This is a genomic window from Kitasatospora sp. NPDC089509 (genome assembly GCF_044749365.1).
Taxonomy (GTDB): domain Bacteria; phylum Actinomycetota; class Actinomycetes; order Streptomycetales; family Streptomycetaceae; genus Kitasatospora.
This window is the reverse complement of the sequence record NZ_JBIVHS010000004.1, coordinates 426,631-477,924: the sequence shown is the minus strand read 5'-3', so window position 1 is coordinate 477,924 and position 51,294 is coordinate 426,631. Positions and strand designations below refer to the sequence as shown.

Sequence of the window (51,294 nt, the reverse complement as noted above, 5' to 3'; positions counted from 1 at the left end):
TTTTTCAAAACCTTCGGCCCCGCCGGGTGTTTTCCCCCCCCCCCCCCCCGCCCGCGGGGGGGGGGGGGGGGCGGGGGGGGGGGCGGCCCCCCCGGGGGGGGGGGGGGGGGGCCCCCCCCCCGCGCCGTCGTCGCACCCGCCCCTCAGGACCCCCACCGCACCCCCGCCCCACCGGTCACGGCCGCCCCGTAGCCCGCGGCGGGGCTGTTTGTGCAACAGGAGCACCGCCGTCCGGGGGTACGGTGTGTGATTGCGGCGCGCGCAGTGGTTTCGCGCGCCCCCTTGGGCGGGACCAATTCTGGCCCGGTACGGCCGGTGATTCGCCCTCAACTCCCCTGGATGGCATGCTCTTTTGCTGCCCAGGAGGCAATTCCGGTGACCTGTCCGGCACGCCCGGACGGCCGCCGTGGCCGGTGCGCGGAGGGCAGCGGCGCGTGATGCGCGCAAAGAGCGCACTACCGGCGCACACGGCGCACAGGCCGGTTGCAGGGGCGCGCGCTGTGCAAAGTCGCACACCGGGTCGATCAGAGCTGGGAAGCAGGTGTGCTCGAAACGGTGAATGCTTGACAAAGTTGGGTAAATCACCGACGGACCCGGCGTATTCGTGCTTCTCTGCTGCTGAATCTCCAGCCGGAATCCTTCCTTCCACGGTCGGCCGCGCCCAGGGCCGCACAGCCACGAACAGCCTCGCCATCGCCTAGGCCTAGTCGCTGCTGCTCGGCGGGCGCGCACGGAGCTGAAACGCGGAGCCGAGCATGCTCACCACACTGCAGACCTCCTACACGGACACCCGCGCCGGTGACCTGGCCTGGTGCCTCGGCGGCGAACCGCTGCCCGCTCTCGCCGTCCGCGACCTCAGACTCGACGGCGGCCGCCCCGACGCCTCCGGCACCCTCCAGCTGCGGCTGCTGGGCGCCTCGCACCAGGTGGTGATCTCGGCCGGTCCCGGCGAGTGCCTGGAGACCGTCGCCTGTCTGCCCGGCCGCCGCACCCCGCTGCCGGCCCGGGTGGCCAAGCAGGTCGGCGGCTGGGAGTACGAGTTCGCCGCCCGGATCGAGGCGCTGCCCCCGCACGTCTTCGCGGCCCGCGCCCAGGAGCTGCTGGCGCTGGTCGAGGGGCACCCGCGCGGCCTCGCCGGGGTCTTCCCGGGCGATCCGAGCGCGTTCACCGCGCTGGTCACCCAGGGCGGCACCGACCGACTGCTCTGGCGGACCTGGCACGCCTACCCGCAGGAGGGCCGGCTGGTCTGCACCCGCTCCTCGCTGGTGGTGTCGGGAGCGTGACGGCCGACGACCCGGACCGCCGGGGCCCGGGCGCCCAGGAGCCGGACGGCAGCGCCGATCCGGTCATACGACACCCGGCACAAGCCTACGAATCGTACGCAGGAACGATTCGTCAATCCGGCGGTTCCCGCTGTCCGTCGGATGGGCGCAGCCATCCGTCCCGCACGTCCCCTAGCGTTTGTTCGTGATCAACCATCCGGCCGGTCCGCCCGCACGCCCGCGAGTGGACCTCGACGACGGCGCCCCACCCCGGCCCGGGCGAAGCCTGATCCCCCTGCCCGCCCGCCGTCGCTCCCGGTTGCGCGACCGCCCCCGACTCGCCCGACTGACCGTGCTGCTGGCCGCCTTCGTCTGCGCGGCCTGCGGACTCGTCTACGAACTCGAACTCGTGGCACTCGGCGACTACCTGATCGGCGACACCGTCACCCAGACCTCGGTCGTGCTCTCCGTCATGGTGTTCGCGATGGGCCTCGGCTCGCTGCTCGCCAAACGCCTCACCCGCCGGCCGGCGACCGCCTTCGCCCTGGTCGAGTGCGCCCTCGCGCTCACCGGCGGGCTCTCCGTCCTCGCCCTGTACTCCTGCTGGGCCTGGATCGGCCGCTACCAGGCCGCGATGGTCGGCCTCACCTGCCTGATCGGCATCCTGATCGGTGCCGAGATCCCCCTGCTGATGACCCTCATCCAACGGATCCGGCGCGAGGACGCCGGCCGCGCGGTCGCCGACCTGTTCGCCGCCGACTACGTGGGCGCGCTGATCGGCGGCCTCGCCTTCCCGTTCCTGATCCTCCCCCTGCTCGGCCCCGGCGACGGCGCGCTGCTCACCGGGGCGGTCAACGCCGTCGCCGGAGCCGCCGTCGTGCTCTGGCTCTTCCGCGAGGAACCCGCCGCCCGGATACGACGGCTGCTCTGGGCCGGCTGCACGCTCGTCCTCGCCCTGCTGGCGGCCGCCGCCCTCGGCTCCGACTCCATCGAACGCGCCGCCCGACACGCCCTCTACGGCGACCAGGTCCGCTACGCCACCCGCAGCCGGTACCAGGAGATCGTGCTGACCGGCCCCGCCGAGGGCCCGCTGCGGCTCTACCTCGACGGACGGCTCGCGGTCTGCGGGCCGGACGAGTACCGGGGCGACGAGGCCCTGGTCCACCCCGCGCTGGCCGCCGGGCCGGACGCCCGGGTGCTGCTGCTCGGCGGCGGCGACGGCCTCGCCCTGCGGGAGGTGCTGCGGCACCGGGGCGTCCGCTCCGTCCGGGTGGTCGACGCCGACCCGGCCCTCCCCCGGCTCGCCCGCACCGACCCCGGGCTCGCCGCCCTCGGCGAGCACTCCCTGGACGACCCCCGGGTCCGCACCACCGCGGCCGACCCGATGGCCTGGCTGCGCGTCGCCCCCGACGAGGAGTACGACGTGGTGCTCGCCGCCCTGCCGGCGCCCTCGGACGGCGGACCGGTCAAGTTCCACTCCCAGGAGTTCTACGGCCTCGCCGCCCGGCTGCTGGCCCCCGGCGGCCGGATCGCCGTCCGGGCCGGCGGGGAGCGCGGGGACGACGGCGGGCGGGCCGGCGGGGACGGGGACGGCCTCTGGCGGATCGAGTCGGGGCTGCGCGCGGTCGGGCTGCAGACCACCCCGTACGCGGTCGAGGGCGGCGACACCACCACCTGCCGCCCCGACCGGTCGGACACCGCCCAGGACTTCCTGCTCGCCGCCGCCACCCCGCCCCCGCTCACCCTCGCCCCCGACGCCCCGCCCCCGCGTGCCCTCACCCCGGACGCCCTCCGCGGCTCGGCCGCCCGCCTCACCGCCCGCCGCCCCCCGCGGCCCCCGGCCCCGCTCACCCTCCTGGGGCGTGTCTGACGGCGGGGACGGGCAGCGGAGCGGAGCAGCCGCCGGGGGAAGCGGGGCGAAGTCGGGCGGTGGTGGGTAGGGACCCGGCCGGGCCCAGTCGGTAGGCTCCGTGGCATGGAGCATGAGGTTGTCGTCCCGATGTCCGCAGCGCTGGTGCGGCAGGCCTTGCAGGATCCGGCGCTGCTGGCGCGGAGCGTGCCCGGGCTGAGCACCGAGCCGGCGGCGGTCGGGGCCGGGCCGGCCGAGGAGATCGGCGGGCGGCTGAAGGTGCGGATCGGCGGCTCCACGATCACCTACAAGGGCGTGCTGTCGCTGATCGAGGGCCGCGGCGGGGTGCTGACGGTGCTCGCCGAGGGGCAGGAGGCCCGGGGCGACGGTGAGGCGACCGCCACCGTTCGGGTCAGCGTCGCGGAGGGCGCCGAGGACGGCACCGCGACGGTCCGCTTCACCGGCGACCTGAGCGCCACCGGCCGGCTGACCGAGTTCGACGCCGAGACCCTCGACGCCACCGGGCGCCGGCTGCTGGAGCGCTTCGCCACCGCGCTGACCTCCCCGGACGCCCCCGCGGAGGGCGACGAGGAGAACGCGGACGGGATCGACGCCGACGCCGACACCGATGCCGGGAACGCCGTCGAGGCCGAGACCGAGACCGAGAACGCCGCCGGGAGCACGGACGAGGACGGACCCGGCGCCGAGGTCGTCTTCATCGAGGACCACCAGGACCAGCCCGGCGACGACCTCGACGACGACCTCTCCGACCTGATCGCCTTCTCCGACGCCGACGCCGAGCGCTTCGGCCTCCCCACCGGCTCCGCCGCCGACGACGCCGACTCCACCGACGACACGGATGACGACGACGTCGACGACCACGACGTCGCCGACCCCCGGGAGGGCGTCGCCGAGGAGCTCCCGGTCGAGCCGCTGTTCGCCTACGAGGACGAGCCGGAGCTCAGCGGCCCGGTCCGCCGCAGCATCGTCGGCCGCTCGGCCGAGGAGGTGGACCACGCCCCGCCGCGCGGCCGGTACGCGCCGGCGCTGCCGGCCCGCAGCGCCCGGGCCCGGGCGGCGTCCCGCTGGGGTGGCGAGGCCGGCGGCATCGTGGTGCCGGGGACCGGCGGCCGCAGCGCGGTGCCGTGGGTGATCGGCGGCTCGGTGGCCCTGCTGGGCGGCGCCGTGGTCCTGGTCAGGGCACTGCGCCGACGCTAGGGCCTGTCCGGGTCCCGAGCGCCGGGTGGGCGTGCAGGCCCTAGACTGAACGCTCATGAGCAACGACCGCGACGCCCTGCTGGCACAGATCAAGGACAAGGCCGTCGTGCACGGCAAGGTCACCCTCTCCTCCGGCAAGGAGGCCGACTACTACGTCGACCTGCGCCGGATCACGCTGGACGGCGAGGCCGCCCCGCTGGTCGGCCGGGTGATGCTGGACGCGACCTCCCACCTGGACTACGACGCCGTCGGCGGCCTGACCCTGGGCGCCGACCCGGTGGCGGCCTCGATGCTGCACGCCGCCGCCGCGCGCGGGCAGAAACTGGACGCCTTCGTGGTCCGCAAGACGGGCAAGGCGCACGGCCTGCAGCGCCGGATCGAGGGCCCCGAGGTGAAGGGCCGCCGGGTGCTGGCGGTCGAGGACACCTCCACCACCGGCGGCTCGGTGCTGACCGCCGTCGAGGCGCTGCGCGAGGCGGGCGCCGAGGTGGTCGGCGTCGCGGTGATCGTCGAGCGCGGTGGCGCGGGCGCCGTCGAGGCGCAGGGCCTGGAGTACGTGACCGCGTACGACCTCGCCGACCTGGGCCTCTGACCGGTACGGACACCCCGAGCAGCACGAAGGGCCGGGTCCTGTTTCACGTGAAACAGGACCCGGCCCTTCGCCGTACGCGCCGTGAACGAAGGCGTGGCCGCGGACCTCAGCCGCGCCGGTGCCGCCCGCCGGCACTCTGCACGGTGTCGGCGGCCGGGGCCTCGACGAGGCCGGCCTTCTTCTTCCGGCGCTCCCGCAGGACCTCGATCAGGATCGGCGAGACCGACAGCAGCACGATCAGCAGCACCGCCGGGATCAGGTACTTGTCGATCACCGGGGCGAGCGCGTCACCGAAGAAGTAGCCGATCAGCAGCATGGACTCGGTCCAGAGCACGCCGCCGATGACGTTCCACACGAAGAAGGTCCTGGCCGGCATCTCCAGGGTGCCGGCGACCGGGTTGAGGAAGGTCCGGACGATCGGCATGAAGCGGGCCAGCACCACGGCCTTGCCCGAGCCGAACTTGTTGAAGTACTCCTCCGCCTTCAGCACGTACTCGCGGCGGAAGATCTTCGAGTCCGGCTTGTCGAACATCCTCGGTCCGACCTTGGCCCCGAGCAGGTGCCCGAGCTGGGCGCCGGCGACCGCGGCGATCGGGCAGCCGATCAGCAGCACGGCGATCGGCAGCTTGGCGCCGTCGCCGAGCACCGAGGAGGCGGCGTTCGAGGCGGCGACACCCCCGATGATCAGCAGCGAGTCGCCCGGGAAGAAGAAGCCGACCAGCAGGCCGGTCTCCGCGAAGATGATCGCGATCAGCCCGATGGCGCCGAGGGACGAGATCAGGGATTTGGCGTCGAGAAGATTGACGGCCAGCTGGTTGTAGTCCACGGGCGCAGGATAGCGGTCGTACCTTTCCGGCGACGTCCGGCCGAGGCCCGTCGGCGCCCCTCGGCCCGGTCCCGGGGCCACCGGCGGGTTCCGGCCGTGCCCTCCACCGCGACGTCCCGACAGGCGGGCTCCTGCTGACCTGCGGGCACGAGTCTGGGAAGATGGCACAGGCGTCCGGTCCGCGGCGGCCACCACCCTCATGGCCGTACCGCGGAGGTCGCCTCGAACCTTGGTGCCGGAGAGCCACACCGCAGCGCCGCGCGTCGGCGGGCCGGCACGGAGTCGTCACGAAGGCGTACACAGCGTCGGACAGCACCGTCCGTACGCCGCAACCCGACAGGAGCGGATCGCATGCCCATCGCAACTCCCGAGGTCTACACCGAGATGCTGGACCGGGCCAAGGCGGGCAAGTTCGCCTACCCGGCCATCAACGTCACCTCGTCGCAGACCCTGCACGCCGCGCTGCGTGGTTTCGCCGAGGCCGAGAGCGACGGGATCATCCAGATCTCGACCGGTGGCGCGGAGTTCCTGGGCGGCCAGCACAACAAGGACATGGTGACCGGCGCGGTCGCGCTCGCCGAGTTCGCGCACATCGTCGCCGCCAAGTACGACATCACCGTCGCGCTGCACACCGACCACTGCCCGAAGGACAAGCTGGACGGCTACGTCCGCCCGCTGCTGGCGGTCTCCGCCGAGCGCGTGGCCCGGGGCGAGAACCCGCTGTTCCAGTCGCACATGTGGGACGGCTCGGCCGAGACCCTCTCGGACAACCTGTCGATCGCCCAGGAGCTGCTGGCCCAGGCCGCCGCCGCCAGGATCATCCTGGAGGTCGAGATCACCCCGACCGGTGGCGAGGAGGACGGCGTCACCCACGAGATCAACGACGAGCTGTACACCACCGTCAACGACGCCGTGCGCACCGCCGAGGCGCTGGGCCTGGGCGAGAAGGGCCGCTACCTGCTGGCCGCCTCCTTCGGCAACGTGCACGGCGTGTACAAGCCGGGCAACGTCGTGCTGAAGCCGGAGCTGCTGCGCGAGCTGCAGGACGCGATCGGCAAGCAGTACGGCAAGACCGACCCGTTCGACTTCGTCTTCCACGGCGGCTCGGGCTCCACCGCCGAGGAGATCGCCACCGCGCTGGAGAACGGCGTCGTGAAGATGAACCTGGACACCGACACCCAGTACGCGTTCACCCGCCCGGTGGCCGGCCACATGTTCGCCAACTACGACGGCGTGCTGAAGGTCGACGGCGAGGTCGGCAAGAAGAACACCTACGACCCGCGCACCTGGGGCAAGCTGGCCGAGGCCGGCATGGCCGCCCGCGTCCGCGAGGCCGCCGAGCAGCTGCGCTCGGCCGGCAAGCGCCTGAAGTGACGAAGGCCTGAGGTGACGGGCGCCTGAAGCTCCAGGCACCCGAACAGAGCGGTGCCCCCGGTGGACGATCCACCGGGGGCACCGTCACGTCCTGGTCCCTAGAGCTCGGTGGACGGCTTGAGCTCCGCATACGCCTCCGCGCTGCTGTCCTTCAGGAACTGCCAGCAGCGGTTCTCCTCCTCGGTCTCCTTGATCGCGCCGGCCGCCCGGGCGAGCGCCGCCAGGCAGCGCAGGAAGCCGCGGTTGCCGCGGTGCTCCCACGGCACCGGCCCGTGGCCCTTCCAGCCGGCCCGGCGCAGCGAGTCCAGGCCGCGGTGGTAGCCGGTGCGGGCGTAGGCGTAGGACTCGACGTGGCGGCCGGCCACGAAGGCGTCGTCGGCGAGCATGGCCCAGCCGAGGCAGAAGGCCGGGAATTCGGCGACCACCTGGGTCGGTGAGGCCGACTCCTCCGCCAGCATCCGGTAGGGCTGCTCGTCCTCCGGCAGGAGAGTGGGTTCGGGGCCGTCGAGAAGGTTCCTGTGAAGCGCCATGCAGTGCAGTCTGCCATCCGGGGCGCAGGGGTCAACCGCCCCCGTCGTGATCGACGGGCTCCGCCGGGGCGGTCGAACCGGCGTCTGCATACCACGTATGTAGACATTCACCCGTTCGCATGCCAAGGTGTCGCTCGTGCCCGCAGCCAGACCCGCCCGCAGGCGAGCCGCCCCGTCCGGGAAGGCTTCCGGCGGCCGCCGACGCCGCCGGTCACGCCGCCGGATCGGCCCTGGCATGCTCACGGCACTACTGGCCGCATTCGCGGTGCTGGGCGCCGCGGTCCTGGTCCTGACCCGCACCCCGGACCGGCCCGCCCCCGCCCCGGCCGCCCAGGCCCGGCTGGCGCCGCCCGCCGAGCAGCCGCCCAGCACGCCCCCGACGCCCACGCCGACCCCCACAGCCACCCCCACCCCCACCCCGACGGCGACCACCACACCCACCGGGCCCGACCCCGGACCCGGCAAGGGCGCGGGCACCTTCACCATCGCCCCCGCCAGCGCCAAGGCGGTCGGCCGCGGCACCGTGCGCCGCTACCGGGTGGAGGTCGAGGACGGCATCGGCATCGACGCCGCGGCGGCCGCGGCCCAGATCCACGGCATCCTCGGCGACCGCCGGGGCTGGACCAACGACCGCCGGAACGGCTTCCAGCTGGTCGCCGGCGGCTCCTACGACTTCACCGTGAAGATCGCCTCCCCGGCGACCGTGGACAGGATCTGCGGCGCCTCCGGCCTGGACACCCACGGCGAGGTGAACTGCAACGTCGGCAACCAGGTGCTCGTCAACTCCAAGCGCTGGAACACCGGTTCCCCCCAGTTCAGCGGCCCGCTGGACGACTACCGGGCGCTGATCGTCAACCACGAGGTCGGCCACCGGATCGGCCACGGCCACGAGACCTGTCCCGGCCCGGGCAAGCCCGCGCCCGCGATGATGCAGCAGATCTACGGCCTCAAGGGCTGCGCCCCGAACGCCTGGCCGTACTCGGCGGACGGCACCTACCTGAGCGGCCCGGCCGTCCCGTAGCAGTGGACCGCAACGGTGGACCGCAACGGAGTTGAGACCTGATCGGCGAACCCCCGGGACAACGACGGCCTACCCTGCGAGCATGACCGCCGCCCAACGCCGAAGGCTCACCGCCGTGTTCGCCGCCGCCGGGATCTCCCTCGGCGCCGCCGCCTGCTCGTCCGCACCCTCCATCGGCACCACCACCGGCACCGGACTCAGCTACGACCGCGTCCGATCGACCGCCCTGGACCTGGTCAAGAACAAGTCCACCGACTGCCCGTTCGGCCTCGACTTCGCGAAGGCCGCGGCCGCCGCCGGGATCGGCGGCACCGTCGCCCCGGCCGTGACGGACGGACACTCCGTCACGGGCAACGCGGGCGACGGCGTCCCGGCCGCGCCCTGGCCGTCCGGGGTCACCCACCCGCCGACGATGACCGAGATGCCCGCCACTCCCCCAAGCGCCGACATCACCTGCTCCTACCGCCTCGGCGGATCCACCGTCGAGATCGACCTGCTGGCCACGTCGAGGAACGACGCCGCGGTCAGCCTGGCGCTGCCGATGATCCAGCGCAACGGGCGGCTCAGCGTGGACCAGCTGACCCGGTTCGCCCAGAACCGGCCCGCCGTCGGTCGGACCACGCTCGCCTCGGACGGGGGCACCGTCGCGGTCGCCCGGATCGCGCTCAAGGGCGAGGGCGACCTGATGCTGCTGCTCTCCGAGGCCCCCGACAGCCAGGTCGTGAACGGGGAACTCGCCGGCGAACCGCTGCGCAAGGCCGCCGAGTCCCTGGCCGGGCAGGTCCACTGAGGCACTCAGCCCGGGACCGGCAGGCACTCAGCCCAGAACCGGCAGGTACTCCCCCAGGTCGCTGCGCTCCCCCGAGGCGGACACCCCGTGGTCCGCCACCGCCGCCGCCCAGGGGAGCCGGCCGGTGGCCAGCCGGATCCAGGTCAGCGGGTCGGTCTCGACCACGTTCGGCGGGGTGCCCCGGGTGTGCCTGGGCCCGGGGACGGCCTGGACCACCGCGTACGGCGGGATCCGCAGCTCGACCGCGCCGCCGGGCACCTGCTCGGCGAAGGCGTCCGCCAGCAGCCGGGTGACGGCGGCGACGGCCTGCCGGTCGTGCGGGAAGGCCTCCGCGCCGAGGGCGGCGGCCAGGTCGTCGGCGTGCACGACGGTCTCCACCAACCTGGTGACCAGCAGGTCGGCGAGCGTCATCGAGCCGAGCCGGATCTCGAACCGCCGCACCGGGTCGGCGGCTTCGGGCCGCTCCAGCAGCCCGGTCAGCGCGTCGGCGGCCCGGCCGAAGGCCGCCGCCACCGCGGCCGCGTCCCCGGCGAAGTCCGCCGCGGACCGCTCCCGGGCCTGCTCGTCCAACAGCGGCGCCACCGTGCCGACCGCGGCCACCCAGCCCGGCAGGCCGAGCGGCGGACGCCCCTGCAGCGGATCGTCCAGGTGCGCGGGGACGAAGTCCAACTGGACGGCCAGGTGCGCCAGCAGCTCCCGGACGGTCCACTCCCCCAGCCTGGTCGGCAGGTCCAGCTGCGCGTCGGTGAGGCCCGCCACGGCGGCGCGCAGCGCCCCGGTCTGGGCGGCCAGCGCGGCGCGGACCTTCTGCGGCTGGTACGTACGGGACTTGGCAGGCATGGGGGCCAAGATACGCCGAGGGGCGGACGGTTCAGCACGAACCGTCCGCCCCTCGGGTAGCGGGATCAGGCGAGCAGGGCCTCGATGACGCCGGTGTGGGCGTCCTTCAGCTCGGCCAGCGTGACGCTGAACTGGCCCTGGACGTCCAGGCTGTCGCCGTCCACGACACCGATCCGGGCGGCCGGCAGGCCACGCGCGGTGCACATGTCGTTGAAGCGGAGCTCCTCGCTGCGCGGCACCGCCACGACGGCGCGGCCGGCCGACTCCGAGAACAGCAGGACGAACGGGTCGATGCCCTCGGGCACCACGATCCGCGCGCCGTGGCCGCCCTTGAGGCAGCTCTCCACGAGCGCCTGGCCGAGACCGCCGTCGGAGAGGTCGTGCGCGGCGTCGATCATGCCGTCGCGCGAGGCGGCGATCAGGATGTCGCCGAGCAGCCGCTCGCGCTCCAGGTCCACCACGGGCGGCAGACCGCCGAGGTGGTCGTGGACGACCTGCGACCAGGCCGAGCCGCCGAGCTCGTCCGCGGTGTCGCCGAGCAGGTAGAGCAGCTGCCCCTCCTCGGCGAAGGCGACCGGGGTGCGCCGGGTGACGTCGTCGATGACGCCGAGCACCGCGACCACCGGGGTCGGGTGGATGGCGACCTCGCCGGTCTGGTTGTACAGCGAGACGTTGCCGCCGGTGACCGGGGTGCCGAGCACCAGGCAGGCGTCGGCCAGGCCGCGGGTCGCCTCGGCGAACTGCCACATCACGTCCGGGTCCTCGGGGGAACCGAAGTTGAGGCAGTCGGAGACGGCGAGCGGCTTGGCGCCGCCGGCCGCGACGTTGCGGTAGGCCTCGACCAGGGCCAGCTGGGCACCGGTGTACGGGTCCAGCTTGGCGTAGCGGCCGTTGCCGTCGGTGGCGACCGAGACACCGAGGTTGGTCTCGTCGTCGATCCGGATCATGCCCGAGTCCTCGCCGTGCGAGAGCACGGTGTTGCCGAGCACGTAACGGTCGTACTGGTCCGTGATCCAGGACTTGGAGGCCTGGTTCGGGTGGCTCGCGACCTTCAGCAGGTCGGCCTTGAGGCCCTCGCCGGTGGTCGGGCGGGCCAGCCGCTCGGCGGTGGGGGCGTCGGCCTGGAGCGCGTCCTGCCAGCTGGGGCGGGCGTACGGGCGCTGGTAGACCGGGCCGTCGTGGGCGACGGTGCGCGGGGGCACGTCCACCACGAGCTCGCCGTGCCAGAAGATCTCCAGGCGCTCGCCGTCGGTCACCTCACCGATGACGTTGGCGATGACGTCCCACTTCTCGCAGATCTCCAGGAAGCGGGCGACCTTGTCGGGCTCGACGATCGCGCACATCCGCTCCTGCGACTCGCTCATGAGGATCTCCTCCGGCGAGAGCGTGTGGTCGCGCAGGTGCACGGTGTCGAGGTCGATCCGCATGCCGCCGGAGCCGGCCGAGGCCAGCTCGCTGGTGGCGCAGGACAGACCGGCGCCGCCGAGGTCCTGGATGCCCTTGACGAGCTTCTCCCGGAAGATCTCCAGGGTGCACTCGATCAGGAGCTTCTCCTGGAACGGGTCACCGACCTGGACGGCCGGGCGCTTGGCCGGCTTGGTGTCGTCGAAGGTCTCGGAGGCCAGCACCGAGACGCCGCCGATGCCGTCGCCACCGGTGCGGGCGCCGTACAGGATGACCTTGTTGCCGGCCCCGGAGGCCTGCGCGAGGTGGATGTCCTCGTGCTTCATGACGCCCACGCACAGCGCGTTGACCAGCGGGTTGCCCTGGTAGCAGGAGTCGAAGACGACCTCGCCGCCGATGTTCGGCAGGCCCAGGCAGTTGCCGTAGCCGCCGATGCCGGCGACGATCCCGGGCAGCACCCGGCGGGTGTCCGGGTGGTCGGCCGCGCCGAAGCGCAGCGGGTCCATCACGGCGACCGGGCGGGCGCCCATCGCCAGGATGTCGCGCACGATGCCGCCGATGCCGGTGGCCGCGCCCTGGTAGGGCTCGATGTACGACGGGTGGTTGTGCGACTCGACCTTGAAGGTCACCGCGTAGCCCTGGCCGACGTCGACGACACCGGCGTTCTCGCCGATGCCGACGAGCATCGCGTCCGAATCGGGCTTCTTCTCGCCGAACTGCTTCAGGTGGACCTTGCTGCTCTTGTACGAACAGTGCTCGGACCACATGACCGAGTACATCGCGAGTTCGGCGCCGGTCGGGCGGCGGCCGAGAATCTCCCGGATGCGCGCGTACTCGTCCTGCTTGAGGCCGAGTTCGGCCCAGGGCTGGGCGGCGTCCGGGGTCTGCTCGGCGTTCTTGACGGTGTCGAGGCTCATCAGGCGTTCACCAGCTGCTTCAGGACGGAAGTGAAGAAGCCCAGGCCCTCGGTGGTCGGACCGGTGAGCGGCTCCACGGCGTGCTCCGGGTGCGGCATCAGGCCGACGACATTGCCGGCGGCGTTGGTGATGCCGGCGATGTCGCGGTACGAACCGTTCGGGTTGACGTCGACGTAACGGGCCACGACCCGGCCCTCCGCCTCCAGTTCGTCCAGGACGTGCGCGTCGGCGACGAAGCGGCCCTCGCCGTTCTTCAGCGGGACGACGATTTCCTGGCCGACCGAGTAATCCCGGGTCCAGGCGGTGTCCGCGTTCTCGATCCGCAGCTTCTGGTCGCGGCAGATGAAGTGCAGCGAGTCGTTCCGGGTCAGCGCGCCCGGCAGCAGGTGCGATTCGCACAGCACCTGGAAGCCGTTGCAGATACCCAGGACGGGCATTCCGAGCCTGGCCTGCTCGATGACGGTCTCCATCACCGGCGAGAAGCGCGAGATCGCGCCGCACCGCAGATAGTCGCCGTAACTGAATCCGCCGGGCAGGACGACGGCGTCGACCTGGTGGAGATCCTTGTCACGGTGCCAGAGCGCGACCGGCTCCGCGCCGGCCAGGCGGACCGCGCGCTGGGCGTCGCGGTCGTCGAGGGATCCGGGGAAAGTGACGACGCCTACGCGGGTGGTCACTTCGCCGCCTCCTCGACCCGGACGGTGAAGTCCTCGATCACGGTGTTGGCGAGAAAGGTCTCGGCGGCTTCGCGGATACGGGCGAGCGCGGCGTCGTCGACCGGACCCTCCAGCTCCAGCTCGAAACGCTTGCCCTGGCGGACGTCGGCGATCCCGGTGAATCCGAGACGGGGCAGTGCACGCTGCACCGCCTGGCCCTGGGGGTCGAGGATCTCCGGCTTGAGCATGACGTCGACTACGACGCGTGCCACTGGCACTCCCGGTGGTGTCTTCGGTGAGGCGGGGGAACTCCAGACTACCGGCCGTTCGAGGCACTTCTGCTGGCCGGGGAGGGTGACGCGCGTAGACCCAGGACCCTTACGCCACAAGGGATCCGGCACCCCCGCCCCCCGCCCGGCCCGGCCGGTTTCCCGGGATTCGGAGCCCCGAACGGAGACGCCCGAAGAACACCCGAATACGGCACTTGGGGACAGATCCTCCCGTCCCGCACTCGGTATCCCGCGGCGACGCGAAGACTCGTGAATATCCGGAAAAGAATGCCGAACTCTTCGATTTCGACCCCCTTCGGGTGCAGAATAGGGCCACCTGTCGCGGCAAGTGCTGCGTATCCGGCGGGCCACCAGGCCTGCCCGTGTGCGCTTGCGCGAGTTGGTGCACATCAGGCCACCCTTCGCACTCCGCGAACCGGCGGCCGAATTGCCCGAGAGGATTGACACCCATGGCTCAGCGTGTAGTTGTCACGCTCTCCGACGACCTGGACGGCGGCGCCGCCGCAGAAACCGTCCACTTCGGCGTCGACGGGAAGTCGTACGAGATCGACCTGTCCGTGGACAACGCGGAAAAGCTGCGGGAGGCCCTCGCTCCGTTCGTCGCCGCCGGCCGTCGCCAGAGCCGCACCGGAAAGTCCTTCCGCCGCACCGCGCTCACTCCGGACCCGGCCGCCGTGCGCGCCTGGGCCCTGTCCCGCGGCATGGAACTGCCGGCCCGCGGCCGCATCCCCAAGCACGTGTACGAGGCGTTCGCCGAGGCGAACTGACCGCGTCGGGGCACCGCCCCGGTCGCCCCGCCCGCCTGGACCGAAAGGGTGGGGCGACCACCCCGAACGATGCTGTAGAGTATTCCTCGTCGCCGCAACGGAAAGATCCAAAGCGGCGGCGGGTGCCCCACCAGGCACCATGCGGACGTAGCTCAGTTGGTAGAGCATCACCTTGCCAAGGTGAGGGTCGCGAGTTCGAATCTCGTCGTCCGCTCGCAGTGCGCGAGCACCGTACAAATCAATAGTCTGACCATGCGGACGTAGCTCAGTTGGTAGAGCATCACCTTGCCAAGGTGAGGGTCGCGAGTTCGAATCTCGTCGTCCGCTCCAGTACGAAGGCCCCCTCGGTCGAGGGGGCCTTCGACGTATTCCGGCGACTTCTCCGCCCGGTCCCCCGATCCCGCCCCGCCCGCCATTCGCCCGGTCCGCCATTCGCCCATGACATTTGTCATCGCCGACCCGTGGATCCGCACCGCCGGTCCATGACGGCGCGCACTGCCCGCGCGGCCCCGGCGGCGGAAGGCTTAGGGACATGGAAACGAGCCAGCCAGCCCGCCCCGGCGACCACGTGATCGAGGTCACCGACCTGCGCCGCCACTACGGCACCGGCGCCACCGAGTACCAGGCCGTCCGCGGCGTCGACCTGACCGTCGGCCGCGGCGAGCTGTTCGCCCTGCTCGGGACCAACGGCGCCGGCAAGACCTCCACCATGGAGGTCATCGAGGGCCTGGCCGCGCCCAGCGGCGGCACCGTCCGGGTGCTCGGCCACGACCCCTTCACCGAGCGCGCCGCCGTCCGCCCGCGGATCGGCGTCATGCTCCAGGAGGGCGGCTTCCCCGGCGAGCTCACCGTCGCCGAGACCGGACGCAGCTGGGCCGGGATGACCAGCGGCGCCCGCCCGGTCGCCGAGGCCCTGGAGCTGGTCGGCCTCGGTCACCGGGCCGGCGTCCGGGTCAAGCAGCTGTCCGGCGGCGAACGGCGCCGGCTGGACCTCGCGATGGCCCTGCTCGGCCGCCCGGAGGTGCTGTTCCTGGACGAGCCCAGCACCGGCCTCGACCCGGAGGCGCGCGCCGCCGTCTGGCAGCTGGTCCGCGAACTGCGCACCCAGGGCACCACGGTGCTGCTCACCACCCACTACCTGGAGGAGGCCGAGGAACTCGCCGACCGGCTCGCCATCATGCACGGCGGACAGGTCGTCACCACCGGCACCGTCGCCGAGGTGATCGCCGGCCGGCCGTCCCGGATCACCTTCGAACTCCCCGAGTTCACCGGGACCCCGCTGCCCGTCCTGGCCGGGGCCGAGTTCACCGTCGACGGCCGCAAGGTCACCGCGCACAGCACCGCCCTCCAGGACACCCTCACCGACCTGCTCGGCTGGGCCCGGCAGCACGGGATCGCGCTCGGCGCCCTGGACGCCCGCAGCGCCTCGCTGGAGGAGGCCTTCCTCGCCATCGCCTCCGAGGCCGCCCACCAGGCCCCGCCCGAGGCCCCCGCCCGTCCCGCCCGCCGCCGCCTGATCGGATCCGCCCGATGACCACCGCCGTCCCCGTCAAGGGTTCCACCGCCGCCGGCCCGCAGAGCACCACCGCCGGCCGCCTGCTCGCCCTCGGCCGCGCCGAGGCCACCCTGCTGCTGCGCAACCGCACCGCGCTGTTCACCGCCCTGGTACTGCCGGTGGTGCTGATCGGCACCCTCCACAGCATGCTCAAGAAGCAGGCCGAGACCACCCCCGGGCTGGACGTCGACTCGATGCTGATCTACGGGTCGGTCGGGATGATCCTGGCCTTCGTCGTCTACTACAACCTGACCGCCGCGTACGTCGGACGGCGCGGCGAACTGGTGCTCAAGCGGCTGCGCACCGGCGAGGCCCGGGACCTGGAGATCCTGCTCGGCACCGCCGTCCCCTCGCTCGCCCTCGGACTGTCCATGGCCGCCCTGATCGGGGTCGGCGGCAGCCTCGGCCTGCACCTGACGATGCCGGTCAACCCGCTGCTGATGCTGCTCGGCCTGGTGCTGCTGCTGGGCACCATGATCGCCCTGGCCGCGCTGTCCAGCGCCTTCACCAAGACCGTCGAGAGCGCGGGCATCACCACCCTGCCGGTCATGCTGGTCATGCAGTTCGGCTCCGGCCTGTTCTTCCCGCTGGAGGTCATGCCCACGCAGCTGGCCGACATCTGCCGCCTGCTGCCGACCACCCCGGCCTTCCAGCTGATCCGGGTCGGCTGGTTCGGCACCGACGGCTCGGCCGCCCCGACCGACTTCCTGGGCAGCTGGGGCACCGCCGCCCCGCACCTGGTCACCGGTGCCATCTGGTGCGCCCTCGCGGTCTGGGGCGCGGTGCGGTACTTCCGCTGGGAGCCGCGGCGCTGAGCATTCATCGGAAGGTGATCGGCAATCCGAAGGCACACCCCCGGAACGGCCTCTGATATGAAGGCACCACGCAGGATCGTGGTCGAACCGGGGTCAGGGGAATTGAGCATGCGGTCACCGCTTCGCAACTGGCGGCGCCTGAGCAAACCGCAGCGCACCGAGTTCTACCTCCGCTGGTGCCTCTACCTGATGGCGCTGTTCCTGCCGCCCGGCGTGCTCTTCGCCGCCGGCACGGGCGCCGGGGAGACCGGGAACGACTCCGCCGTCCGGGCCTCCCTCCTGATCGGCCTCGCCCTCACCCTGGTGCTGCTGCGGACCTACCGGCTGGCCCTCGACCACTACCTGCGCCGGCCCACCGACCACCGCCGCTGGATCGCCCTCACCGTCGGCCTGATCGTGGCCGGCAGCTGGGCGGTCCTGCTGCTGGGACCGTCCGCCGACATGACGACGACGCCGGTGCGCTTCCCGTTCACCGTCCTCGTCACCGGCTACCTGCTGTGCTTCGGCTTCAGCCCGGTGTGTGTGGGACTCAAGCCGGGCTGGTCCGCCCTCATCGGTCTGGGCGTCGTGCTCGCGGTCAGCCCGGCCATGGTGCTGACCGGGGTCGACGGCGCCACGACCACCGGGTTCCTGCTGGTCATGGCGCTCGCCATGGCCTTCCTCGGGGCCAGCTGCCGCAGCTTCGCCTGGCTCACCTCCATCGTCTGGGAGCTGGACACCGCCCGGGAGGCGCAGTCCCGGCTGGCCGTCGCGGAGGAGCGGCTGCGGTTCTCCCGTGACCTGCACGATGTGATGGGCCGCAACCTCACCACCATCGCGCTGAAGAGCGAGCTCGCCGTCCAACTCGCCAAGCGTGGACGCCCGGAGGCCGCCGAGCAGATGGCCGAGGTGCAGAAGATCGCCCAGGAGTCCCAGCGCGAGGTCCGGGACGTCATCCGCGGCTACCGCACCGCCGACCTGCACGCCGAGGCGATCGGCGCCCGGGCGGTGCTGCGCTCCGCCGACATCGCCTGCGAGATCGACCTGGGCGAGGAGGCCGACGGGCTGCCGCAGCCGGTGCAGTCGGTGCTCGGCTGGGTGATCCGGGAGGCCACCACCAACGTGCTGCGGCACAGCGAGGCCGCCCACTGCCTGATCCGGCTGCGCCGGGAGGACGGCCGGGCGGTGCTGGAACTGGAGAACGACGGGGTGCCCACCGTGCCGCTCCCCTCCCAGGGCGGCGGCACCGGGCTGCGCGGCCTGCGCGAGCGGCTGGCCGCCCACGACGGTGAGCTGAGCGTCCCGACCGCCGCACCCGGTACCTTCCGGATGCTCGCCACCGTCCCGCTGCCGGGCTGAGAAGAGGACTCCCGATGACCGAGAACACCGCGCCCGTGCGCGTCCTGCTCGCCGACGACGAGCACCTGATCCGCGGTGCGCTGGCCGCGCTGCTCTCGCTGGAGGACGACATCGAGGTGGTCGCCCAGGCCGGTTCCGGCCCGGAGGCGCTGGCGATGGCCCGGACGCACCGGCCGGACATCGCGGTGCTGGACCTCCAGATGCCCGGCAAGGACGGCATCGAGGTGGCCACCGAGCTGCGCCGGCTGCTGCCGGACTGCCGCTGCATGATCGTCACCGGCCACGGCCGCCCCGGCTACCTGAAGCGGGCGCTGGAGGTCGGGGTGCGGGGCTTCCTGCCGAAGACCGTCTCGGCGGCCGACCTGGCCGGCATCATCCGCACCGTGCGGTCCGGCGGCCGGTACGTGGACCCGGAGCTGGCGGCGGACGCGATCAGCGCCGGGGAGACCCCGCTGACCCCGCGCGAGACGGACGTCCTGGAGCTGGCCGCGGACGGCACCCCGATCGCGGAGATCGCCGAGCGGGCCGCGCTGTCCCAGGGCACCGTGCGCAACTACCTGTCCTCGGCGGCCACCAAGCTGGGCGCGGAGAACCGGCACGCGGCGGTGCGGATCGCCCGCGAGCACGGCTGGATCTGAGCCGCGCCCGCGGGCGTCCGCGAGCGGATCAGGCCCAGCTGGTGCCGGTCAGCCGCTCGTAGACCTCGATGTACTTGGCCCGGGTGCGCTCGACCAGCTCGGCGGGCAGCTCCGGCGGCGGCTGCTCGCTGTAGCGGTCCCAGCCGGAGTCCGGGGAGACCAGCCAGTCGCGGATCAGCTGCTTGTCGAAGGAGGCCTGCGAGCGGCCCGGCTCGTACTCGTCGGCCGGCCAGTAGCGGGAGGAGTCCGGGGTGAGCACCTCGTCGCCGATGATCAACTCGCCGTCCAGCAGCCCGAACTCGAACTTGGTGTCGGCCAGGATGATGCCGCGGTCGCGGGCGATGTCCCGGGCCCGGGCGTAGACGTCCAGGGTGGTGCGGCGGACCTGGTTGGCCAGCTCGGCGCCGATCCGGCGGGCGGTCTCCTCGTACGGGACGTTCTCGTCGTGCTCGCCGACCTCGGCCTTGAGGGCCGGGGTGTAGATCGGGGCGGGCAGCTCGGAGCTGTTCACCAGGCCCTCCGGCAGGGCGATGCCGCAGACCGTCCGGCTCTCCTGGTACTCGGAGAGGCCGGAGCCGGCCAGGTAGCCGCGGGCGACCGCCTCGACCGGGATCATGTCCAGGCTCTTGCAGATGAGCGTGCGGCCCTTCCAGTCGGCCGGGGCGCCGGCCGGGACCTCGGTGGAGATCACGTGGTTGGGGACGATGTCGGCGATCCGCTCGAACCACCACAGCGAGAGCTGGGTGAGCACCCGGCCCTTGTCCGGGATCTCGTTCGGCAGCACCCAGTCGTGGGCCGACATCCGGTCGCTGGCCACCATCACCAGCTCGCCCGATCCGGTGCGGTACAGGTCGCGCACCTTGCCGGTGTGCAGGTGGACCAGGCCGGGTACCTGGACCGGCTCGGGCTTGGTGACAAATCCGCTCAAGGTGTTCAGTCCTCAGGGGTCGTTCGGGGCGTGGGGCACCGCGAAAGGGGAGGTCACTGCCCCCGCAGTCTTTCACGGCCGCCCCGGACCGCTTCCCGGGGAGCCCGGGCCCGGTCCTTGCGCGGCCCGGGTCCGGCTCCCGCGCCGCCCGGGCTCAGTTCTTGCAGAGGCGGTCCAGCAGGTTGGCGGTGGCCCGCTGGACCCGTTCGTCGGTGAGCCCGGGGCGGCCGAGGGCGGGCGACCAGGCGAAGGTGCCGGCCGCGAAGACGTACGCGCCGCTGGGCGCCCGGTACAGCGAGGTCTCCTGGTAGCGGGTGCGGCCCGCGAGGTCCCGGTACGGCGAGTGGGCCAGCAGCACCCGCTCGGTGTGCTCCGGCAGCGCCACCTTCGGGTAGTACCGGTCGGCCTCCCCCGCGACCAGCCCGGGCAGCTCGTCCCCCTCCTGCAGTCCGGTGCCGTCCCAGAGCCAGTGCGCGGTGTGCCGGGCGACCAGCGGGACGGGCGCGGCGACCCGGCCCGAGTACTGCACGCCGAGCAGGTGCTGCTCGGGCTCGCCGGCGTCCCGCCAGAGCGCGCTGGCCGCGCCCGGCACCCCGGCGGCCGGGCTGCCCGGCCCGACCTTCTGCCGCTTGCGGCAGTTCAGCAGCCGGTTGGGCTCGCCGGAGGCGGCGGCGGTCAACTCGACCCGCCAGTACATGGTGTTGGCGGACAGGAAGACCAGCGAGGTGCCGCCGTCCCGGGCCCGCTCGGCGGCCCGTCTCATCGGCTCGGACCAGTACTCGTCGTGGCCGGGGAAGACCAGCGCGCGGTGCTCGGACGGGTCCACCAGGCCGGCGTGCAGATCGGTGGCGGTGGCGTAGGAGAGGTCGTAGCCGTAGCGCTCGGCCCAGCGGATGAAGTCGTAGGCGTGGCCGACGTGCAGCGGCAGTCCGGCGGTGGCGTGCGGGCGGTCGAAGGAGACCGTGACGGCCGCCTCGGACTCGCCGACCAGACCGCCCCGGCCGTCCCAGGCGTGGTAGAGGCTGGCGCCGGTGCGGCCGTCCTCGGGGAACAGGTTGTACGCCTGCCAGGTCACGTCCGGGAGCACCAGGAGCAGTTCGGCCTTGCGCCCCTGGTCGGCGAAGTCCCGTACGGTGAACGGGATGTGGGTGCGATGCAGCATGTCCGCGGTGGTCAGCACGGCGACGTACGCGCCCGGCTTCCAGTGCGGCGGGACCTGCAACCGCCAGGAGTGCCACCAGTGGTGGCAGGAGACCGTCCGCTCGACCACCAGCGGGGCGGGCTGGGCCAGACCGGCGATCAGCGGACTGTCCGTCATGTGGCGGGCGCCGTCGCCGCCGTAGTGGCCGATCCGGTAGACGCCCACGGTGAACTCGCGGGGCGGGTTGACGGTGACCCGGAAGTCCACCGAACCGCCGGGGCGGATCACCCCGGCCGAGGCGAAGCCCTTGATCTGCTGGTCCACGTCGTTGGAGCTCTGCGGGGTGCCGACCGGCGGCTTGCGCCGCGCGCCGGCCCCCAGCGGCTGCTGGCCGGGCGCGTCCACCGAGACGTACCAGGGCACGGCGCCCTCGGCCCCGGCCAGGTACTGGTCGGGGCTGCGCAGCCAGGGCAGCGGGCCCTGACCGAAGGGGTCGGAGACGCTGTAGGCGTGCGTGCCCGACTCCCAGCGGCGGTTGAGTTCGGTCCCCACGCGCCCCTCCCAGGTGCACTTCCGTCCGGTTGGCACGTGCCCCCCGGATGTGCGTGCGGTCTAATACACCACACAGTGCTGGCGCTCCGTCACCCCACGGTAGCAATTGGTGGCGGGAATCTCGGGCGCTGTCGGCCCGGGGCCTCCGGCCTGCGGAGACGGCCGGCGGCCCGGGGCCCCGGGGGCGCGTGCGGGGCGCCGAGCGCCGCCCGGGACGGGAGCTGCTGGTGGGCCGGGAGGGCAGTGCCGGGACGTCAACCGGGACGTCAGAGCCGGACGGGTTTCTCCAGCCGGACCTCGGCCGCGTCCAGCCAGGCCCGCAGCGGACCGTCCTGGCCCTGCTCCACGGCCTGGGCGACCGGGGCGGCCAGGTCGGTGCGGCGGACGCCGCCGAGCAGCAGCACCGGGCCGTCCAGCCAGTCCAGCCCGGGGGCGCCGCCGGCGGTGTCCACGGCGGCGCAGCAGACCATCGCGGTGACGTGGTCGACCAGCAGGTCGCGGCCGGTGCGGTCGGGCTCCAGCAGCGGGGCCGGGGTGGTGGTGCGGGCCAGCTGGGCGGCCAGCGCGGCGGCCAGCTGCTCGCCGTCGCCCTCGGCGAGCCGGAGCAGCAGCCGGGTCAGGGTCGGGGCGCCGGGGCGGGACTGCGGGGCCAGCCGGTCCAGGGCGGCCTGCAGGGCGGCGGCCCGGGCCCGCCAGCCGGCGTCCACCACCTCGGCCGGGTAGTCGGCCCACTCCAGTTCGTGCCAGGCGCCGGCGGCCGGGCGGCCGAAGAACAGCTCGGCGGCCAGCCGGGAGACCGCCCGGTCCACCGCGCCGGGCTCCTCCAGCAGGTCGCAGGCGGGGCGGTCGCCGAGCCGGGTGCCGTAGCCGTCGGCCAGCCGGTCCCGGCGGGACAGCTCGGTCAGCGCGGAGACCACCCCGGCGTTCAGGTGCGCGGGGTGGCGGCCGAGCCGCCAAGCGGGCAGCGCGACCCGGGTGAGCAGCCGGTCCCAGCCGGCGTAGGCCAGGCCGACCTGCTCCTGGGCGGCGATCCGCAGGCCGTAGTCGACCGTCCGGGCCTGCTCGGAGGCCCAGCCCGCGACGGACCGCTCCAGCTCGGCGGCGTGGCCGCGGCAGGCGCCCAGCAGCCGGCGGGTGATCCGCCGGGCGATCCGGTCGGCGAGCCCGGCCGGGCCGCGCCGGGGCGGCGCGGGCGGGGCCGCCAGCGTGCCGCCGCCGAGGCCGGGGGCGGCGCCCGCGCCGGAGTCCAGGCAGGCGTCCAGGCCGCGCAGGAAGCGGCGGGCGGCGGCGATCTCCGGGTCCGCGGAGGCGGCGGTGCCGGCCACCACGGGGGCGAGCAGGGCGCGCAGTTCGCCGGCCCGCATCCACCAGAGGAAGGGCGAGCCGATCACCAGGACCGGCGCGGTCGGCGGGTGCTGCGGCCGCCGCGGGCCGGGGCGCCGGGTCGGCGGGACGTCCTCCAACCAGCTGTCGCAGTCCGGGGTGAGGGCCACCGCGGAGGGCGCCGGGACGTCCAGCCGGTCGGCGAGTTCGTCGATCAGCCGGTACAGCTCGGGGGCCCCGGCCCGCTCGACCGGGACGGCCGGGGTCTGCGGCGGGACGGCCCGGCGCAGGGCGCGGACGGTCAGTCCGGCCACCAGCAGGGTCAGCGCGGCGACCGCGCAGACCACCCAGCGGACGGCGTCCCACCCGGCCGCGTCGGAGGAGCCGGGCGCCCCGATCCGGCCGGTGAACCGGCCCGCGAGCAGGACCACCGCGACGGCGGCGGGCAGGACGGCGGCGGCCAGAGCGAGGCCCCGGATCCGCAGGACCGCTTGGGCGTGAGCGCGCGCGGTGTCGACGGCCATACGGTGCGGCACCCCCTTCGGAGCCCTCGGGCACCCGCTACGGGCCCTGAGCCGACTCGAAACGATCAGTTCCGACCGGGAAGCGGAGGCGTCCGATCCCCGGCAGTGCATGCTGTGTGGCGCTACTGACATTTTCGACGCCCCGGTCCGGGCGGGTGTTCCGGATCGGCCCGGTTTCCACTCGTCCCGGTGACGTCGCCCGGTTGTTCCGGTGACGCCGCGGTCCGTTCGACGACGCCGCCGAGGCGCCCGCGACCGGTCCGGTGCGAAGCACCGGGCGGCCGCCCGGCCGATCGCCGTCCAGCATCCCCCCGCGGGCGCGCCGCTACCCGGCGGCGACCCCGGCGCACGGCACCGTCACACGGCGATCCAGCGCACCATAAGGCCGGGCGCCCGGTTACGTCAGCCGGATGCGGGTGCTGTCACCCGATGTGCTGGATTCCGCCCGCCGAACGGTGTGGCGGCCCGGGAACCGCTCCCGGCCCGGAAACGCCGGTGGGCGCTGCGCCCTGCGGGTTGTCGGGCACCCCGTTCGGGCCCGGCGCGGCTAGCGGCGCGGCTCGCGGCAGCGCTCGCGACAGGGCTCGCGACAGGGCTCGCGACAGGGCTCGCGGCGGGGCTCGCGGCGGGGCGCCGGCCCGTCGGCCCTGCGGCCCCCGGGCACGGCGCGGCCCCCGGGCGAGGGTCCGCCCGGGGGCCGCGAGGGGCTCGGGTGCCTCAGGCGGTGGCCGCCTTCAGCGCGATGTCGGTGCGGTGCTGGCCGCCCTTGAGGGAGATCCGGTCCACGGCCGCGTACGCGCGGTCGCGCGCCTCGGCCAGGTCGGTGCCGGTCGCGGTGACCGACAGGACGCGGCCCCCGGCGCTGAGCACCCGGCCGTCCTGGTCCGCCGCCGTCCCGGCGTGCAGCACGTACGCGGTGCCGTCCGCCTCGGCCTCGGCCAGGCCCTCGATCGGGTCGCCGGTGCGCGGCGCGGCCGGGTAGCCCTCGGAGGCGACGACCACGGTGACGGCCGCCCCCTCGTCCCAGCGCAGCGGCTCCAGCTGGCCCAGGGTGCCGGTGGCGGACGCGAGCAGCACGCCGGCCAGCGGGGTGCGCAGCCGGGCCAGCACGACCTGGGTCTCCGGGTCGCCGAAGCGGGCGTTGAACTCGATCACCCGGGTGCCGCGCGAGGTGAGCGCCAGGCCCGCGTACAGCAGGCCGGAGAACTCGGTGCCGCGGCGGCGCAGCTCGTCCACGGTCGGCTGCAGGACGGTGTCCAGCACCTCCTGGACCAGCCCGTCCGGGGCCCACGGCAGCGGCGAGTAGGCGCCCATGCCACCGGTGTTGGGGCCCTCGTCGCCGTCCAGCGCGCGCTTGAAGTCCTGCGCGGGCTGCAAGGGCAGCACGGTGGTGCCGTCGGTGATCGCGAACAGCGAGACCTCGGGGCCGTCCAGGTACTCCTCGATCACCACGCGCTCGCAGGAGGCGGCGTGCGCCAGCGCGGCCGCGCGGTCGGAGGTGACCACGACGCCCTTGCCGGCCGCCAGGCCGTCGTCCTTGACCACGTACGGGGCGCCGAAGGCGTCCAGCGCCTCGGCGGCCTCCTCGGCGGTGGTGCAGACGTAGGAGCGGGCGGTGGGCACCCCGGCCCCGGCCATCACGTCCTTGGCGAAGGCCTTCGAGCCCTCCAGCTGCGCGGCCGCGCCGGAGGGGCCGAAGACCGGGATGCCGGCCGCGCGCACGGCGTCGGCGACGCCGGCCACCAGCGGGGCCTCGGGGCCGACCACGACCAGGTCGGCGCCGAGCTTCGCGGCCAGCGCGACGACCTGGCCGCCGTCCAGCTGGTCGACCGGGTGGACCGTCGCCACCTGGGCGATCCCGGCGTTGCCCGGGGCACAGTGCAACTCGGTCACGGAGGGATCTTGGGACAAGGAGCGGCACAGGGCGTGTTCGCGGGCGCCGCCGCCGATGACGAGGACCTTCACGCCTGGCAGCGTAGTCGGTGGCCTGTTCCGGTCGCTCCCCGGTCCCGTCCGATCCTCCAGTCGGAGCGCTCCGTACACCGACGACGTCGGAGGTTCCTCCAAGCCGGACCGGGTCGGATGAGCGGCGGGTGGCCGGGTCAGGACGGCGGGTCACCGGGGCCTCGCTCGGACGGGTGAAATCTCGCCGACCGCCGCAACCGTCCCGCCTGGGCTTCCGGTGGCCGAAACCGGTAACGATCACCGGGGAAGCGCCCCGCGGTAAGCCATTTGGCGGTAAGAAGTGCTGTTGGACAACGACCGGCGGACGTCGGGTCAGCGGACGTCGGGTCAGCCGATGCGCCGACAGACCGAGCCGCCCGCCCGCCACAGGGAGCCCCACAGGTGAGCCAGCCGGAAATGCAGCCCGAGGAGAGTGCCTGGGGCAAGGAGATCGGTGAGGAGGACCAGCCCGCCGCAGCCGTGGCCCGGCGGGCCTCCACCCGTCGCCGGACCGATCTGAGCGCCCGCCAGTTCCCGCTCGGGGACTGGGGCGAGCCCGCCGAGCGGCTGGAGGAGCTCTACCGCTGGTCCGAGGAGCGGGCGGTCGAGGCCATCGAGTGGTACCGCCGGGACCGGGTCTGGAAGCGCCGCTGGGCGCGCGTGCTGCGCTTCGGGTCGGCCGGCTTCGCGGTCGGCGGGGTGACCGCGCCGCTGGTGGACCTCACCGGCGCCGTCGCCCACGGCGCCGCCTGGGGCTACGTCGGCCTGGCGCTCTCCGCCGCCTGCTACGGCGCCGACCGGGCCTTCGGGTGCACCTCCGGCTGGATGCGGGACGTCTCCACCGCGCAGGCGCTGCAACGCCGCCTGGAGGCCTTCCAGTTCGACTGGGCGTCGGAGTGCGTGCGCGAGGTGCTCGGCCCCACCGAGGGCACCGCGGGCGAGGCCGCCGAGCGCTGCCTGGGGGTGCTGCGCCGGTTCTGCGAGGACGTCTCGGACATGGTCCGCACCGAGACCTCGGAGTGGATGCTGGAGTTCCGCGCGTCGATGACCCAGCTGCCCACCCAGTCCGCGGGGACCTGGGGCGGGCGCACCGAGCCCGGGGTAGGCGCCCAGGTGCGGGTGCTGCCGCCGCCCGGGACCAGGCCGACCATGCCGCGCCAGCGGCCGCCGGAGGGGCCGCTGCGGTAGGGCGCGCTCCGGGATCGCTCCGGGCCCCCGCCGGGCGCTACGCGAAGACAATCATCGAGCCCTGCTCCAGGCTCCGGACCGCCGCCGCGTACAGGCCCGACCAGGCGTGCCGCTCACGGGCGAAGGGGTGCAGGTCGTCGATCGGCGGGCCGAACGGCTGCTCCAGGCCGGTCGGGCCGAGCGGCCGGGTCGGGGCCGGCGGGTTGGCCGGGTCGATGCCCAACGCCGGTGCCACGGCCTGGAGTTCGCGCAGCAGCCCGTGGCTGGAGCCGAGCGGACCGCCGGAGGCGAGCAGCGTGTCGTCCACCAGCGGGGCCGGGAACTCGATCGGCACGTACGCCCCGGCGTGGTCGAAGTGCCACACCAGGTGGGACTGTTCGGCGCTGCTCTCGAACATCTCCAGCAGCTGCTCGTAGTCGCCGCCGAGCGCGTCGACCGGGGTGATGTCCAGGCCGGTGAGGCCCAACAGGTAGGCGCGGCGCAGGAAGTGCAGCGAGTCGTAGTCGAAGGCGGCTATCGGCTCGACCGCCCCGCTCAGCCCGGGGACGAACCGGTAGACCGGCACCTCGGGCAGTCCGCGCGAGGTCAGCACCGCGTTGTAGTGCGCGAGGTCGTCCCGGAAGGGGTTGTCGGGGCTGTGGCTCAGCACGTCCACCAGCGGGACGAGCCAGAGGTCGCAGGCCATGGCCGGCAGTTCCTCTCCGGACGGCGGGATCGCCCGCGGGGCGGGACGACGACGGGGGCGGGGTCGGTACCCGGACGGCCCGTACGGGTACCGAGGTTCGACGCCCGCCACCCTACCGGCCCGGAGCGGGGTGCGGATCGGGCCGTCCCTGCGGGGCCTCGGGGGGCGGTTCGGACAGCCGGGGTTGGGACAGTCGGCGGCCGAACCTGGTGTGCGGCCCCAAGCGCGGTTGCGGCACCAGGCCGAGGCCCAGGCCCAGTTCACGGCCCAGCTCCCGGCCGACCTCGTCGCCCTGCCGGGACCGTGCCGACCACGGCGTCCCGGACTCCGCCGGGGCCCCGGACGAGGCACCGGCACCGGACGCGTCCACGGGCGGGATCGCGGACCCGGCGGACGGCCGGGCCGGGGACGGCGCGGCCGGCGGCGGCTCGACCGGGACCGGCAGCGGCTCCCCGGCGGCGGCCTCGGTGAGCAGCCCGAGCACCGTCACCGACTCCAGCGGCCGTCCGGCCAGCCCGGCCAGCAGTCGGGCGGTGAACAGGTTGCACTCGCAGATGATCCGGTGCGCGCCGACCAGGTCCCGGTCCCCGATCGCCTCGACCAGCTCGGGGTGGCGGTCCCAGCAGACCCCGGCCAGGGTGGGCAGCGCGCGCAGGTAGGGCGCGGCGTACATCCAGGACTGCACCCGCAGCCAGTCCAGGTACTCCTCGATCCGGCGGTTGCCGAGCAGGGCGGAGACCTCCTGCCAGAACCGGCGGTCGCAGCCCACCATCACGTCCAGGTTCCCGGCCCGGGCGGCCCGCACCGCCGCGTCGGCCCGGCGCCGCAGCGAGGGCAGCCGGGTGAGGTCGGGCAGCGCCCGGCGGGTGGCGAACTGGCGGTAGAAGCTGTCGGTGATCAGCACCCGGGACTCGAAGATCTCCAGGAAGTCGTCCCAGCACAGCTCCGGCACGGTGAAGCCGCGGTGATGCTCGGCCCGCAGCAACCCCTGCGCGCCGAGGTCGACCAGCGCCTCCCGGGCCGGGGTCGCGGAGACGCCGTAGAGCTCGGCGATCTCCTTGACGGTGAAGTTGCGGCCGGCCTCCAACCGGCCGGCCATCATCTCCTCGCGGAGCGCACCGGCGATCTGCTCGCGCAGGCTGTTGCGGTGGATGACCGGGCGGGGGGTGTCGCCGGCGCCGGTGCCGGACATGCGCGCGACCTCCTCGGGCGGGCCGCCGAACCGACCCGCGACGGACCGGCCGACCGGCGGCAGGGAACACGACGAGTGCTCATCTTCTCAAACCGGCCCGGGGTAGGTACGAACCAACCCTCCGAAAAGGGACGCGCCAGGTCCAGGGCCTAGGGCGTGTCTGACAATTCGCGTCGGATCAGCGCGCGGCGTCGGGGTGCGTGCATCGCAAGGCGGAGGAGGGAGTCCATGCGGTGGGGGCACCTCCCGGCCGAAGGCTGGGGGCCATCGGCGACCGACGACAACGCGGCGAGGTGCGTGCCCCGGCGTCGCGCGCCCGGCGGGAATTGTCAGACACGCCCTAGCGCTGGACGGGCGCCGGGATGCCCAGCAGCCGGTCCCGCAGCACCGGGAACTCCTCCCGCGCCCGGCCCACCTCGGCCGGGTCGAACTCGACGGTCAGCACCTCCTCGCCCGCCCCCGCCTCGGCCAGCACCCGGCCCCACGGGTCCACCACGACGCTGTACCCGGCCTGCTCGACCCCGGCGTGCGTCCCGGCGGTGTTGCAGGCCAGCACGAAGGCCTGCTCCTCCAGCGCCCGAGCCCGGGCCAGCAGCGTCCAGTGGTCACGCCGCTTGGCCGGCCAGGCCGCCGGGACCACCAGCAGCTGGGCCCCGGCGTCCAGCAGCGCCCGGAACAGCTCCGGGAACCGCAGGTCGTAACAGGTGGCCAGGCCCAGGGTGCCGAAGTCGGTGGGCGCGGTGACGATCTCCTGCCCGGCGCCCATCACCACCGCCTCGCCGCTGTCGAAGCCGAAGCGGTGGATCTTGCGGTAGGTGTGCACCAGCTCGCCGTCCGGCGCGAACACCAGCGAGGTGTTGTAGATCGGCCCGTCCGGGTCGCGTTCGACGATCGAACCGGCGTGCAGCCAGACCCCGGCGGCCCGGGCGGCCGCCGCCATCGCGTCCGAGGTCGGCCCGTCCAGCGTCTCGGCGCCGTCCGACCAGAGGTCGTGGGCGAAGCCGCCCAGCGGCCAGAGCTCCGGCAGCACCACCAGGTCGGCGCCCTGCTGCGCCCGCACCAACGACGCGGCCCTGGCCCGTCGCTCGGCGGGCGGCTCGGCGTCCGAGACCGCGAGTTGGATCAATGAAGCGCGCACAGTACCACCGTCCACGGCAAGAGACCTACGATCGTCACCCGAAAGCGCTGCCCAGCTGTCTCCCGGCAGCGTAACGTGCGGTTAGCGTGCGCGCCCGGAAGCCGGACCATCCCGGCCGACCGCGACGGCCGGGCGCGGAGCATAGGAAAGCTGACGGAGGGCCGGAGATTCCCGTGACGGACAACCAGACCGTGCAGGCTTACACGGAGGCGTGGACGCAGAGCATCGAGTCCATATCGGAGCTGGTCGCCCCCCTCCCCGAAGGCTCCTGGAACCGGGCCACCGAGTGCCCCGGCTGGTCGGTCCGGGACGTCGTCTCGCACGTGATCGCGGTGGAGTCCGAGCTGCTCGGGGACCCGCGCCCGATCCACTCGCTGCCGCGTGATCTTCGCCACGTGACCACCGAGTTCGCCCGCTACGTCGAACTGCCGGTCGACAAGCGCCGCTGCCACACCGCGCTGGAGATGACCAGCGAGCTGGAGTACACCGTCATCCGGCGCTCCCGGGCGCTGCGGAACGCCAAGCAGACGCCGCAGGAGCCGGTCCGCTGGCCGGCCGGTCCACTGGCCACGGACGTCCCGTACCACGAGCTGCTGCGGGTGCGGGCCTTCGACGTCTGGGTGCACGAGCAGGACCTGCGCCGGGCCCTGGAGGTCCCGGGCAACCTGGACTCGCCGGGCGCCCTGGTCACCCGGGACTACCTGCTGCAGTTCCTGCCCAAGGCCGTCGCCCACGGCGCCGGCGCCCCGGCCGGGACGGCCCTGGTGGTGGACGTGACCGGCCCGGTGGAGTTCCTGCGCACCGTCCGGGTGGACGCGGCCGGCCGCGGCACCGTGGACGAGTCGATCAGCCTGGCCCCCGACGTCCAGCTGACCATGGACTGGGAGACGTACGTCCGCCTCGCCTGCGGCCGCGGCCGCCCCGGCCCGGTCGGCGTCGAGGGCGACAAGGAACTGGCCGAACGGGTGCTGGCCAACTTCGCCGTCACCATCTGAGGCCCACCAGCACCGCACTGTCGACCAGCGCTCGGTATCAACCCGCCAGGCAGGGCCATTCGACGTTTCCGCAGGTCAGAAACCCTACGCATCGGCCGCGATGACCTTACGGCGGAGCCGGAGGATCATCGCGGTGCCCACCGCCAGCGGGATGTACTGCCAGCAGAACGCCCAGCGGAAGGCGGTGGCCGAGTAGGACTCGGCGCCGGCCGGGGAGAGGGCGTCCAGCAGCACGCCGATGCCGAAGAGGGTGATCATCGTGCCGATGAAGCCGCCCATGTTGACGATCCCGGAGGCGGTGCCCAGTCGCTCGGCCGGGTTGCGGGAGCGGGCGTAGTCGAGGCCGACCAGCGAGGCCGGGCCGTTGCTGCCCATCACCAGGATGATCCCGATCAGCAGCCACATCGGCGGGTGCCCGCCGGGCCAGGCCAGGACCAGGGCCCAGCCGAGCCCGGTGGTGGTGATGACGGTGACCACGATCGGCATCCGGGCCCGGGCGGTGCGGGACAGCAGCCGGCCGAAGAGGAAGCCGCAGCTCATGTTGGAGAGCACCAGCAGGGTCAGCAGCCCGCCCGCCTCGCCCCGGGACATCCCCTGGGCCTCGACCAGGTAGGGCATGCCCCAGAGCAGGCCGAAGGCGTTGCCGGGGAACTGGGTGGTGAAGTGCACCCACAGGCCCAGCCGGGTGCCCGGCTCCCGCCAGCAGTCGAGGACCTGCCGCCGGATCCCCGGGCGGGCGACGGGCGCGACGACGGGCGCGACGACGGGCACGGCTGCCGCCGGGGCCTCCTTGAGGAACAGCGCGACCAGGGCGAACACCGCGACGCCGAGCAGCGCGATCGCGGTGAAGGTCGGCGTCCAGCCCTCGCTGTGCAGCGCCTGGGCGAGCACCACGGTGGTGACCAGGTTGCCGCCCATCCCGGCCAGGCCGGTCAGCTGGGCGACGAAGGGGTTCTGCGCGGCCGGGAACCACCGGGCGGCAATGCGCAGCACGCTGATGAAGGTCATCGCGTCGCCGCAGCCGAGCACCGCCCGGGAGGCCAGCGCCGGGGCGAAGGAGGAGCTGAAGGCGAAGGCCAGCTGACCGGTGCTCAGCAGCAGGACGCCGAGCAGCAGCACCCGGCGCGGCCCGAACCGGTCGACCAGCAGGCCGACCGGCACCTGCATGGCCGCGTAGACCAGCACCTGGAGGATCGAGAAGGTGGACAGCGCCGAGGCGCCGATGCCGAAGCGCTCGGCGGCGTCCAGCCCGGCCACGCCGAGGCTGGTGCGGTGGATGACGGCCAGGACGTAGACGCTGACGCCGACGGACCAGGCCAGCCAGGCCGCCCGACCGCCGGGCGGCACGGCAACACCGGCCGGCGCGGGAACACCGGTTCCTGCCGGGGCGGCGGGCTCGGCGGCGGGCTCGGCGGTGGCTCGGGGAGCGGGAACGGACAGGGGCGGGGCTGAACGGGCGGGCTCCACGGTCATAGTCCGTCCAGGTTAGTCATCCCATGATGGGAGGCCCAGATCCGGGGGGTGTGACCTCGCGGACCCCCGGCCCCGGGGGACGCGACCTCGCGGACCCGCCGCTCACCGGCCTCAGCCGGTGACCGTCCAGGACACCGACCGGGTCATGTAGCGGTCCCGGAAGGCCTCGTCCCGCACCCAGTCGGTGGTGTCCCGGACGGTCGCGGTCACCGTCGCCGTCCGGCCCGGGGCGAGGTCCAGCTGCGCGGTGTCCAGCCAGCCGCCGTCCGGGGCCGGCGGGGTGACCGGGACGCCGTCCACCTTCCAGTCCACCGCGAGCTGCCGGGTGCCGGTCAGCGGCAGCGGCCGGACGTCCAGCCGGGGACGGCCGGTGACCTCGCCGGGCGGCGGCGAAGGGGCGTCGGTGGGCCGGACCTTGCGGTACAGCGCCTCGATGATCGCCTCGCGGGAGGGCAGGTTGTAGGCGCTGCCCAGGGTGCGCATCACCGAGTCGGGGGTGGGCCGGTAGAGGCCGTTGGCGCTGCGGTACGCCCCGACGGTGCCGGCGCCGTCCGGCGAGACCGCGCCCAGCCAGCGCCACCACTTGGTCTGCTTCCTGCGCATGTCGTCGGCGTCGAGGGTGGAGAGGTTGGGGTAGTCGGCGTCGTCCGGGGCGCTGTCGTACTCGTCGCCGAGGTCCCCCACGGTGTGCCCGATCTCGTGCTGGATGATCCGCCCGGCGTCCGGGCTGCCCCCGGCCAGGGTGGTCACCCCGGTGCCCCCGGCGCCGCCGTACTCGACCGAGTTGGCCAGCGCGATCAGGTACTGCGGCCCGGCGCCGTCCCCGGCGTAGCGGGCGGTGGCGCCCTCGTCGGCGCAGAGCAGCCGGGCGGTGCCCTCGCACCAGAAGTGCATCCCCAGCGGGGTGGCGGGGTGGCGGCCGCGGCCCTCGCTCTCGGCTATCCCGGAGGCCGGGGAGACCACCTCGACCCGCCTTATGTTGAAGAACCCCTGGTAGGTGCGGAACGGCTCGATGTCCATCAGCGAGTGCCAGGCCTTGTCGGCCTGCTGCCGGAACACCTCCTGTTCGTCCGCGGTGTAGCCGTCGCCGAGCAGGACCAGGGTGATCCGGTTGGCCGGGTCCCCGGTCCGACGTATGTCGAAGGTCGGCGCGGCCGCGGGTATCCGCTGGTCGGCGCGGAGCGCGGTGTGCGGCGGCAGCGCCAGGTCGATGGGGACGTCGGTGCCGATCGCGCCGAACGGCGAGGGGCCGACCAGTTCCAGGGCGGCGGGGAGTCCGGCGGCGGACACCAGTACGAGGGCGGCCAGACTCCGGACGAGACGGCCAGGGTTGCCAGCAGGCATTCGGGTGCGTCCTCGGGGTTCCGGTCACCCGGTGTCGCCCAGGTGGTGGAGCGGAGACGTACCCGGACCGGCGTGTCGCCCCCACCGGCGGACGAAAATGTCACCGGCCTGGCCGAACGATCCACATCGTCCAGGTCATACCAATCAATTCCGAGGGCTTCGGAGTGCCGACGGGGGCTCAAGCCCGCGGCCGCCGCCCGACGTCCAGCAGCAGGTGCGTACCGAGCCCGAACAGCAGCCCCCAGAACGCCGAGCCGATGCCGAACAGGCTCATCCCGGAGGCGCTCGCCAGGAAGGTCACCACCGCCGCGTCCCGGCCGCGCTCCTCGGCGACCGCCGCCGCCAGGCTGCCCTGCAGCGAGGCCAGCAGCGCGACCCCGGCGATCACCGCGATCAGCTCCTTGGGCAACCCGGTGAACAGGCTCACCAGCACTCCGCCGAAGCTGCCCACCAGCACGTACCCCGCGCCCGAGGACATCCCCGCGACGTAGCGGCGGCGCGGGTCCGGGTGGGCCTCCGGGCCCGAGCAGATCGCCGCGGTGATCGCCGCCAGGTTCACCCCGGGCGAGCCGAGCGGCGCCATCAGCAGCGACATCGCGCCGGTGGCTCCGATCAGCAGCCGGTCGTCCGCCCGGTAGCCGAAGGCCCGCATCACCCCGAGGCCGGGCGCGTTCTGCGAGGCCAGCACCACGATCGTCAGCGGCAGCGCCAGTCCCACCACGGCGGACCAGGAGAACGCCGGCACCGTGAGCACCGGCACGGTCGGCCCGCCCGGGCCCGGGTGCAGCGGCAGCCCGACGGTGACCGCCGCCAGCACCCCGCCGACCAGCAGCGCGACCGGCACGGCGTACCGCGGTGCGAACCGCTTGGCCAGCAGGAAGGCCGCGAAGCTGCCCACCACCAGCACCGGCGCGCCGTGCACGGCGCCGAAGATCCCGGCGCCGAAGGAGAACAGGATGCCCGCCAGCATCGCGTTCACGATCCCGACCGGCACCGCCGCGATCAGCCGGCCGAACCAGCCGGTCACCCCGAACAGCGTCACCACCACCGCGCTCACCAGGAACGCCCCGACCGCCTCGCGGTACGGGTAGTCGCCCAGGCTGGTCACCAGCAGCGCGGCCCCCGGGGTGGACCAGGCGGTGATCACCGGCGTCCGGGTCCACCAGCTGAGCGCGAAGCCGCTCACCCCGCTGCCGATCGCCACCGCCCAGATCCAGGACGCCGTGTGCGCCGGGTCCAGCCGCCCGGCGGCCGCCGCGGCGAGGACCACCACCAGCGGGCCGGAGAACGACACCACGACGCAGATCAGCCCCGCCAGCAACGCCGGCGCCGAAGCGTCCCGCCGCAGCGACCGACGTTCCCCACCCTCGTCCGGCCGCGCTTCCGGCCGGATCGTCAGCTCATCCGTCATTCCGGCAGTATCCCGAAGCCCGGTCGAAGACTCCCGAAAAAACTTTTCGATCCACCTGCAACCCCCGGCGGGGATGGACGTCTATCAGGGTGAAGGCACGGAGAGCGAGACCGGCAGAGCCGGGGGGCGCTTCCGCTCAGCAGGAGCGGGGCCGGTCGTCTTCACCCACACACCGTCAGACCCATGACCTTGGGGAGTCACGTCATGCGCACGTCCGTTATCACCCGTATTGCGAAGAACGACCGCGCCTTCTCCGGCCGCCGCCGCATCGCCGTACTCGCCGCCACCACCGTCCTCGCGGGCGGCGTCCAGTTCATCGCCGCCGACACCGGCTGGGCCTGCGGCGACCAGCGGTACGACGGCCCCCACCTGGCCGCCAAGCCGACCGAGCCGTTCTCGAACTTCCTGTCCTTCGGCCACGACAAGAGCGTCGCCACCGACGGCAGCTGGACCGAGTTCGGCCTCTCGATGGAGAACAGCACCGGAGCCGACGTCGCCAGGACGGCCCCGGCCCTGGGCATCGCCCCCGCCTCCGGCGCCCCCCTGCGCACCGGGGACGTGCGGATCGAGGTCAAGCAGAACGGTGCCTGGAAGCCGCTGAAGCTCGCCGCGGACTGCATCGGGATCGACGTCCGGACCGACTCGCTGGCGCAGCCGCTGGCCGACAAGACCAACTCCGACTTCTGGTTCCGGATCTCCCTCGCCCCGGGCACGGCCAAGGATCTGACCGCGCTGAACCTGGTGACCAACGCCACCAACGACAAGTCCACGCTGGAGTCCTGGGACCTCCACACCATGAAGGTCACCCACCCCCGGACCGCGCCCGCCGCCGGCCAGCAGGCCCCGGCCGGCAAGCCCGCCCCGGCCAAGGCCGTCCAGCCCGCCGCCGAGAAGACCACCGCCGCCCCCGCCGCCGGGGCCGTCCCCACCGCCGCCCCGGCGACCACCGCCCCGGCCGGCACCCCGGAGCTCGCCCACACCGGCGCCTCCGCCACCAACGCCTTCCTGGCCACCTCCTCCGCCGTGCTGCTCGCGCTCGGGGGCGGCGTCCTGCTCGCCGTCCGGCGCCTGCGCCGCCAGCGGTAGTCGACAGGCGGGTACGACGAAGGGCCCTGCTCCGTACGGCGGTACGGAACAGGGCCCCTTCGTCATGCCCGGCGGGCCGTCAGCCCCAGGTGATCAGGCGCTTCGGGAACTCCAGCAGCCCGGCCACGTCGGCCAGCACCCGGGAGCCCAACTCCCCGTCCACCAGCCGGTGGTCGAAGGAGAGCGCGAGTGTGGTGACCTGGCGCGGGACGACCTTGCCCTTGTGCACCCACGGCAGCTCCCGGACCGCGCCGAAGGCCAGGATGGCCGCCTCGCCCGGGTTGAGGATCGGGGTGCCGGTGTCGACGCCGAAGACGCCGACGTTGGTGATGGTGACCGTGCCGCCCTGCATGTCGGCCGGCGAGGTCTTGCCCTGGCGGGCGGTCTCGACCAGCTCGCCGAGCGAAGTGGCCAGGCCCGCAAGGGTCTTGGCACCGGCGTCCTTGATGTTCGGGACGATCAGACCGCGCGGGGTGGCCGCGGCGATGCCGAGGTTCACCTGACCCTTGATCACGATCTCCTGGGCCGCCTCGTCCCACTGGGCGTTGATCTCGGGGTGCCGCTTGATCGCCACCAGCAGCGCCTTGGCGACCAGCAGCAGCGGGCTGACCCGGACGTCCCGGCCCAGTTCGCCGCTCTCCTTGAGCTTGCGGACGAACTTCATGGTGCGGGTCACGTCGACCTGGACGAACTCGGTGACGTGCGGGGCGGTGAAGGCCGAGGCCACCATCGCCTGCGCGGTCGCCTTGCGGACGCCCTTGATCGGCACCCGGACGTCGCCCGCGGTGGACACCGGCAGCGGCGTCGGCACGGCCTCGGCCGGCTCGACCGCGACCGGCTGCCCGACGGCCGGCGCCGTCGGCGCGGCCAGGGCCGCCGCGTGGGCGTGCACGTCCTCGCGGGTGATCACGCCGTCCCGACCGGTCGGGGTGACGGCCCGCAGGTCGATGCCCAGGTCCTTGGCCAGCTTGCGCACCGGCGGCTTGGCCAACGGCCGGTCGCCGGACGGAAGTTCGACCACGGACGGGACGACCGCCGGGGCGGCCGCGACCGGCGCCGGGGCGGCGACAGCCGCGACCGGGGCCGGCTGGGACGCGGTGACGGTCGTGGTGGTCGTCCGCCGGGCCCGGCGCTGGGTGGCGCCGGTGCGCGGGCCGTACCCGACCAGCACCTCCCGCCGCTCCGGCTCCGGCTCGGCGGCCGGTGCCTGGGCGGCGGCGACGGGCGCGGCAGCGGCAGCCGGGGCGGCCCCCGCCCCACCGGCGACCGCCACCGTGATGATCACGGTGCCGACGTCGACCGTGGTGCCTGCCGGGAAGAAGAGCTGCTCGACGACCCCGGTGAACGGGATCGGCAGCTCCACCGCCGCCTTGGCGGTCTCCACCTCGCAGACGACCTGCCCGTCGGTGACGGTGTCACCGGGCTTGACGTACCAGCTGAGGATCTCGGCCTCGGTCAGGCCCTCGCCCACGTCGGGCATCTTGAACTCGCGGAGCGAGCGAACTTCGGTGGTCATCTTCGCTCCCCCGGATCAGTACGCGAGCGCGCGGTCGACGGCGTCGAGCACGCGGTCCAGGTCGGGCAGGAAGGCTTCCTCGACCCGGGACGGCGGGTAGGGCGCGTGGTAGCCGCCGACCCGCAACACCGGTGCCTCCAGGTGGTAGAAGCACTTCTCGGTGAGCCGGGCGGCCAGTTCCGCACCCATGCCCATGAAGACCGGCGCCTCGTGCACCACGACGGCCCGTCCGGTGCGCTTGACCGACTCCTCCAGCGCGGTGAAGTCGATCGGGGAGAGCGAGCGCAGGTCGACGACCTCCACCCGGCGGCCCTCCTCCTCGGCGGTCGCGGCGGCCTCCAGGCAGACCTTGACCATCGGGCCGTAGGCGATCAGCGTCAGGTCCGCGCCGGGACGGACGATCCGGGCGTCGTGCAGCCCGAGGTCCGCGGCGGCCCCGACCTCGCCCTTGTCCCAGTAACGCCGCTTGGGCTCCAGGAAGATGACCGGATCGTCCGACTCGATGGCCTGCCGCAGCATCCAGTGCGCGTCGTGCGCGTTGGACGGGCTGACCACCCGCAGACCGGCGGTGTGCGCGAAGTACGCCTCGTGCGACTCGCTGTGGTGCTCGACCGCGCCGATTCCACCCGCGTAGGGGATGCGGACGGTGACCGGCATCTTGACGTGCCCGAGCGCGCGGGCGTGCATCTTGGCCAGCTGGGAGACGATCTGGTCGAACGCCGGGTAGACGAAACCGTCGAACTGGATCTCCACCACCGGGCGGTAGCCGCGCAGCGCGAGGCCGATCGCGGTGCCCATGATGCCGGACTCGGCCAGCGGGGTGTCGATCACCCGGTCCTCGCCGAAGTCCTTCTGCAGGCCGTCGGTGATCCGGAAGACGCCGCCGAGCTTCCCGATGTCCTCGCCCATCAGCAGGGTCTTCGGGTCGTTCTCCAGCGACTTGCGCAACGCCTCGTTGAGCGCCTTGGCGATGCTCAGCTGCCCGGCCATCAGTGCTTCTCCCCCGCCTCGAAGGAGGCCGCGTACTCGACGTACCCGGCCCGTTCCTCATCGACCAACGCGTGCGGCTCGCTGTACACGTGGTCGAAGATCAGCGTCGGGTCCGGGTCCGGCATCCCGCGCACCCCCTCGCGCACCCGCAGCCCCAGCTGCTCGCTCTCGGCGTCGACGGCGGCGAAGAACTCCTCGTCCGCCAGGCCCTCCTTCTCCAGGAGGGTGCGCAGCCGCAGGATCGGGTCCTTGGCCTTCCAGGCCTCGGTCTCCTCGGTGGGCCGGTAGCGGGTCGGGTCGTCGTTGGTGGTGTGCGCGCCCATCCGGTAGGTGAAGGCCTCGATCAGCACCGGGCCGTTGCCGCTGCGGGCGTGGTCGAGCGCCCAGCGGGTGACCGCGAGGCAGGCCAGCACGTCGTTGCCGTCGACCCGGACGCCGGGGAAGCCGAAGCCGGAGGCGCGGCGGTACAGCGGGATCTTGGTCTGGGTGGTGGTGGGCTCGGAGATCGCCCACTGGTTGTTCTGGCAGAAGAACACCACGGGCGCGTTGTAGACCGAGGCGAAGGTGAAGGCCTCGTTGACGTCGCCCTGGCTGGAGGCGCCGTCGCCGAAGTACGCGATCACCGCGTCGTCGGCGCCGTCCTTGGTGATGCCCATCGCGTAGCCGGTGGCGTGCAGGGCCTGCGCGCCGATCACGATGGTGTACAGGTGGAAGTTCTTCTCGTTCGGGTCCCAGCCGCCGTGGTTCACGCCGCGGAACATGCCGAGCAGGTTCAGCGGGTCGACGTCGCGGCACCAGGCCACGCCGTGCTCGCGGTAGGTGGGGAAGGCGTAGTCGCCGGGGCGCATGGCCCGGCCGGAGCCCACCTGGGCGGCCTCCTGCCCGAGCAGCGAGGCCCACAGGCCCAGCTCGCCCTGGCGCTGGAGCGTGGTGGCCTCCGCGTCGAACCGGCGCACCAGCACCAGGTCGCGGTAGAAGGCTCGCAGCTCCTCGGGAGTGGTGGTGAGGGGGTAGTCCGGGTGCTCGACCCGCTCGCCTTCCGGCGTGAGCAGTTGGACGAGCTCCGGCTGGGCGTCCGTCCCCGTGGCGCGGAGGGTGTCAGGGACAGCGGGGGCCGCCTTCTTGCGGGTCCTCGCCGTGCTTTTGACGGTCACGTTCACTCCTCGGTCTGTCCGGCCGCCCGGGGTCGCCGGTGACCGGTCCGGTCACCGCCTCGCGGGGCGCGCGTGGGTGTGCGCACCCATGGCGTGGCAGGTGGTGATCCTGTTCCGACGGCGGCCCTCACGAGAACGTTACCCAGCGTCCGCCCTTGGCGCGCTTGCGCTAGGACGTCCTACTTGTTCAGGGCCTACGACCCCGAGGGTGCCGCGCCCGGCTCGCCGTCGGAAGGGTGGGGGTGACGGTCGGCGTGACGCAGCTCTCAATTCGAGCGCCTTCAGGACACCAGCGCACGTTATCCGGGCGGACGCCCGTACGTAAGGGGGTTCTCGGTATCGGTTTCGGTCGGTTGTGGCCTGATCCCGCCTTCGCGAAGCTGGACACGATAGGCCTTGAGTACGGTGATATGGGAGGCTTTGCACGTGACTGATAACGGACAAATCAGGGTGTTCCTGCTCGATGACCACGAGGTCGTCCGGCGGGGCGTGCACGATCTGCTCTCCGTCGAGGACGACATCGAGATCGTCGGCGAGGCCGGCACGGCCGCCGAGGCACTCACCCGGATCCCGGCGGTCCACCCCGACGTCGCGGTGCTCGACGTCCGGCTGCCGGACGGCAACGGGGTCGAGGTCTGCCGCGAGATCCGCTCCCGGCTGCCCGAGATCAAGTGCCTGATGCTGACCTCGTTCTCGGACGACGAGGCGCTGTTCGACTCGATCATGGCGGGCGCCTCCGGCTACGTCCTGAAGGCGATCCGCGGCACCGACCTGATCACCGCTGTCCGGGACGTCGCGGCCGGCCGCTCCCTGCTCGACCCGGTCGCCACCAGCCGGGTGCTCGCCCGACTGCGCGACGGCGGCGAGAAGGAGGACGAGCGGCTGGCCCAACTCACCAAGCAGGAGCGGCGGATCCTCGATCTGATCGGCGAGGGGATGACCAATCGTCAGATCGGCAACGAGTTGCACCTGGCCGAGAAGACGGTCAAGAACTACGTCTCCAGTCTGCTCGCCAAGATGGGCATGGAGCGACGCACCCAGGCGGCCGCCTACGTGGCGCGGCACCAGGCCGATCATCAGTACTGATACGGCACTTCACACATGTGATGGTTTGTCAAGGGCCCCCACCAGGGGGCCATAACCTCTGCACGTGACTTTCAGCCAGACCCTCGCCTGCGCCCCGGCCCGCCCCGACCTCGCCGCACCGCCGATAGGGACCCTCAGTCCACCCGTCCCGCGCAGCGCACTCACCGAGGTCCTGGCCCGCTTCCGGGTGGGGCGGCTGCTGACCGCCGAACCGGTCGCCGAAGGCCTGCTGAACCGGGGCTACCGGGTCACCGCCGAGGCCGGGACGTACTTCCTGAAGTGCTACGTCGACGCCGCCACCGCCAACCGTCCGAAGATCCTCGCCCACCACCGCGCGATGACCGACCTGCACGCCCTGGGACTGCCCGTGGCACCCCCGTTGAGCTGCTCCGGCCGCGGCGGGACGGTGGCCGGCCTGGACGGCCGGCTGTTCGCGCTGTTCCCCTGGACCGATGGCCGACACCGGCACGGCACCGAGCTCGAACCGTCGCAGTGCGACGCGCTCGGCGCGCTGCTCGGCCGACTGCACGGCGCACTCGACGAGGTCTGCACCCCCCTCGACCAACCCGCCGGCTACCGCAGCGCCGACCCCCTCGACAGCGCCGAACTCGCCCGCGACCTGCGGGACCGCGCCCGCGCCCACCGCCCGTACGGCGACCTGGACGCCCTGGTCGTCCAACGGCTCGACGAACGGCTGGAACTGCTCGCCGAGAACGCCCACCGCCGCCCCGACCCGCTCGCCACCCCGCCCACCGGCTGGACCCACGGCGACTTCCACGGGCTCAACCTGCTGTACGACGGCGACCGGGTCGCGGCCGTCCTGGACTGGGACAAGCTGGGCCCGCAGCCGCGCGCCGAGGAGGCCGTCCGGGCCGCCACCCTGCTGTTCAACGACCGCACCGGCGGCGCCCTGGACCTGGTCCGGGTCCGCCGCTACTCACAGGCCTACCGGGCCTCCGGAGCCGCCACCGCCGAGCAGTTGGCCGCCGCCGCGCACCGGGTCTGGTGGGAGCGGCTGAACGACTTCTGGATGCTGCAGTGGCGCTACCAGCGGGCCGACCACCGGGCCGACCCGCTCTACCCCGCCTCGGCGGGCCAGTTGGCGTGGTGGTGCCAGGAGTACGAGCAGGTCCTGGACGCCTTCGCCAACTGATCCCGTCAGGGGTTGGTGGCCGGCAGCGTGGGCCCGCCGCCGGAACCGCCGGCGGCACCCGCGCCACCGGCGCCACCGGCACCACCGTTGCCGCCGGGCGGCTTCGTCGACGGCTGCGGCGGCTTCGGGGCGGTCGAACCGCTGCCCTCGCCCGTTCCCGAGGTCGGCGCGGTGCTCGCCCCGCCGGTCGGCGTCGTGCTGGCGGAGGCCGAGTGGCTCGGCGTCGGGGACGGCGAGGTCGAGTGCTTGCCCGAACCCGGCGACGGCGACATGTTGTTGCCGCCGGTACCGCCGCCGCTGCCGTACGTCCCGGTGTCGGCCGGCTGGTTCGGCCGCCGGCTGCCGGAGGTCGACGGCGGCTGGGTCGGCTGGCCGTTCTGGTTCGGCGTGGTCGACTCGACGGTGCTGACCGCCGGTGCGGGCGTACTGGGCTGGACCGGCAGGTTGCCGCCGCCGCCCCCGCTGAGCGCGAAGGCGATCCCGGCCCCGGCCGCGACCAGCACCGCGATCCCGCCGGCCACCCAGGCCCACGGCCCGCGCCGCCGACGGCCGTGGTCGTCGTGGTCGTCGTACTCGTCGTCGCCGCCTTGCGCCCCCTGGTAGGGCGCAGGGGTGTGCGGGCCGCCCGGCGAGTACGGCAGCACCGAGGTCTGGTCGCCCGGGCCGACCGCGCCGAAGGCCTGGGTGGCCGCCGCCTGGTCCGGCCGGAGCACCTGGGTGGCCCCGGTGTCGCCGGGCATCCCGGCGGCCGTGCCGACCCAGCCGGCCCCGGCCGCGCCGTGCATCTCGCGCAGCGCGTGCTGCAGGTGGGCGCGGAACTCGTCGGCGTCCTGGAAGCGGTCGTCCGGGTTCTTGGCGAGCGAGCGCAGCACCAGCGGGTCCAGGCCGAGCGGCACCCGGCTGTTGGCCTGCGAGGGCGGCACCGGCATGTCCTGGACGTGCTGGTAGACCACCGACAGCGGGGTGTCGCCGGTGAACGGCGGGCGCAGCGTGAGCAGCTCGTAGAGCATGCAGCCGGCCGCGTACAGGTCGGAGCGGTGGTCGACCGCCTTGCCGAGCGCCTGCTCGGGCGACAGGTACTGCGGGGTGCCCATGACCATGCCGGTCTGGGTCATCGTGGTGGCCCCACCGGTCAGCGCCCGGGCGATGCCGAAGTCCATCACCTTGACCGCGCCGGCGTGGGTGATGATCACGTTGGCGGGCTTGATGTCGCGGTGCACGATGCCGTTGCGGTGGCTGTACGCCAGCGCCTCCAGCACCCCGGCGATGATGATCAGCGCCTGGTCGACCGGCGGCGCCTCCTCGTCCACCAGCAGCTCGCGGACGGTCCGGCCCTCGACCAGCTCCATCACGATGTACGGCGTGGACTCGTCCCCGACGTACTCCTCGCCGGTGTCGTAGACCGCGACGATCGAGTGGTGGTTCAGCGCGGCGACGGCATGTGCCTCGCGGGTGAAACGCACCCGGGCGACCTCGTCCTGCGCCAGCTCGCCGCGCAGCAGCTTGACCGCGACGGTGCGTCCCAGCCGGATGTCCTCGGCGGCGAACACCTCGGCCATGCCACCGCGGCCGAGCCGGTGGGTCAGCCGGTAGCGGCCGTCGCCGACCGTGCCCATCGGGACCCCGCGGCCCGGGGTGTGCAGCCCGCCGGCCCCGCCGAACGGCGGCAGCGCGGAGGTCGCGGCTTCACTGCCCGGCTCGGGGATCCGCGGCATTCCGCCGGTCGCTCCGTTCGCGCGGGCACCCGCCTCGTCGTCCGGCTGCTGCGTCTGTGCCATCGCTCCTCGCCCCGGGCGTTCGCTCGGAATCGCGGTGCCCTGTCGCTTACGTATCCCCGAACGCTACCGCTTCCGGCACGCAGCCGTGACACGTGCGAAGCGGCTGGAAACGGTCAGACCAGCCCGTTCCGGTCGGCCTCCGGGCCCACCAGCACGACCGCGGCCGGACGCTCGGAATGGAACTTGCCGTTGGTGGTGGTCTGCGCCTTGTTGACCACGATCGCGATGATGATGCCGGCCAGCACCAGCACGCCGACGATGATCGCGATCACCACGAAGGCCGTCGAGCAGCCGCCGCCGCTGGGCTTCGGCTGCTGGTACGGCGGCATCGGCTGCGGGCCCGGGGCGTGCATCGGCGGGCGGAAGGGCTGCGGCGTCTGCGGGGCCTGCGGCCGCGGCGTCTGGTACGCGGGCGGCGGGGTCTGGTACTGCGGGCGCTGCTGCTGGTAGGCCGGCGGTGGCGTCTGGTACGCGGGCGGCGGCGTCCGGTACTGCTGCTGCGGGTGCTGCGGCTGGGGGTGCTGCGGGTGCTGGGGCGGCTGCTGCTGGAACGGGTGCGGGGTCTGCGGCGCCTGCGGGGCCTGCGGCGTCGCGGACACCGAGCGCGGGCCCTCCTTGATCACCAGCGGGGAGCTGGCCTGCAGCGCGTGCCCGGCGCCGCCGCCCTTCAGCTCCGCGATCAGCCGCTCCGCCTCGTCCCGCATCGCGGCCGCGCTCTGGAACCGGTGCGCCGGATCCTTGCGCAGCGCCTGGGCCACGAACGCGTCCACCGCCGGGGTGATCGAGCGGTTCAGGGCGGACGGGGCCGGGGGCTCCTCCTGGACGTGCTTGTAGGCGATCGAGAAGGCCGAGTCGCCGTCGAAGACCAGCTGGCCGGTGAGCATCTCGAAGAGCATCACGCCGACCGAGTACAGGTCGGAACGGGCGTCCACCGGCTTGCCGAGCGCCTGCTCGGGCGACAGGTACTGCGGGGTGCCGACCACCATGCCGGTCTGGGTCATCGAGGTGACCCCCGACTCCAGCGCCCGGGCGATGCCGAAGTCCATGACCTTGACATTGCCCTTGCGGTCGAACATGACGTTCCCGGGCTTGATGTCGCGGTGCACCAGGCCCATGTCGTGCGAGGCCTCCAGCGCGTTCAGCACCCCGACGACGACCCGCAGGGCCTGCTCGGTCGGCATCGCGCCGTACTGGACCACCGCCTCGTTGATCGCCTCGCGCAGGCCCTGGCCGTCGATCAGCTGCATGACGATGTACGGCGTGCTGGAGCCGTCCGCGGCGACGTCCTCACCGCTGTCGTACACCGTGACGATGTTCGGGTGCTCCAGCCGGGCCACGGCCTGCGCCTCGCGGCGGAACCGCTCCTTGAACGAGTCGTCCCGGCCCAGCTCGCTGTGCATGCTCTTCAGCGCGACCTGCCGGTCCAGCACGCTGTCGTAGGCGAGGTGCACGGAGGCCATGCCGCCCTCGCCCAGCAGCCGCTGCAGCACATAGCGGCCGTGGCCCAGCGCGGAGCCCTCGACCGCCGCGTTGCCGTGCTCGCTCATGGTCCTCTGCTCCCCCTCGGCGCGGTGGTGCTGCCGCAACCGTGACGTTAGGTCTCGTCCGTGCGTGGTGGGCCCGGCCCGCGGGCCCGGCGAACCCCCTGCCGCGGCGGCTCGACCGGCCAGCGACAGGGGTCAGGGTATCGGCTTCCGCCGACGGTGATCGGTCCAGGGCCGATCCTGCCCCCGGACCGCCGGCGCCGGGTCGCGGCGCCGTGGTCCGGGGGCGGATCGTCGCGGTACGTCCCGTCCCCCGACGGGCCCGCCGGACCCGGCGACAGTGGACCTACAGGTAGGGACCGGAACGGATGCCGCGGCCCTGGCCCGGGTCCTCCTCGTCCGGCTCCCCGTTGTGCAGACCGGGCGGCAGCGCGCGCCGCATCTGCTCCAGCTGCGCCCGCGCGGCCATCTGCTGGGCGAACAGGGCGGTCTGGATGCCGTGGAACAGGCCCTCCAGCCAGCCCACCAGCTGGGCCTGGGCGATCCGCAGCTCGGCCTCGGTGGGGATGGTGTCGTCGGTGAACGGCAGCGAGAGCCGCTCCAGCTCGGCCACCAGCTCCGGGGCCAGCCCGAGCTCCAGCTCCTTGATCGAACTGGCGTGGATGTCCTTCAACCGGACCCGGCTGGCCTCGTCGAGCGGCGCCGCCCGGACCTCCTCCAGCAACTGCTTGATCATGCTGCCGATCCGCATGACCTTGGCGGGCTGCTCGACCATCTCGGTCACCGGGAGCTCGCGCGGCGTGTCCGCCTCGTCGTCCCCCTCCAGCGGCACCGTGGCGAACCCCTGGCCCACGGGCAGCCCGTCCGGTCCGACGATCAGCACCTTCTGGCCGTCCTGCGACTGCCCGCCGGCGGCCCGGAAGGGCTCCTGCGACGAGCGCTCGTTCATCGGATTCGTCATGAACAACATTCTCTCTCACTGGGGTTGGTCGGGCGGAAGCCCCCGTGCGTTCCGCCGTCCTGCGCCACCCGTGACGACGGTACGCCCCGACGGCCCGCGCGGGAATCCGTACGGATACTCAGTTCCCACCGACCGTCCCCGCCCCGGGCGCACACAGCACCTCCCCCGACACCCCGCGAAACCCGCCCCGCTCCTCGGACACACCCGCCGGGAACCCGCACCGAATCTCCACGCCCGGGACGCACACCCCGCGCCCCGGCCGCACGCCTCAGCCCTTCCGCAGCCGCAGCCCCACCAGCCCCAGGCCGCAGCCGATCAACCCCAGCCCCACCCCCAGCGGCAGCTGGAGCGTGGAGGGGTCCTGCCAGCGGGCCGGGAGCAGGACGGGGGCGACCGCGACCGCCTCGGACCGACCGGCGGCCACCGTGGCGGTGTCCGACCCGGCGGTGTCCGGCCCGGCGGCGGGGGCGGACGCCTCCGGGGTGTCCGCGTCCGGCTGGTCGGCCGTGGCGCCCTGCTCCTGGACCTGCTCGGGCAGCTGCCCGCCGGCCTGGTCCGGCGCCTGCTCGGACGCCTGGTCGGGTGCCTGCTCCGGCACCTGGTCGGGCACGAGGGCGGGGCGGTGGCGGTGCGCCCGGAGCGCGGCGAAGTCCGGGCGGGACCGGTCGGGCAGCACGTACTGCGGCGGCGCGGCCCTGGGCGACGCCACGGCCGGCCCGGACGACACGGCCGGCCCGGACGACACGGCCGGCCCGTCGGCACCCTGGCTCTCGTCGTCGGCCCGGGTCCCGTCATCGCCCTGGGCCTGGTCGTCCCCCTGGGCCTGGTCGTCGCCCTGGGCCTCATCACCGCCCCAGACCGGGAAGCCCGCCACCGGGAAGCCCGCCGCCTGAGCCGAGGCACTCGGCGGGGACTCCGCCACCGCCCCGGTCGCGGCGGCCAGCGGGAGCGTCAGCCCCAGCACGGCCGCCGCGAGCAGCCGCCGGGCCCGGCCGGTCGGACGGACGGCACGGGTCCGGCGGTCACGGCGATCACAGCAGTCACAGCGGTCACGACAGCGGTACGGCGCGGCGGGCAGCGGCCCGAGGACGGCGTGCGGAGTTGCGGCCACGGTCGGAGTCCTTCCGACGGCCGATCGCGCCCGGGGGCGGCATCGGCGGCGGGACAGCTCCGGACCAGCGTCACACAAACTGATAAACGCGGCATTTCGGACAGTCGCCGGAAGCCGTCCGGCCCCGCTCAGACCGTCAGCACGACCTTCCCGACCTGCTCGCCCGCCTCCAGCACCCGGTGCGCGTCGCCCACCGAGGTCAGCGGCAGCACCCGGTCCACCACCGGCTTCACCACCCCGGACTCGACCAGCGGCCAGACGTGCTCCCGCACCGCCGCCACGATCGCCGCCTTCTCCGCCAGCGGCCGCCCGCGCAGATTGGTGGCGATCACCGCCGCCCGCTTGCGCAGCAGCGCGTTGAGGTCGAGCTCGCCCTTCACCCCGCCCTGCAGCCCGATGATCACCAGTCGCCCGTTGACCGCCAGCGCGTCCACGTTCCGCTGCAGGTACTTGGCGCCCATGATGTCCAGGATCACGTCCGCCCCGGCCCCGTCGGTGGCCTCCCGGAGCACCTCGACGAAGTCCTGCTCGTGGTAGTCGATCACGATGTCCGCGCCCAGCTCGGTGCACCGGGCCAGCTTCGCCGGGCTGCCGGCCGTCACCGCGACCCGCGCGCCGACGGCCTTGGCCAGCTGGATCGCCATCGTCCCGATCCCGCTGGCGCCGCCGTGCAGCAGCACCGTCTCGCCCGGCCGCAGGTGGGCGGTGAGGAAGACGTTGGACCACACCGTGCAGGCCACCTCCGGCAGCGCCGCGGCCTGCTCCGGGCTCAGCCCCTTCGGCAGCGGCAGCAGCTGCCCGCTCGGCACCGCGACCTTCTGCGCGTAGCCGCCACCGGCCAGCAGCGCGCACACCTCGTCGCCGACCGCCCAGCCGGCCACGCCCGGACCGAGCGCGACGATCCGCCCGGCGCACTCCAGCCCCGGGTACGGCGAGGCACCGGGCGGCGGATTGTAGGAGCCCTGCCGCTGGAGCAGGTCGGCGCGGTTGACGGCGGTGGCCGCCACCTCGACCAGGACCTCGCCCTCGCCGGGCACCGGATCGGGGACCTCGGACCACACCAGCGCCTCGGGGCCGCCGGGTACGGGAATCGTCATCGCATGCATGCCCCGAACCTACTGCGCCGCACGGCGGTTCGGAGTTCAGGCCCCGCCCGGACCGGAGGACTTGATGACGATCACCCGGTCGGTGAGCTGGAGCACGGCGGCCTCCGGCTCGGTGTAGTTGAGCACCCGCCGGCCGCGCACCACCGCGACCACCAACTCCTCGCACTCACGCGGACTGTGCCCGGCCTCGGCCCGGGTGACCGGCCGTTCCACCACGTCCAGCCCGTTCCCGTAGGTCAGCAGGTCCTCCATCACCGCCCCGGCGTGCGGGCTGAGCATCGACAGCCCGAGCAACCGCCCGGCCGAACTGGAGCTGGTGACCACCACGTCGGCCCCGCTCTGCCGCAGCAGCGGCGCGTTCTCGTCCTCCCGGACCGCCGCGACCACGGTGGCGGCCTTGTTCAACTGGCGTGCCGTCAGGGTGATCAGCACCGCCGTGTCGTCCCGCTCCGGGGCGACCACGATCCGGGCCGCGTTGGGGACGGCGGCCCGCACCAGGGTGTCGGTCCTGGTCGCGTCGCCGACCACCCCGACCAGGCCGTGCTGCGAGGCGCTCTCGATCACCTTGCGCTGCGGGTCGACGACCACGATCTCCTCCGCCTTCACCCCCTGCCCGAGCAGGGTGTCGACGGCGCTGCGCCCCTTCGTCCCGAACCCGATGACGACGGTGTGCTCGCGCACGGTGGACCTCCAGCGGTTCAACCGCCATTGCAGGCGGGTGCGTTCGGTGAGCACCTCCAGGGTGGTGCCGACCAGGATGATCAGGAACAGCACGCGCAACGGGGTGATCACCAGGATGTTGGTGAGCCGGGCGCCGTCGCTGTACGGGGTGATGTCCCCGTAGCCGGTGGTGGAGAGCGTCACGGTGGCGTAGTACGCCGCGTCCAGGAAGCTCAGTTCGCCGCCCGCGTTGTCGTGGTAGCCGCCCCGGTCGAGGTAGACGATCACCGAGGTGGCGACCAGCACGGCGAGCGCGAGCAGCAGCCGCGAGCCGACCTGCGCCATCGCGGGCGCGGTGCGCCGGGCGGGCAGCACGATCCCGGCGTCCGCCCACGGCTCCGTGCCCGGCGCCGCGATCCGCCGCAGCCGGCTCACGGCGCCTCCACCAGCTCGACGACCTGCCCCGCGTCCGCCCCGCCGGGCGGCACGACGGCCAGCGCCTCGGCCCGGGCCAGCCCGCGCAGCATGGCCGGCCCGTCGAAGGCGAGCGGCACGACACCCTCGGCGGTGCGCCGCACCGGCTGCAGCCGGGTGTCCACCGGATGCCCGGGCAGCAGCACCGCCGTCCGGGCGAGCACGGGAGCGGCGGCGGCCCGTCCGGCCCGCGCGTGCAGCAGCGGCAGCGCGAGCGTGACCATCCCGGCGACGGCGGCCAGCGGATTGCCGGGCAGGCCCACCAGGTGCCGCCCGCCGGGCAGTTCGGCCAGCAGCATCGGATGCCCGGGCCGCACGGCCACACCGTCCACCAGCAGCTGGGCACCGACCTCGACGAGCGCCCGGTGTAGGAAGTCCACCGGCCCGGCGGCGGTCCCCCCGGTGGTCACCACCACATCGGCGGTGGAGTGCCGCAGCGCGTCCCGCAACAGCCCGAAGTCATCGCGCACGCACCGCACTTCGGCCACCTCGACACCTGCCGCCCGCAACCAGGGCGGCAGCAGCGGACCGAGCGCATCCCGCACCAGCCCCGGCCCGGGAACCCCGGAATCGAGCAACTCATCGCCCAACACCAACAGTTCGACCACCGGGCGACGGCGCACCGCCAGCCGGTCATGACCGCAGGCGGCCGCCAGGCCCAGCACCGCCGGCCCCACCACCGTCCCGGCGGGCAGCAACTCCTCACCCCGACGGCACTCCTGGCCACGCGGACGCACGTCCTGCCCCGTGGTCAGCCGCCCCGCACCGCACTCACGCAGCAGCCCGCCGTCCACCCGCCCGTGCTCACGCCGCAGCACGGCCGTCGCCCCGGGCGGCAGTTGAGCACCCGTGGCGATCTCCACCGCACCACCGTCGGCCAACGGAGCGACCTCACCGCACCCGGCCAGCACCCGCCCGGCGACCCGCCAGGGCCCGGGCCCGGCGACCGCCCACCCGTCCATCGCCGAGGTGTCGAAGGCGGGCAGATCGGTCAGCGCGCCCAGCGGCTCGGCCAGCACGTGCCCGAGCGCCTCGGCCAACGCCAGCCCCACCACCGGCAGCGGCCGCAGCCCCGCCCACCGCGCCGCCTCCCGGGCCCGCGACCAACTCAGCACACCCAGCTCCACACCGGCGGCGGCTACCGCGCTCACGCGTCCCCCGGCCCGTCATCGGTCGGAGCCCACCGCTCCGCGAGCGCCGCCGTCCGCCGACTCGCCTCGGCAACAGCCGCCGGCCCGCCCCCCTGCTGCGCGGCCGCATAACCGATCAGAAAAGCGGTCAACGGCGCGGCCGGCCGGGCCACCCCGTGCGCGACCACCCGGGCCAGGTCGAGCAGTCCCCGGACATCCACATCCAGGTCGATGCCCAGGTCGGCCTTGACCTCGGCGATCCAGTCTTCCAGCGTGCGCTCCATGCGCCCATGCTGCCTGATCGGCGGTTTCCCCGAGGTGTTCCCCCCGTGTGCGGCGCGCGTCGTTTCCCTCACGCCTCACCACCACCCCCAGTGAGGCCCGCACGCGGGCGTGCCGGGCGAAAGCCCGCGCGCCCGCACCCCCACCCCACGAACCACTCCAGGCGAGAGGGACGCGCTGCGGGAGGGGGCGGTGGAGGGGGTGGGTGCGGAGAGGGGCGTGACGGGTGATTTTCAGACTGCCAACGGCGGCCGGGCATACGCAGACAGGGTCGGCAGTCCGAAAATCACCCAGCCCCCGGAGCACCCACCCCCGGAACCGCCCCCGCACCCCACTCTCCCGAGAGCCCACCCCAAACGACAGACCCCCCACCCCTCACAACACCGGAGGAGAAGCCGCCCCCGCCACCGCCACCGCCACCAAGGCCCTCATCGCACAAGCAACCTGCCCCAGCGGCAAAGTGGCATCATCCGCAAAGAGCTCCACCAGCCACCCACCCGCCGGATTCTGCCCACCCGCCGCGACCATCCCCCGGTACCCGGACACCACGAGCATCGCCTCCTCCGCCGGATCGTTCCCCGCCGCCCCCGCCCGCAGGGAGAAGGCGCCGCCACGGACGGCCCGGCGGGTCATCGGGTAGTGGCGGAGGTCGAAGACGGCGTCCGGGGCCTCGATCTGGGCACGCTGGGTCTCGGCGCGGGTGCTGCTGGGGCCGCTGGTCATCCGGTAGACGGCGTGCTGGGCGGTGCGCATCCGCTGGGAGCCGGGCGGGACGTACGAGACCCACCAGCCGACCGCGTCGA

The 51,294-nt window shown here is 73.6% G+C and carries 44 protein-coding genes and 2 tRNA genes; 19 read left to right on the top strand and 27 right to left on the bottom strand.

Translation table 11 applies throughout. The annotated features are described in order from the left end of the window. Window positions 1-755 precede the first annotated feature (755 nt). From ACIP4P_RS11845 to pyrE, 4 genes are all read left to right on the top strand, one after another. Window positions 756-1,283 carry a DUF2617 family protein gene (locus tag ACIP4P_RS11845; protein ID WP_400917046.1) on the top strand — a complete coding sequence of 176 codons (528 nt, stop codon included), beginning with the start codon at window positions 756-758 and terminating at the stop codon, window positions 1,281-1,283. A 184-nt stretch (window positions 1,284-1,467) separates the two neighbouring features. Beyond that, window positions 1,468-3,132 (top strand): polyamine aminopropyltransferase, encoded by a 1,665-nt coding sequence (locus ACIP4P_RS11840; RefSeq protein ID WP_400917044.1) that lies wholly within the window; start codon window positions 1,468-1,470, stop codon window positions 3,130-3,132. A 105-nt stretch (window positions 3,133-3,237) separates the two neighbouring features. Then, complete coding sequence (locus tag ACIP4P_RS11835; RefSeq protein WP_400917042.1) at window positions 3,238-4,329, top strand: hypothetical protein; 1,092 nt, start codon at window positions 3,238-3,240, stop codon at window positions 4,327-4,329. Between the two features lie 55 nt (window positions 4,330-4,384). Continuing rightward, window positions 4,385-4,921, top strand: a complete 537-nt coding sequence (gene pyrE, locus ACIP4P_RS11830; RefSeq protein WP_350514803.1) for an orotate phosphoribosyltransferase — start codon at window positions 4,385-4,387, stop codon at window positions 4,919-4,921. Between the two features lie 106 nt (window positions 4,922-5,027). Here the strand turns inward: pyrE and ACIP4P_RS11825 are convergent, their stop codons facing one another. Next, window positions 5,028-5,747 carry a VTT domain-containing protein gene (locus ACIP4P_RS11825; RefSeq protein ID WP_350514804.1) on the bottom strand — a complete coding sequence of 240 codons (720 nt, stop codon included), beginning with the start codon at window positions 5,745-5,747 and terminating at the stop codon, window positions 5,028-5,030. Window positions 5,748-6,098: 351 nt separating this feature from the next. Between ACIP4P_RS11825 and fbaA the strand changes: the two genes are divergently transcribed. Continuing rightward, the gene (fbaA, locus tag ACIP4P_RS11820; RefSeq protein ID WP_350514805.1) at window positions 6,099-7,121 is read left to right on the top strand and encodes a class II fructose-bisphosphate aldolase; all 1,023 of its coding nucleotides are present in this window, start codon (window positions 6,099-6,101) and stop codon (window positions 7,119-7,121) included. A 98-nt stretch (window positions 7,122-7,219) separates the two neighbouring features. Here fbaA and ACIP4P_RS11815 read toward each other — a convergent pair whose 3' ends face one another. Then, a complete protein-coding gene (locus ACIP4P_RS11815; protein ID WP_400917039.1) occupies window positions 7,220-7,651 on the bottom strand; it encodes a DUF3151 domain-containing protein in 432 nt (143 codons plus the stop codon). 235 nt (window positions 7,652-7,886) lie between these two features. Between ACIP4P_RS11815 and ACIP4P_RS11810 the strand changes: the two genes are divergently transcribed. After that, window positions 7,887-8,672, top strand: a complete 786-nt coding sequence (locus ACIP4P_RS11810; RefSeq protein WP_400917037.1) for a DUF3152 domain-containing protein — start codon at window positions 7,887-7,889, stop codon at window positions 8,670-8,672. 82 nt (window positions 8,673-8,754) lie between these two features. Further along, complete coding sequence (locus tag ACIP4P_RS11805; protein WP_400917035.1) at window positions 8,755-9,462, top strand: hypothetical protein; 708 nt, start codon at window positions 8,755-8,757, stop codon at window positions 9,460-9,462. Between the two features lie 27 nt (window positions 9,463-9,489). Here the strand turns inward: ACIP4P_RS11805 and ACIP4P_RS11800 are convergent, their stop codons facing one another. The 4 genes from ACIP4P_RS11800 to purS form a co-directional block, all read right to left on the bottom strand. Beyond that, a complete protein-coding gene (locus ACIP4P_RS11800; RefSeq protein WP_400917033.1) occupies window positions 9,490-10,302 on the bottom strand; it encodes a sterol carrier family protein in 813 nt (270 codons plus the stop codon). A 65-nt stretch (window positions 10,303-10,367) separates the two neighbouring features. Then, window positions 10,368-12,623 carry a phosphoribosylformylglycinamidine synthase subunit PurL gene (purL, locus tag ACIP4P_RS11795; protein WP_400917031.1) on the bottom strand — a complete coding sequence of 752 codons (2,256 nt, stop codon included), beginning with the start codon at window positions 12,621-12,623 and terminating at the stop codon, window positions 10,368-10,370. Then, window positions 12,623-13,300, bottom strand: a complete 678-nt coding sequence (gene purQ, locus ACIP4P_RS11790) for a phosphoribosylformylglycinamidine synthase subunit PurQ (RefSeq protein WP_400917030.1) — start codon at window positions 13,298-13,300, stop codon at window positions 12,623-12,625. The genes purL and purQ overlap by 1 nt, the downstream gene beginning before the upstream one ends. Continuing rightward, window positions 13,297-13,551, bottom strand: coding sequence for a phosphoribosylformylglycinamidine synthase subunit PurS (gene purS / locus ACIP4P_RS11785; RefSeq protein ID WP_030278336.1), 255 nt, complete (start codon window positions 13,549-13,551; stop codon window positions 13,297-13,299). The genes purQ and purS overlap by 4 nt, the downstream gene beginning before the upstream one ends. Before the next feature lie 467 nt (window positions 13,552-14,018). Between purS and ACIP4P_RS11780 the strand changes: the two genes are divergently transcribed. The 7 genes from ACIP4P_RS11780 (at window position 14,019) to ACIP4P_RS11750 (ending at window position 18,682) form a co-directional block, all read left to right on the top strand. Further along, window positions 14,019-14,336, top strand: a complete 318-nt coding sequence (locus ACIP4P_RS11780; RefSeq protein WP_030056585.1) for an Lsr2 family protein — start codon at window positions 14,019-14,021, stop codon at window positions 14,334-14,336. Between the two features lie 141 nt (window positions 14,337-14,477). Beyond that, window positions 14,478-14,550, top strand: a tRNA-Gly gene (locus ACIP4P_RS11775). A gap of 40 nt (window positions 14,551-14,590) precedes the next feature. Next, window positions 14,591-14,666, top strand: a tRNA-Gly gene (locus ACIP4P_RS11770). Between the two features lie 202 nt (window positions 14,667-14,868). Further along, a complete protein-coding gene (locus tag ACIP4P_RS11765; RefSeq protein WP_400917027.1) occupies window positions 14,869-15,870 on the top strand; it encodes an ABC transporter ATP-binding protein in 1,002 nt (333 codons plus the stop codon). Continuing rightward, window positions 15,867-16,706 (top strand): ABC transporter permease, encoded by an 840-nt coding sequence (locus ACIP4P_RS11760; protein WP_400917025.1) that lies wholly within the window; start codon window positions 15,867-15,869, stop codon window positions 16,704-16,706. The genes ACIP4P_RS11765 and ACIP4P_RS11760 overlap by 4 nt, the downstream gene beginning before the upstream one ends. 108 nt (window positions 16,707-16,814) lie before the next feature. Then, on the top strand, window positions 16,815-18,044 hold the full coding sequence (locus ACIP4P_RS11755) for a sensor histidine kinase (RefSeq protein WP_400917023.1): 1,230 nt from the start codon (window positions 16,815-16,817) through the stop codon (window positions 18,042-18,044). Between the two features lie 14 nt (window positions 18,045-18,058). Next, on the top strand, window positions 18,059-18,682 hold the full coding sequence (locus ACIP4P_RS11750) for a response regulator (RefSeq protein ID WP_400917021.1): 624 nt from the start codon (window positions 18,059-18,061) through the stop codon (window positions 18,680-18,682). Between the two features lie 28 nt (window positions 18,683-18,710). Here ACIP4P_RS11750 and ACIP4P_RS11745 read toward each other — a convergent pair whose 3' ends face one another. From ACIP4P_RS11745 to purD, 4 genes are all read right to left on the bottom strand, one after another. After that, a complete protein-coding gene (locus tag ACIP4P_RS11745) occupies window positions 18,711-19,610 on the bottom strand; it encodes a phosphoribosylaminoimidazolesuccinocarboxamide synthase (protein ID WP_350514816.1) in 900 nt (299 codons plus the stop codon). A gap of 154 nt (window positions 19,611-19,764) precedes the next feature. Further along, entirely contained in the window at window positions 19,765-21,303 is a 1,539-nt protein-coding gene (locus tag ACIP4P_RS11740) for a N,N-dimethylformamidase beta subunit family domain-containing protein (RefSeq protein ID WP_400917019.1), read from the bottom strand. Between the two features lie 266 nt (window positions 21,304-21,569). Beyond that, the gene (locus ACIP4P_RS11735) at window positions 21,570-23,150 is read right to left on the bottom strand and encodes a hypothetical protein (RefSeq protein WP_400917017.1); all 1,581 of its coding nucleotides are present in this window, start codon (window positions 23,148-23,150) and stop codon (window positions 21,570-21,572) included. Between the two features lie 717 nt (window positions 23,151-23,867). Then, window positions 23,868-25,115, bottom strand: a complete 1,248-nt coding sequence (gene purD / locus ACIP4P_RS11730) for a phosphoribosylamine--glycine ligase (RefSeq protein ID WP_350514819.1) — start codon at window positions 25,113-25,115, stop codon at window positions 23,868-23,870. 381 nt (window positions 25,116-25,496) lie between these two features. On the opposite strand from purD, the gene ACIP4P_RS11725 reads away from it, so the two are divergent. After that, entirely contained in the window at window positions 25,497-26,282 is a 786-nt protein-coding gene (locus tag ACIP4P_RS11725) for an SLATT domain-containing protein (protein ID WP_350514820.1), read from the top strand. A gap of 37 nt (window positions 26,283-26,319) precedes the next feature. Here ACIP4P_RS11725 and ACIP4P_RS11720 read toward each other — a convergent pair whose 3' ends face one another. From ACIP4P_RS11720 to ACIP4P_RS11710, 3 genes are all read right to left on the bottom strand, one after another. Beyond that, window positions 26,320-26,967: a hypothetical protein gene (locus ACIP4P_RS11720; RefSeq protein ID WP_400917014.1), complete on the bottom strand. Its 648-nt coding sequence runs from the start codon at window positions 26,965-26,967 to the stop codon at window positions 26,320-26,322. A 112-nt stretch (window positions 26,968-27,079) separates the two neighbouring features. Further along, complete coding sequence (locus ACIP4P_RS11715) at window positions 27,080-28,159, bottom strand: GntR family transcriptional regulator (protein ID WP_400917012.1); 1,080 nt, start codon at window positions 28,157-28,159, stop codon at window positions 27,080-27,082. Between the two features lie 340 nt (window positions 28,160-28,499). Next, window positions 28,500-29,297 carry a carbon-nitrogen family hydrolase gene (locus ACIP4P_RS11710; RefSeq protein ID WP_350514823.1) on the bottom strand — a complete coding sequence of 266 codons (798 nt, stop codon included), beginning with the start codon at window positions 29,295-29,297 and terminating at the stop codon, window positions 28,500-28,502. A 173-nt stretch (window positions 29,298-29,470) separates the two neighbouring features. Between ACIP4P_RS11710 and ACIP4P_RS11705 the strand changes: the two genes are divergently transcribed. Continuing rightward, window positions 29,471-30,292: a maleylpyruvate isomerase family mycothiol-dependent enzyme gene (locus ACIP4P_RS11705; protein ID WP_350514824.1), complete on the top strand. Its 822-nt coding sequence runs from the start codon at window positions 29,471-29,473 to the stop codon at window positions 30,290-30,292. Between the two features lie 84 nt (window positions 30,293-30,376). Here ACIP4P_RS11705 and ACIP4P_RS11700 read toward each other — a convergent pair whose 3' ends face one another. From ACIP4P_RS11700 to ACIP4P_RS11690, 3 genes are all read right to left on the bottom strand, one after another. Then, on the bottom strand, window positions 30,377-31,765 hold the full coding sequence (locus ACIP4P_RS11700) for a nitrate/nitrite transporter (RefSeq protein ID WP_400917009.1): 1,389 nt from the start codon (window positions 31,763-31,765) through the stop codon (window positions 30,377-30,379). A 111-nt stretch (window positions 31,766-31,876) separates the two neighbouring features. Next, window positions 31,877-33,109, bottom strand: a complete 1,233-nt coding sequence (locus tag ACIP4P_RS11695; protein WP_400917007.1) for a M64 family metallopeptidase — start codon at window positions 33,107-33,109, stop codon at window positions 31,877-31,879. Between the two features lie 178 nt (window positions 33,110-33,287). Continuing rightward, window positions 33,288-34,520, bottom strand: a complete 1,233-nt coding sequence (locus tag ACIP4P_RS11690) for a benzoate/H(+) symporter BenE family transporter (RefSeq protein WP_400917006.1) — start codon at window positions 34,518-34,520, stop codon at window positions 33,288-33,290. Between the two features lie 204 nt (window positions 34,521-34,724). Between ACIP4P_RS11690 and ACIP4P_RS11685 the strand changes: the two genes are divergently transcribed. Further along, window positions 34,725-35,606, top strand: a complete 882-nt coding sequence (locus ACIP4P_RS11685; RefSeq protein WP_400917004.1) for a hypothetical protein — start codon at window positions 34,725-34,727, stop codon at window positions 35,604-35,606. A 79-nt stretch (window positions 35,607-35,685) separates the two neighbouring features. Here the strand turns inward: ACIP4P_RS11685 and ACIP4P_RS11680 are convergent, their stop codons facing one another. The 3 genes from ACIP4P_RS11680 to pdhA are packed head-to-tail and all read right to left on the bottom strand — an operon-like array spanning window position 35,686 to window position 39,266. Next, on the bottom strand, window positions 35,686-37,122 hold the full coding sequence (locus ACIP4P_RS11680; RefSeq protein WP_400917002.1) for a dihydrolipoamide acetyltransferase family protein: 1,437 nt from the start codon (window positions 37,120-37,122) through the stop codon (window positions 35,686-35,688). A gap of 15 nt (window positions 37,123-37,137) precedes the next feature. Further along, complete coding sequence (locus ACIP4P_RS11675; protein WP_400917000.1) at window positions 37,138-38,112, bottom strand: alpha-ketoacid dehydrogenase subunit beta; 975 nt, start codon at window positions 38,110-38,112, stop codon at window positions 37,138-37,140. Continuing rightward, window positions 38,112-39,266 (bottom strand): pyruvate dehydrogenase (acetyl-transferring) E1 component subunit alpha, encoded by a 1,155-nt coding sequence (gene pdhA, locus ACIP4P_RS11670; RefSeq protein WP_350514830.1) that lies wholly within the window; start codon window positions 39,264-39,266, stop codon window positions 38,112-38,114. The genes ACIP4P_RS11675 and pdhA overlap by 1 nt, the downstream gene beginning before the upstream one ends. Window positions 39,267-39,692: 426 nt before the next feature. Between pdhA and ACIP4P_RS11665 the strand changes: the two genes are divergently transcribed. Both ACIP4P_RS11665 and ACIP4P_RS11660 read left to right on the top strand, forming a co-directional pair. Beyond that, complete coding sequence (locus tag ACIP4P_RS11665; RefSeq protein WP_350506572.1) at window positions 39,693-40,352, top strand: response regulator transcription factor; 660 nt, start codon at window positions 39,693-39,695, stop codon at window positions 40,350-40,352. Window positions 40,353-40,416: 64 nt separating this feature from the next. Further along, window positions 40,417-41,505, top strand: coding sequence for a phosphotransferase (locus ACIP4P_RS11660; RefSeq protein ID WP_400916997.1), 1,089 nt, complete (start codon window positions 40,417-40,419; stop codon window positions 41,503-41,505). Between the two features lie 5 nt (window positions 41,506-41,510). Here the strand turns inward: ACIP4P_RS11660 and ACIP4P_RS11655 are convergent, their stop codons facing one another. The 8 genes from ACIP4P_RS11655 to ACIP4P_RS11620 all read right to left on the bottom strand — a co-directional run bounded on the left by ACIP4P_RS11655 (window position 41,511) and on the right by ACIP4P_RS11620 (window position 50,493). Beyond that, window positions 41,511-43,283: a protein kinase gene (locus ACIP4P_RS11655; protein ID WP_400916995.1), complete on the bottom strand. Its 1,773-nt coding sequence runs from the start codon at window positions 43,281-43,283 to the stop codon at window positions 41,511-41,513. Window positions 43,284-43,396: 113 nt separating this feature from the next. Continuing rightward, window positions 43,397-44,830 (bottom strand): protein kinase, encoded by a 1,434-nt coding sequence (locus ACIP4P_RS11650; RefSeq protein ID WP_400916993.1) that lies wholly within the window; start codon window positions 44,828-44,830, stop codon window positions 43,397-43,399. A gap of 283 nt (window positions 44,831-45,113) precedes the next feature. Further along, entirely contained in the window at window positions 45,114-45,728 is a 615-nt protein-coding gene (locus tag ACIP4P_RS11645) for a bacterial proteasome activator family protein (protein WP_350514834.1), read from the bottom strand. A gap of 268 nt (window positions 45,729-45,996) precedes the next feature. Continuing rightward, window positions 45,997-46,839: a hypothetical protein gene (locus ACIP4P_RS11640; RefSeq protein WP_400916991.1), complete on the bottom strand. Its 843-nt coding sequence runs from the start codon at window positions 46,837-46,839 to the stop codon at window positions 45,997-45,999. Window positions 46,840-46,967: 128 nt separating this feature from the next. Continuing rightward, on the bottom strand, window positions 46,968-47,945 hold the full coding sequence (locus ACIP4P_RS11635) for an NAD(P)H-quinone oxidoreductase (protein WP_400916990.1): 978 nt from the start codon (window positions 47,943-47,945) through the stop codon (window positions 46,968-46,970). Between the two features lie 36 nt (window positions 47,946-47,981). Continuing rightward, window positions 47,982-48,950, bottom strand: coding sequence for an NAD-binding protein (locus ACIP4P_RS11630; protein ID WP_350514845.1), 969 nt, complete (start codon window positions 48,948-48,950; stop codon window positions 47,982-47,984). A gap of 86 nt (window positions 48,951-49,036) precedes the next feature. Continuing rightward, window positions 49,037-50,230, bottom strand: a complete 1,194-nt coding sequence (locus tag ACIP4P_RS11625) for a molybdopterin molybdotransferase MoeA (RefSeq protein ID WP_400916989.1) — start codon at window positions 50,228-50,230, stop codon at window positions 49,037-49,039. Further along, a complete protein-coding gene (locus ACIP4P_RS11620; RefSeq protein ID WP_400916987.1) occupies window positions 50,227-50,493 on the bottom strand; it encodes a DUF6457 domain-containing protein in 267 nt (88 codons plus the stop codon). The genes ACIP4P_RS11625 and ACIP4P_RS11620 overlap by 4 nt, the downstream gene beginning before the upstream one ends. Between the last annotated feature and the right edge of the window lie 801 nt (window positions 50,494-51,294).

Coding starts and splice junctions, on each gene's coding strand:
- ACIP4P_RS11845 (WP_400917046.1), top strand. CDS start 756: ATGCTCACCACACTGCAGACCTCCTACACGGACACCCGCGCCGGTGAC.
- ACIP4P_RS11835 (WP_400917042.1), top strand. CDS start 3,238: ATGGAGCATGAGGTTGTCGTCCCGATGTCCGCAGCGCTGGTGCGGCAG.
- pyrE (WP_350514803.1), top strand. CDS start 4,385: ATGAGCAACGACCGCGACGCCCTGCTGGCACAGATCAAGGACAAGGCC.
- fbaA (WP_350514805.1), top strand. CDS start 6,099: ATGCCCATCGCAACTCCCGAGGTCTACACCGAGATGCTGGACCGGGCC.
- ACIP4P_RS11815 (WP_400917039.1), bottom strand. CDS start 7,651: ATGGCGCTTCACAGGAACCTTCTCGACGGCCCCGAACCCACTCTCCTG.
- ACIP4P_RS11810 (WP_400917037.1), top strand. CDS start 7,887: ATGCTCACGGCACTACTGGCCGCATTCGCGGTGCTGGGCGCCGCGGTC.
- ACIP4P_RS11805 (WP_400917035.1), top strand. CDS start 8,755: ATGACCGCCGCCCAACGCCGAAGGCTCACCGCCGTGTTCGCCGCCGCC.
- ACIP4P_RS11800 (WP_400917033.1), bottom strand. CDS start 10,302: ATGCCTGCCAAGTCCCGTACGTACCAGCCGCAGAAGGTCCGCGCCGCG.
- purL (WP_400917031.1), bottom strand. CDS start 12,623: ATGAGCCTCGACACCGTCAAGAACGCCGAGCAGACCCCGGACGCCGCC.
- ACIP4P_RS11780 (WP_030056585.1), top strand. CDS start 14,019: ATGGCTCAGCGTGTAGTTGTCACGCTCTCCGACGACCTGGACGGCGGC.
- ACIP4P_RS11765 (WP_400917027.1), top strand. CDS start 14,869: ATGGAAACGAGCCAGCCAGCCCGCCCCGGCGACCACGTGATCGAGGTC.
- ACIP4P_RS11760 (WP_400917025.1), top strand. CDS start 15,867: ATGACCACCGCCGTCCCCGTCAAGGGTTCCACCGCCGCCGGCCCGCAG.
- ACIP4P_RS11755 (WP_400917023.1), top strand. CDS start 16,815: ATGCGGTCACCGCTTCGCAACTGGCGGCGCCTGAGCAAACCGCAGCGC.
- ACIP4P_RS11750 (WP_400917021.1), top strand. CDS start 18,059: ATGACCGAGAACACCGCGCCCGTGCGCGTCCTGCTCGCCGACGACGAG.
- ACIP4P_RS11735 (WP_400917017.1), bottom strand. CDS start 23,150: ATGGCCGTCGACACCGCGCGCGCTCACGCCCAAGCGGTCCTGCGGATC.
- ACIP4P_RS11720 (WP_400917014.1), bottom strand. CDS start 26,967: ATGGCCTGCGACCTCTGGCTCGTCCCGCTGGTGGACGTGCTGAGCCAC.
- ACIP4P_RS11715 (WP_400917012.1), bottom strand. CDS start 28,159: ATGTCCGGCACCGGCGCCGGCGACACCCCCCGCCCGGTCATCCACCGC.
- ACIP4P_RS11700 (WP_400917009.1), bottom strand. CDS start 31,765: ATGACCGTGGAGCCCGCCCGTTCAGCCCCGCCCCTGTCCGTTCCCGCT.
- ACIP4P_RS11695 (WP_400917007.1), bottom strand. CDS start 33,109: ATGCCTGCTGGCAACCCTGGCCGTCTCGTCCGGAGTCTGGCCGCCCTC.
- ACIP4P_RS11690 (WP_400917006.1), bottom strand. CDS start 34,520: ATGACGGATGAGCTGACGATCCGGCCGGAAGCGCGGCCGGACGAGGGT.
- ACIP4P_RS11685 (WP_400917004.1), top strand. CDS start 34,725: ATGCGCACGTCCGTTATCACCCGTATTGCGAAGAACGACCGCGCCTTC.
- ACIP4P_RS11680 (WP_400917002.1), bottom strand. CDS start 37,122: ATGACCACCGAAGTTCGCTCGCTCCGCGAGTTCAAGATGCCCGACGTG.
- ACIP4P_RS11675 (WP_400917000.1), bottom strand. CDS start 38,112: ATGGCCGGGCAGCTGAGCATCGCCAAGGCGCTCAACGAGGCGTTGCGC.
- ACIP4P_RS11655 (WP_400916995.1), bottom strand. CDS start 43,283: ATGGCACAGACGCAGCAGCCGGACGACGAGGCGGGTGCCCGCGCGAAC.
- ACIP4P_RS11650 (WP_400916993.1), bottom strand. CDS start 44,830: ATGAGCGAGCACGGCAACGCGGCGGTCGAGGGCTCCGCGCTGGGCCAC.
- ACIP4P_RS11645 (WP_350514834.1), bottom strand. CDS start 45,728: ATGACGAATCCGATGAACGAGCGCTCGTCGCAGGAGCCCTTCCGGGCC.
- ACIP4P_RS11635 (WP_400916990.1), bottom strand. CDS start 47,945: ATGCATGCGATGACGATTCCCGTACCCGGCGGCCCCGAGGCGCTGGTG.
- ACIP4P_RS11630 (WP_350514845.1), bottom strand. CDS start 48,950: ATGGCGCAGGTCGGCTCGCGGCTGCTGCTCGCGCTCGCCGTGCTGGTC.
- ACIP4P_RS11620 (WP_400916987.1), bottom strand. CDS start 50,493: ATGGAGCGCACGCTGGAAGACTGGATCGCCGAGGTCAAGGCCGACCTG.